General features: G+C 60.2%; 54 protein-coding genes and 2 pseudogenes (1 of these 56 cut by a window edge). 21 read left to right on the forward strand and 35 right to left on the reverse strand.

What is annotated here, in order from left to right; genetic code table 11:
- From D2V17_RS12330 to D2V17_RS12345, 3 genes are all read right to left on the reverse strand, one after another.
- Nucleotides 1–293: IS6 family transposase (locus D2V17_RS12330; protein WP_119593042.1), on the reverse strand; the 293-nt coding region annotated here is incomplete at its 3' end.
- Between the two features lie 119 nt (nt 294–412).
- Nucleotides 413–826, reverse strand: a complete 414-nt coding sequence (locus D2V17_RS12340) for a hypothetical protein (protein WP_147367393.1) — start codon at nt 824–826, stop codon at nt 413–415.
- Between the two features lie 248 nt (nt 827–1,074).
- Nucleotides 1,075–1,773 (reverse strand): hypothetical protein, encoded by a 699-nt coding sequence (locus D2V17_RS12345; protein WP_022684100.1) that lies wholly within the window; start codon nt 1,771–1,773, stop codon nt 1,075–1,077.
- A 120-nt stretch (nt 1,774–1,893) separates the two neighbouring features.
- Here D2V17_RS12345 and D2V17_RS21965 point away from each other — a divergent pair, with 120 nt between their 5' ends.
- The gene (locus D2V17_RS21965) at nt 1,894–2,019 is read left to right on the forward strand and encodes a hypothetical protein (protein ID WP_342767844.1); all 126 of its coding nucleotides are present in this window, start codon (nt 1,894–1,896) and stop codon (nt 2,017–2,019) included.
- Here D2V17_RS21965 and D2V17_RS21970 read toward each other — a convergent pair.
- From D2V17_RS21970 to D2V17_RS12370, 5 genes are all read right to left on the reverse strand, one after another.
- On the reverse strand, nt 2,014–2,163 hold the full coding sequence (locus D2V17_RS21970; protein ID WP_338010741.1) for a hypothetical protein: 150 nt from the start codon (nt 2,161–2,163) through the stop codon (nt 2,014–2,016). The genes D2V17_RS21965 and D2V17_RS21970 overlap by 6 nt on opposite strands.
- Nucleotides 2,164–2,210: 47 nt before the next feature.
- On the reverse strand, nt 2,211–2,408 hold the full coding sequence (locus tag D2V17_RS12355) for a hypothetical protein (protein WP_022684103.1): 198 nt from the start codon (nt 2,406–2,408) through the stop codon (nt 2,211–2,213).
- A 38-nt stretch (nt 2,409–2,446) separates the two neighbouring features.
- The gene (locus tag D2V17_RS12360; RefSeq protein WP_022684104.1) at nt 2,447–2,917 is read right to left on the reverse strand and encodes a hypothetical protein; all 471 of its coding nucleotides are present in this window, start codon (nt 2,915–2,917) and stop codon (nt 2,447–2,449) included.
- Between the two features lie 118 nt (nt 2,918–3,035).
- Complete coding sequence (locus D2V17_RS12365; RefSeq protein ID WP_022684105.1) at nt 3,036–3,869, reverse strand: N-6 DNA methylase; 834 nt, start codon at nt 3,867–3,869, stop codon at nt 3,036–3,038.
- Between the two features lie 106 nt (nt 3,870–3,975).
- A complete protein-coding gene (locus tag D2V17_RS12370; protein ID WP_066560130.1) occupies nt 3,976–4,341 on the reverse strand; it encodes a DUF3768 domain-containing protein in 366 nt (121 codons plus the stop codon).
- A gap of 258 nt (nt 4,342–4,599) precedes the next feature.
- Between D2V17_RS12370 and D2V17_RS12375 the strand changes: the two genes are divergently transcribed.
- Complete coding sequence (locus D2V17_RS12375; protein WP_022684450.1) at nt 4,600–4,857, forward strand: hypothetical protein; 258 nt, start codon at nt 4,600–4,602, stop codon at nt 4,855–4,857.
- A 129-nt stretch (nt 4,858–4,986) separates the two neighbouring features.
- On the opposite strand, the gene D2V17_RS12380 is transcribed toward D2V17_RS12375, so the two are convergent.
- From D2V17_RS12380 to D2V17_RS12450, 14 genes are all read right to left on the reverse strand, one after another.
- On the reverse strand, nt 4,987–10,137 hold the full coding sequence (locus D2V17_RS12380; protein WP_022684449.1) for a helicase-related protein: 5,151 nt from the start codon (nt 10,135–10,137) through the stop codon (nt 4,987–4,989).
- Nucleotides 10,138–10,299: 162 nt separating this feature from the next.
- Complete coding sequence (locus D2V17_RS12385; protein WP_022684448.1) at nt 10,300–10,773, reverse strand: hypothetical protein; 474 nt, start codon at nt 10,771–10,773, stop codon at nt 10,300–10,302.
- A 107-nt stretch (nt 10,774–10,880) separates the two neighbouring features.
- Nucleotides 10,881–12,119: a hypothetical protein gene (locus tag D2V17_RS12390; RefSeq protein WP_022684447.1), complete on the reverse strand. Its 1,239-nt coding sequence runs from the start codon at nt 12,117–12,119 to the stop codon at nt 10,881–10,883.
- 24 nt (nt 12,120–12,143) lie between these two features.
- Nucleotides 12,144–13,016: a Mom family adenine methylcarbamoylation protein gene (locus D2V17_RS12395; protein WP_022684446.1), complete on the reverse strand. Its 873-nt coding sequence runs from the start codon at nt 13,014–13,016 to the stop codon at nt 12,144–12,146.
- Nucleotides 13,017–13,157: 141 nt separating this feature from the next.
- Nucleotides 13,158–13,547, reverse strand: a complete 390-nt coding sequence (locus D2V17_RS21385; RefSeq protein ID WP_022684445.1) for a hypothetical protein — start codon at nt 13,545–13,547, stop codon at nt 13,158–13,160.
- Nucleotides 13,531–13,854, reverse strand: a complete 324-nt coding sequence (locus tag D2V17_RS12405) for a type II toxin-antitoxin system prevent-host-death family antitoxin (protein ID WP_022684444.1) — start codon at nt 13,852–13,854, stop codon at nt 13,531–13,533. The genes D2V17_RS21385 and D2V17_RS12405 overlap by 17 nt, the downstream gene beginning before the upstream one ends.
- Before the next feature lie 60 nt (nt 13,855–13,914).
- Entirely contained in the window at nt 13,915–14,673 is a 759-nt protein-coding gene (locus D2V17_RS12410) for a PRTRC system ThiF family protein (protein ID WP_022684443.1), read from the reverse strand.
- Nucleotides 14,663–15,316, reverse strand: a complete 654-nt coding sequence (locus D2V17_RS12415; RefSeq protein ID WP_081643391.1) for a PRTRC system protein A — start codon at nt 15,314–15,316, stop codon at nt 14,663–14,665. The genes D2V17_RS12410 and D2V17_RS12415 overlap by 11 nt, the downstream gene beginning before the upstream one ends.
- A 2-nt stretch (nt 15,317–15,318) precedes the next feature.
- Complete coding sequence (locus tag D2V17_RS12420) at nt 15,319–16,146, reverse strand: PRTRC system protein B (protein ID WP_022684441.1); 828 nt, start codon at nt 16,144–16,146, stop codon at nt 15,319–15,321.
- Between the two features lie 7 nt (nt 16,147–16,153).
- A complete protein-coding gene (locus D2V17_RS12425) occupies nt 16,154–17,071 on the reverse strand; it encodes a hypothetical protein (RefSeq protein ID WP_238564993.1) in 918 nt (305 codons plus the stop codon).
- A 249-nt stretch (nt 17,072–17,320) separates the two neighbouring features.
- Nucleotides 17,321–17,527: a PRTRC system protein C gene (locus D2V17_RS12435; protein WP_022684438.1), complete on the reverse strand. Its 207-nt coding sequence runs from the start codon at nt 17,525–17,527 to the stop codon at nt 17,321–17,323.
- 43 nt (nt 17,528–17,570) lie between these two features.
- On the reverse strand, nt 17,571–17,999 hold the full coding sequence (locus tag D2V17_RS12440) for a PRTRC system protein E (RefSeq protein WP_022684437.1): 429 nt from the start codon (nt 17,997–17,999) through the stop codon (nt 17,571–17,573).
- Between the two features lie 37 nt (nt 18,000–18,036).
- Nucleotides 18,037–19,677 (reverse strand): PRTRC system ParB family protein, encoded by a 1,641-nt coding sequence (locus tag D2V17_RS12445; protein ID WP_066560124.1) that lies wholly within the window; start codon nt 19,675–19,677, stop codon nt 18,037–18,039.
- Nucleotides 19,678–19,848: 171 nt separating this feature from the next.
- On the reverse strand, nt 19,849–21,132 hold the full coding sequence (locus tag D2V17_RS12450; protein ID WP_022684434.1) for a hypothetical protein: 1,284 nt from the start codon (nt 21,130–21,132) through the stop codon (nt 19,849–19,851).
- 189 nt (nt 21,133–21,321) lie between these two features.
- On the opposite strand from D2V17_RS12450, the gene D2V17_RS12455 reads away from it, so the two are divergent.
- Nucleotides 21,322–21,795, forward strand: a complete 474-nt coding sequence (locus tag D2V17_RS12455) for a hypothetical protein (protein WP_022684433.1) — start codon at nt 21,322–21,324, stop codon at nt 21,793–21,795.
- A gap of 32 nt (nt 21,796–21,827) precedes the next feature.
- Here the strand turns inward: D2V17_RS12455 and D2V17_RS12460 are convergent, their stop codons facing one another.
- Nucleotides 21,828–22,022, reverse strand: coding sequence for a hypothetical protein (locus tag D2V17_RS12460; protein ID WP_022684432.1), 195 nt, complete (start codon nt 22,020–22,022; stop codon nt 21,828–21,830).
- A gap of 1,075 nt (nt 22,023–23,097) precedes the next feature.
- Between D2V17_RS12460 and D2V17_RS12465 the strand changes: the two genes are divergently transcribed.
- The gene (locus D2V17_RS12465) at nt 23,098–24,216 is read left to right on the forward strand and encodes a replication initiation protein (RefSeq protein WP_022684431.1); all 1,119 of its coding nucleotides are present in this window, start codon (nt 23,098–23,100) and stop codon (nt 24,214–24,216) included.
- Between the two features lie 40 nt (nt 24,217–24,256).
- On the opposite strand, the gene D2V17_RS12470 is transcribed toward D2V17_RS12465, so the two are convergent.
- The 3 genes from D2V17_RS12470 to D2V17_RS12480 all read right to left on the reverse strand — a co-directional run bounded on the left by D2V17_RS12470 (nt 24,257) and on the right by D2V17_RS12480 (nt 26,670).
- Nucleotides 24,257–24,616: a hypothetical protein gene (locus D2V17_RS12470; RefSeq protein WP_245978700.1), complete on the reverse strand. Its 360-nt coding sequence runs from the start codon at nt 24,614–24,616 to the stop codon at nt 24,257–24,259.
- A 22-nt stretch (nt 24,617–24,638) separates the two neighbouring features.
- Nucleotides 24,639–25,325, reverse strand: a complete 687-nt coding sequence (locus tag D2V17_RS12475) for a ParA family protein (RefSeq protein ID WP_022684429.1) — start codon at nt 25,323–25,325, stop codon at nt 24,639–24,641.
- A gap of 373 nt (nt 25,326–25,698) precedes the next feature.
- Complete coding sequence (locus D2V17_RS12480) at nt 25,699–26,670, reverse strand: hypothetical protein (RefSeq protein WP_037504944.1); 972 nt, start codon at nt 26,668–26,670, stop codon at nt 25,699–25,701.
- Nucleotides 26,671–26,927: 257 nt separating this feature from the next.
- Between D2V17_RS12480 and D2V17_RS12485 the strand changes: the two genes are divergently transcribed.
- Nucleotides 26,928–27,986, forward strand: a complete 1,059-nt coding sequence (locus D2V17_RS12485; RefSeq protein WP_006966310.1) for a site-specific integrase — start codon at nt 26,928–26,930, stop codon at nt 27,984–27,986.
- An 862-nt stretch (nt 27,987–28,848) separates the two neighbouring features.
- On the opposite strand, the gene pobA is transcribed toward D2V17_RS12485, so the two are convergent.
- Nucleotides 28,849–30,030, reverse strand: coding sequence for a 4-hydroxybenzoate 3-monooxygenase (gene pobA, locus D2V17_RS12490; RefSeq protein ID WP_022684426.1), 1,182 nt, complete (start codon nt 30,028–30,030; stop codon nt 28,849–28,851).
- Between the two features lie 131 nt (nt 30,031–30,161).
- Between pobA and D2V17_RS12495 the strand changes: the two genes are divergently transcribed.
- The gene (locus tag D2V17_RS12495; RefSeq protein WP_022684425.1) at nt 30,162–31,037 is read left to right on the forward strand and encodes a helix-turn-helix domain-containing protein; all 876 of its coding nucleotides are present in this window, start codon (nt 30,162–30,164) and stop codon (nt 31,035–31,037) included.
- 199 nt (nt 31,038–31,236) lie between these two features.
- Here D2V17_RS12495 and D2V17_RS12500 read toward each other — a convergent pair whose 3' ends face one another.
- Complete coding sequence (locus D2V17_RS12500; protein ID WP_159368312.1) at nt 31,237–31,884, reverse strand: TetR/AcrR family transcriptional regulator; 648 nt, start codon at nt 31,882–31,884, stop codon at nt 31,237–31,239.
- A 289-nt stretch (nt 31,885–32,173) separates the two neighbouring features.
- Here D2V17_RS12500 and D2V17_RS12505 point away from each other — a divergent pair, with 289 nt between their 5' ends.
- The 12 genes from D2V17_RS12505 to D2V17_RS12565 all read left to right on the forward strand — a co-directional run bounded on the left by D2V17_RS12505 (nt 32,174) and on the right by D2V17_RS12565 (nt 44,230).
- The gene (locus D2V17_RS12505) at nt 32,174–32,527 is read left to right on the forward strand and encodes an IS110 family transposase (RefSeq protein WP_220474115.1); all 354 of its coding nucleotides are present in this window, start codon (nt 32,174–32,176) and stop codon (nt 32,525–32,527) included.
- 917 nt (nt 32,528–33,444) lie between these two features.
- Nucleotides 33,445–34,884, forward strand: a complete 1,440-nt coding sequence (locus tag D2V17_RS12515) for a carotenoid oxygenase family protein (RefSeq protein ID WP_022684422.1) — start codon at nt 33,445–33,447, stop codon at nt 34,882–34,884.
- 35 nt (nt 34,885–34,919) lie between these two features.
- On the forward strand, nt 34,920–35,231 hold the full coding sequence (locus D2V17_RS20985) for a hypothetical protein (protein ID WP_220474116.1): 312 nt from the start codon (nt 34,920–34,922) through the stop codon (nt 35,229–35,231).
- A 60-nt stretch (nt 35,232–35,291) separates the two neighbouring features.
- A complete protein-coding gene (locus tag D2V17_RS12520) occupies nt 35,292–36,689 on the forward strand; it encodes an aldehyde dehydrogenase (RefSeq protein WP_022684420.1) in 1,398 nt (465 codons plus the stop codon).
- 39 nt (nt 36,690–36,728) lie between these two features.
- On the forward strand, nt 36,729–37,412 hold the full coding sequence (locus D2V17_RS12525) for a nuclear transport factor 2 family protein (protein ID WP_022684419.1): 684 nt from the start codon (nt 36,729–36,731) through the stop codon (nt 37,410–37,412).
- A gap of 33 nt (nt 37,413–37,445) precedes the next feature.
- The gene (locus D2V17_RS12530; protein WP_220474117.1) at nt 37,446–37,904 is read left to right on the forward strand and encodes an acyl-CoA thioesterase; all 459 of its coding nucleotides are present in this window, start codon (nt 37,446–37,448) and stop codon (nt 37,902–37,904) included.
- A complete protein-coding gene (locus D2V17_RS12535; protein ID WP_022684417.1) occupies nt 37,901–38,788 on the forward strand; it encodes a beta-keto acid cleavage family enzyme in 888 nt (295 codons plus the stop codon). Before D2V17_RS12530 ends, D2V17_RS12535 begins: the two co-directional genes overlap by 4 nt.
- A gap of 83 nt (nt 38,789–38,871) precedes the next feature.
- Nucleotides 38,872–40,077 (forward strand): Tm-1-like ATP-binding domain-containing protein, encoded by a 1,206-nt coding sequence (locus tag D2V17_RS12540; protein ID WP_245978701.1) that lies wholly within the window; start codon nt 38,872–38,874, stop codon nt 40,075–40,077.
- Nucleotides 40,074–40,547 (forward strand): acetyl-CoA carboxylase, encoded by a 474-nt coding sequence (locus tag D2V17_RS20990; RefSeq protein ID WP_006961057.1) that lies wholly within the window; start codon nt 40,074–40,076, stop codon nt 40,545–40,547. Before D2V17_RS12540 ends, D2V17_RS20990 begins: the two co-directional genes overlap by 4 nt.
- A complete protein-coding gene (locus D2V17_RS12555; RefSeq protein WP_006961056.1) occupies nt 40,544–41,881 on the forward strand; it encodes an acetyl-CoA carboxylase biotin carboxylase subunit in 1,338 nt (445 codons plus the stop codon). Before D2V17_RS20990 ends, D2V17_RS12555 begins: the two co-directional genes overlap by 4 nt.
- The gene (locus tag D2V17_RS12560) at nt 41,874–43,358 is read left to right on the forward strand and encodes a biotin carboxyl carrier protein (protein WP_006961055.1); all 1,485 of its coding nucleotides are present in this window, start codon (nt 41,874–41,876) and stop codon (nt 43,356–43,358) included. Before D2V17_RS12555 ends, D2V17_RS12560 begins: the two co-directional genes overlap by 8 nt.
- A complete protein-coding gene (locus D2V17_RS12565) occupies nt 43,358–44,230 on the forward strand; it encodes an HAD-IIA family hydrolase (protein ID WP_006961053.1) in 873 nt (290 codons plus the stop codon). The genes D2V17_RS12560 and D2V17_RS12565 overlap by 1 nt, the downstream gene beginning before the upstream one ends.
- 409 nt (nt 44,231–44,639) lie before the next feature.
- On the opposite strand, the pseudogene D2V17_RS12570 reads toward D2V17_RS12565, so the two are convergent.
- The 4 genes and pseudogenes from D2V17_RS12570 to D2V17_RS12585 form a co-directional block, all read right to left on the reverse strand.
- Nucleotides 44,640–45,560 (reverse strand): annotated as a pseudogene (locus tag D2V17_RS12570) (Tn3 family transposase); the annotation flags it as partial.
- 60 nt (nt 45,561–45,620) lie between these two features.
- Nucleotides 45,621–46,487, reverse strand: coding sequence for a recombinase family protein (locus D2V17_RS12575; protein ID WP_006961816.1), 867 nt, complete (start codon nt 46,485–46,487; stop codon nt 45,621–45,623).
- 142 nt (nt 46,488–46,629) lie between these two features.
- Nucleotides 46,630–49,539 (reverse strand): Tn3 family transposase, encoded by a 2,910-nt coding sequence (locus tag D2V17_RS12580; protein ID WP_006961814.1) that lies wholly within the window; start codon nt 49,537–49,539, stop codon nt 46,630–46,632.
- A gap of 124 nt (nt 49,540–49,663) precedes the next feature.
- A pseudogene (locus D2V17_RS12585) lies at nt 49,664–51,700 on the reverse strand (Tn3 family transposase); the annotation flags it as partial.
- A 128-nt stretch (nt 51,701–51,828) separates the two neighbouring features.
- On the opposite strand from D2V17_RS12585, the gene D2V17_RS12590 reads away from it, so the two are divergent.
- A complete protein-coding gene (locus D2V17_RS12590) occupies nt 51,829–52,434 on the forward strand; it encodes a recombinase family protein (RefSeq protein WP_021226800.1) in 606 nt (201 codons plus the stop codon).
- Complete coding sequence (locus D2V17_RS12595) at nt 52,431–53,792, forward strand: DUF7986 domain-containing protein (protein WP_119593179.1); 1,362 nt, start codon at nt 52,431–52,433, stop codon at nt 53,790–53,792. Before D2V17_RS12590 ends, D2V17_RS12595 begins: the two co-directional genes overlap by 4 nt.
- A gap of 201 nt (nt 53,793–53,993) precedes the next feature.
- Here the strand turns inward: D2V17_RS12595 and D2V17_RS12600 are convergent, their stop codons facing one another.
- The 3 genes from D2V17_RS12600 to ligK are packed head-to-tail and all read right to left on the reverse strand — an operon-like array spanning nt 53,994 to nt 56,596.
- A complete protein-coding gene (locus D2V17_RS12600; protein WP_022684008.1) occupies nt 53,994–54,875 on the reverse strand; it encodes an amidohydrolase family protein in 882 nt (293 codons plus the stop codon).
- A gap of 1 nt (nt 54,876) precedes the next feature.
- On the reverse strand, nt 54,877–55,929 hold the full coding sequence (locus D2V17_RS12605; protein ID WP_022684009.1) for a 4-oxalomesaconate tautomerase: 1,053 nt from the start codon (nt 55,927–55,929) through the stop codon (nt 54,877–54,879).
- Entirely contained in the window at nt 55,922–56,596 is a 675-nt protein-coding gene (ligK, locus tag D2V17_RS12610) for a 4-carboxy-4-hydroxy-2-oxoadipate aldolase/oxaloacetate decarboxylase (protein ID WP_022684010.1), read from the reverse strand. Before ligK ends, D2V17_RS12605 begins: the two co-directional genes overlap by 8 nt.
- 103 nt (nt 56,597–56,699) lie before the next feature.
- Here ligK and D2V17_RS12615 point away from each other — a divergent pair, with 103 nt between their 5' ends.
- Nucleotides 56,700–56,707, forward strand: partial view of a LysR family transcriptional regulator gene (locus D2V17_RS12615; protein ID WP_022684011.1) — the beginning only. It continues 1,162 nt past the right edge of the window; 8 of the gene's 1,170 nt are visible here — the first part of the coding sequence; it begins with the start codon at nt 56,700–56,702; its stop codon lies beyond the right edge, outside the window.

Genomic DNA, 56,707 nt, shown 5'->3' on the forward strand with positions numbered 1-56,707 from the left:
CCCCGCTTGTCGACTGCCCGGTACAGGTAGGTCCACTTGCCCCGCACCTTGACGTAGGTTTCATCCAGGCGCCAGCTCGGATCAAAGCCACGCCGCCAGAACCAGCGCAGCCGCTTCTCCATCTCCGGGGCGTAGCACTGGACCCAGCGATAGATCGTCGTATGGTCGACCGAAATGCCGCGTTCCGCCAGCATTTCCTCAAGGTCGCGATAGCTGATCGGATAGCGACAATACCAGCGCACCGCCCACAGGATCACATCACCCTGGAAATGGCGCCACTTGAAATCCGTCATCGTTCCGTCCGTCCAATCTCCGCCAAGCATGCTCAAGCTTCACGATTTTTGCAACAGAGCCCGATGCAGGGTGGTTGCGGCGCGCGCGAGACAGCGTTCGAAGGATGGGTTGTTGTGCCTCATGCCTGTGCCTCCCCGATGATGATGGCGGGCGGGCCGGCAGGCGCGGTCTCGGGGTCGAGGACGAATGCCTCCAGGTCGTCATCAAGTTCGTCGTCGTCTTCCCAGTCCCCATCCTGGCGATAGGTCATGTCGCAGTCGCAGGGGCAGTCAGCGAAGGGCTGGATGGTGACGGTGCCATAGCCGCCCTCATTGTTGCACCAATCGCCTTCAGGAAGATCGGCCGCGAATTCGCTGAGGGCATAGCAGAGCATGGCAGGGCGTCCGACCGCGTCGATCCCGACCGGAACTTCCGGGATAGACATATTCTCGGTGCCGTCGTGGTAGCGCACGTGATCGAGGTCGGTTTCGCCCTGGTCGCCGCCGCCGTTAAGCGAGAAAGACACTTCGGTGATCTGAAGGGCGCGGAGCAATACCAGGAGCTTGCTGAATTGATTGTCGTCGGCATTCGGATCTGCCAGCTGATGAAGTCGGCGAGGCATATGGTCCTCCCAAATGCAAAAAAGCCCGCGAAAGCGCGGGCTGTGGTTGCGGTTGTCGGTGATGTGATCGTGCGGATCAGAGGGCGGAGTTGTGGGGTGCGCCGAAGATCTGCATGATCAAATCGCACCATCCCTCTTCGCTTTGTGCGCCGCAGGCGCGCGGGATTGAAAGCGATCGGTCAGGCGGCGTCCTGAATCCACTCGTAGAGCAGGTGATCATCGGGATCCTCGTCACGTCCGTTCGCGATGCGGATGAGCTTGCCGTCGCAGGCGAAAGCGGATGCACGGGGGAAGGAGAGATAGGACCGGTCTTCGAGAATGAGGTCGCCCGAGCGGACTGCTGTGACGGTCCGGATAGTCCCGAGGGCCCGGTGGCCGGCACGCGCGGCAATCAGTTTCAGTTTGTGGCCCGGCCTGAGCTGGCGCTTGAACCGCGCGAGTGGGATGCGAGCCTCGACAGGATTGGCATGGCCGCGTCTGGCGGATAGCGCTGACCAATAGGTTGTGCCGATGCTCACGCGCAGGAAGAATGAGCAGATCATATAGTCCTGCAGAAGATTGCCATTCGCGACATTGAAACGTTCCGCCTGGTCGCTGATGAGGGTTTCGAAGGCGCGGCGCGCGTCCTCGTCGGAAAGATCCCCGGGCGCATCGAGAAGCTCAACGCGGATGCTGCGCCCGCCGGAGAAGCGCTCGCCGGTAACGGAAAACCGTGCGCCCACGATAGTTCGTGTCAGATGGAGATCGATCCTGCGGCAGAGATCAGGAAGATGCTCGCCCGCGATATAGAGGTCCCCGCTATAGGCGAAATTGCCGCGGTCATCGCAGTGGGTCTGGCTCCATAAGCGGGGTTCGGTGCTGGAGAATGGCTGGGTCATCGGCGGTCCTTTCGGAAGACGGCTTGGGGCGAAAGGGCGCCGAAACCGGTGGACATCACACGATCAGCCGACGCTCCGCCCTTCTCCCTCCCCCTCCCCTTGCGCCGGCGACGCGCCGGGTTGAGCGAGGTCGCAAGGTTTGTGGTCGCATCCGTAGAAACGGGATTTCTCGAACTGCGGGTCGCCGGTCTCGTCGACCAGGTAGCCGCTGATTTCATCGGCGGGTTCGGCGTCGAGAACTTATGATCCGCCGGGGACGAGGCGCACGGGATAACTGGACTCCGTCATGATGCTGTCGGCGTGTTTCATCGCGTCGAAATGATCGGTCGCGGTCACGGCAAGCTTGATGCGAACGATGGCATAGACATGGACATGGTGTGTGATGGTCACGGTCAGTTTCCTCATCAAAAAAGGGGAACGGTCGTGCCGGCGTGCCCTCACACCCGATTGACCGGGTGTGAGGGGTGCGCTTCGTTCTGGCTGGCGATCTGCGTCAAATGCTGGTCGCGTAGGGTCGCCACATCGGTGCGCAGGGCGTCGATGTCTACGTCGAAGTCTTCCCAGTTCTGCTCTTCCGGGCAGTGGTCGAGAAGATAGGCGGAGAGGAGGTCGTGAATCCGCACGAGAAGCCACATGCGTGCTTCGTCGGAAGGTCTGTGACCCCCTGCCCTGTTCACGCTGCCTGGCCTAGGGTCTCAGCGCTGGCTTCATGCTCGCCTACGATTTCGAGCCGCGCGCCGGTATAGTGATGGCTGGAAAGCCAGTCCTCGGCGGTAGCCATGTCCGGAGCGAGATGGCGCAGCTCGTCTTCGCCCTGGAAGCTGGTGAGAATACGGACCGAACCCGGCGCAGGTTCTTCGACGATCTCGAAGGTGAGCGTGCTGGTGACGGAAAAGCTTTTGTGAACCACCAGGACGATAACGCCTTCGCTCCCGAAATTGCCTTCGTGGAGCGTGAAACCGGCCGGGTGGGTGTAGGTCGGGCGTACCGCTTCGTGTGTCTTGCGAACGACACGGCCCGACCCGTTGCTGCTCTTCCATGCGGCAAGCTTTTTGCGATGGCATTCGGGCGGCATCGGCTGGCCATTGCTGTATCGAACAAGCGCTCCGAGCGGGGCGTGGGTGTAGATCGACTGAGCGGACATAGCGTGTCTCCTTGTTTGGCTTGGGTCCACCCCGCCTTCTCTCCCTCCACTCTTCGAATTTGCGGGTCCGGGAACCGGATCAAGCGGCGTGGGACGGCAGCGGCCGATGCGAGTGGTCTCAGCGCTGCGGCGGCTTGCCCGCGCTCGGGAAGAGCGACAGCTGAATAGGGGTATGCAGACTGGCGGAACCGTCAGGCGGTGGAAGGAATGGTTGTCGGTTCTGGAGTGAGGCCGGTGCCTCACCATCCGATGGAGCATCTGCGGCATGGCACTTGGCGCGCGCGGCGAGCTTTGCATTCCAGCCGCCGAGAATATGGGCGGGCGTGTACCAGAGTTCGCGTGTTGTGCCGGCGAGTGAGTCGCCGATGATGACGATTGCCGGCACATGGAGCAGCGTGAACTGGATGTAGGCCATATGGACCGCGCGTGGATCGATATCGATCGCGGTCACATGGAGGTGCCGCTGATAGTTGATCCCGGCGTCGCGCAGCGTTTCGCAGGTCGCGATCACCATGGCGCCTGCCCCGCAGGCAGGCTCGCAAAGGGTCAGAAATCCCTCCTTTGCGATTCTGTCCTCAGGACACGAGTCCGCGGTCATGGTCGCCATCATCCGGCAGATGCTGTAGGGGGTGAAGAACTGGCCGCGGGCGGCATTGGCGAGACCGAGCTCGCCGAACACGCGGCCCAGCACGTCGCACGTCTCGGCCTCCATCGCGAAGGTGACTTCTGCGAAGATGCGCGGGAAAGTGTCGATGACGTCGCGGTCGTACCGCCCGATAATCTCCATGTAGCGCGTCTCGCGGGCTTGGCTCTGGGTGAGATCGACACTGTTGGACAGGCTGATCGCTGCGGCTTCGATGAAATCCGAAAACAGCGTGTAGCGATCGTGACGATACTGGCAGGCGTCGAACAGCTTGCAGATCGCCTTGATGTGGCGGTCGGCGGAGCCCATCGGGAAGCTCCTTTCTGTGAGTGATTGGGGGCAATGGTGGCGATTGCGGTCGTTCGACCGCTGAGGTCACTACTCTGCGGAGAACGGTGCTCCGGACCGCCGAGAATCAGTAATCCTCGGGCAGCATGATGGTGAGGACGCGGGTGGTTTTCGCCGCGTCGGCTGGATCTTCGGAGCCGAATTCCAGATTCTCGTCATAGTAATCGATCTTGAAAAGGATTTTGACCTCGCGGACGGTGATTGAACCCATGTCGCGTTCAGGGCTGTCGCGATCGAAGCTCGCACCGCGCACGGCCGCCATGATCGCCGCTTGCGCGAGCAGCTCGGCAACGAGGCCACCTTCACCAGCCAGGCGGGCAAGGCAGTTTCTGGTGATAACAGTGCGCGAACCGCGATCGAGGCCCTGCCGGCAGCGGTCGTTGAGGATGGCGATGCGCTCGGTGCGGGAACCGGCCTGCGGGTTTTTGTGCATATCTATCTCCGGGATGGGCGGGCAAACGGCGGGACTGCGTTGCGCGATCCGCCTTGCCGCCCCCCTTCCCCACCCCTCTCAGCTTTGGGCCATGAGGCTCGCGCGTGCGCGATATGGCCGCGATCTCGGAGAGCGTGGGCCGGGGTCTGGCGGTGATCTGGTGGAGATCCGATTGTCTACCCCTGTGATTTAGGAGAATCAGGCAGCGTGCTGTAGGCTCATGGGGTTCGGGATCCAGATGCGAAAGGTGAAGGCGAGATGTCGCAAGCCGAGATCATGAACTGGACGGCGCTGTATGCGGCGACCACGCTTGTCTGCATGCTCACGCTCTTTCTTTCGGGGACAATGGTCGCGGTTCAGCTGTGGCGCGAACGGTTTTGGCGCGGCCTTGGATCGGTGCGCGCGGTCCTGCTGTTCGTGCCGGGAACATGGTGGCGCTGGCAGAAGCTCTATCTGACCGGAACGCCGGTAATTCTGGCAATTGTCGCAGCCTTTGCGCTCACGCTCGAATGGTGACAGCCCGTGGGGCTGGTGTCATCCTTGTAAATCTTCCGGCACATGGAAGATTTACAAGGATGATCTCGGCGACGCATCTACCAACTCAGGTCATGTATTGCCCTAACGGTCTGCTCCATTCTCTGCGGTTCACTCACCCACGACCATGTCCAGCACCGGCTCCACGCAATCGAGAGCCTCGCCATCGCCCCGGTCAGCCCGTGCCTCATCGTCATTGTCGGAATCGAACTCACCCCTGGTCGCGGCCAGTTCGGCTTCGAGTTCTGCCAGTTCGCGCTGTTTTTCCTCCAGCAACGCGGTTTCGGGGAATTCCTGACCAAGGCGTGCCTGGAACGCGGGCAGGCGCCGCTCATTGGCTTCAAGACTTCCTCTCGCTTCGGCCAGGTCGGCATCGAGATTGGCGAGAGAGGATTCCAGTCGGCCAAGTGCTGTGCTCCACCGGGTCTTCTCGCTGATCTCGAACGCACGGTCCTGGCCGTGATGTACCGGTGCGATCATCACGCGCAGGTAGCGCCTGCCGTCGTCACTCAGGGCGGGGTGGCTGGTGACCTTGAGGTCGATGCCGCTCAGTGATCCGATGATAAGGGTGTCGGCGCCACTCTTGCGCAGGTCGAGGGCTTTCCGGATGATCCGCTCGCCGGCAGCCTTGCGGTCGGAGATGATTTGGCCTTCCAACGCCAATATGACCTCATCCTCCCTCGCTGGTATACGCTGGGCTATATCCTGTTCGAGCCTGACGATCCGCGCCCTGCCCTCATCGATCGCGTCGATCGTGCGCCTGATGGTTCTGCGGATATTGAACTGGTCGTCGACATGGGCATCGCGCAGCCGCTCCAGCCGGGCGACTTCGGCATCCAGCCCGGCTTTTCTCATCAAACGGTCATCGCCGGACGCAAGGGCTTTCGCGAGGGCGAACTGGCTGACGTTCGAACCGACATCTTCGATCCGGCGAATGGAGCGGTCGCCCGACATGGCCATGGCGATAAAGCGGGCCTTGCGCTCGAGCATCTGCCAGTTGGTCGCGTCCATCGAGCCGCTTGTGGCATAGCCATAGAGTTCGATTTCGTCGTTCTGGTTGCCCTGGCGCTCGATCCGGCCTTCGCGCTGCTCGATATCGGAGGGAATCCACGGCACATCGAGATGATGCAGGGCTTTCAGGCGCTGCTGTGCGTTGACGCCGGTTCCCATTGTCGCTGTCGAACCGAGGACGATCCGCTTGCGCCCCTGGTTGAGGTCATTGAACAGGCGCTGCTTGGCGCTGTTCTTCTTGTAATGCTGCATGAAGGCGATCTGATCGGCAGGGATGCCCATCGCGATCAGCCGGTCACGAATCCAGACATAGGCGGAGAAGCCGCGCGTCTCGATGGCGGCCTCGGTTCCGAGATCCGAAAAGATCATCTGTACGGCGCCGGGCAGCTGATAGGGCTTGCCGGTTTCCGGGTCGGTGTAGCGGTTCTCGCTGGTCTCCCGCCAGATGCGGTGGACGTTCTCGATCAGGAGATTGAGCTTGTTGCCCTCTTCGTTGCCGATCCCGGCATCGACGAAGCGCAGGTCGATCGCCGAGTGCCTGCCGTCGGTGATGACCGACAGGATGATGTCATCGCCCTTCTGCGGGCGACCGCTACGGCTTTCGATGGCTTTGATGCGCTTGGCGAGCACCCGCTGATAGGCTTTGAAGGGCGCGGCGGACTGGGCGACAACGATCTGCCGCTTGCCGCCCCGGATGGTGGGGAGCTGCACATATTGGCGCAGGTCGTCCTTCAGCACGACATCGGCGACGCTGCGGTACATCGCCATCAGGTCGGCGACGTTGACGAATTCGCAGAAGCGGGTGACCGGCTTGTAGCTACCGCTGGGCTGCAGTTCGAGTTCGGTGCGCGTGTCGCCGAAATTGGCGGCCCAGGCGTCGAACTCGTGCAAACCCTTCGAGTAAAGCTCGTCGTGCTGCATGAACCGCTGCAGCGTGTACATTTCGCCGAGCGTGTTGGTGATTGGCGTGCCGGATGAGAGGATCAGTTCGCGTCCGGGATTGATACCGGAAAGGTAGCGGGATTTGACATAGAGATCCCACGCGCGCTGTGAACCGACAGGATCGACGCCCTTGAGGTCGCCGAGGTTCGTCGCGAAAGTGAGCTTGCGGAACTGCTGGGCTTCATCGACGATGATCTGATCGATGCCGATCTCGCCGATATGGACGAGATCGTCCTTGCGGGAACGCAGGTTCTCGAGGCGACGCTGAAGCCCTTCCTTGAGGCGCTCGACGCGTTTGCGGGAGACGCGGTCATTACTGTCGATGTTGTCGACGAGGGCTTCGTAGCTCGCGAGTTGGTCTTCGATGAACTCCTTCTCGAACGTCGCCGGAGTCGGGATGAACTTGAAGGCATCATGGGTGATGATGATCGCATCCCAGTTGCCGGTGGCCGCGCGCGCGAGGAATCGCTGGCGTTTTTCCTTCACGAAGTTGGTGTCGTCGGCGACGAGGATCCGTGCGGTCGGGTAGAGCATCAGGAACTCGCGGGCGATCTGGGCGAGGCAGTGATTGGGCACTGCGACCATTGGCTTGTTGGCGAGACCGAGCCGGCGCTGCTCCATCACGGCGGCGCAGAGGCTGAACGTCTTGCCGGCGCCGACCGAGTGCGCGACGTAGGTGGAGCCGGCCGCGATGATCCGCCAGACGACACGCTTCTGGTGATCGCGCATCCGGATGGCGTCCGATGCGCCCGGCAGCTTCAGGTGCTTGCCGTTGAAGGCGCGGGGCACGAGATTGTTGTAGGCGTCGTTATAGATGCGAACGAGGCGGTCAGCGCGGTCGCTTTCCTGCCAGACCCATGTCTCGAAGGTCGATTTGATGGCCGTCAGCTTCTCCTTGGCAGCCTCGGTGTCGATCGTGTTGAGTTCGCGCCGCTCTGATCCGTCGGCCTCACGGATGACGTCGTAAATTTTGGGAATGTGGGAGTTGAGCGCGTCCTCGATGAGGTCGGCGGCGCTGCGGCGCGGGGTTCCCCAGGTCGAGGTCGAGCTAACATGTCCCTCGAAGGGAGACTTGTCGACGGTCCAGCTCGCGATGTTCACGGTGTGAAAGATGCGGGTCTCGATCTCCATCGTTTCGGCGATGAAGGTCTCGATGACATCGGTCGGTATCCAGGGAGCTCCCAGCCGCGCGGTGATCTCGCTCGGCTTGAGATCGACCGGCTGCACGTCCTCCAGCGCCGCGGCGGTGGCGAGGAAACGGGGATCGAGATCGGCCTTTTCTCGCGCTAGGGCGAGCTTGGTGCGGACCGGGCCGGAAAGCGCCTCGTCTGCGGGAACCCAGTTGTTGAAATGCGGCGTGCTGCGGATGGGGTCGAGATAGACGTCTTCAGCCAGGTCGCTCAGCGCCTGTGCCTCGCTGGTGCCGAGCAACTCGGCTATCAGGGTTATATCGACCCGTCCGCGTTCATGGAGGGAGAGCGCGAGGGCATCCTGCGCGGAGTGGATTTCATGAGTAACGGGGGGCTTGACGACGCGCTCGGTGAAGATCGGACCCGGCGTGCCGACGTCGTTCGCCTCGTCATAGGTTTCGATCGAGGCGACCAGCCAGACATCGGGGTCGTCGAGGAAGGGCTGAAGATTGGGGCGCCGCTGATATTCCTTCTCGGCTCCCGTGTCCGGGTCGGTACGGATCGTGGTGACGGTGCGGTTGATCGGGCCGTTCTTCTTGACGAAGGCCCGGTAGTGCGTGAGCAGCCGCTCCTGCAGGATGGTGTAGGGTTCGTCGTTTAGCTGGGCGCGCAGAATGGTCCGGACGGTGTCTCGGATCGGGATGAGCGCGCGGATGACGTTGGCATGTTTGGCGAAGAGACCCGGTTCGCCCCGGCCGGATTTGACCGCGACGGTCGTGGGTATGCCATCGACGATCTGGTGCAGTGCGCCGCCGGATACGAGATAGCTGCCTTCCTTGAAATCGGCCTCGTCGGCCGCAGTGCCGATCGAGAGGTCAAGCGAGACGTCCGTTCTGTCGCGGAGCGAAGTCGTCCGCTCGATTGGCCTGAAGGAACCGGCCTCGCGGGACGCGATTTCCGTCAGCGTAGCAGCCAGCAGGGCGGGAATGTCGGCGTCAGGTGCGGCGGCGCAGCCATATTCCATGCCATATTGGCCGCTGCGCCATTCATGAGTGCCGAGCACATGATCGGGATGATCGAGGAAGTAGCTGTTGATCCGCAGCGGACCACTACCCTCGTCGCTGCCTTCTATGTCGGCAAGGTCGAGCCAGTGGCGCCGGGGACGGGAGGCATCGGGCTGATGTTTCTGGAAGAGGAGGATGTCGACGACGACGTCGGTGCCCGCCTCGTCGCGCATGGCTTTCCCCGGCAGGCGCACCGCTCCGAGGAAATCGGCCATGGCATCAATATGTTGCCGCGCTTTAGGATCGCTCTTGTCGAGTGAATATCGCGACGTGACGAACATGGCGATGCCGCCGGGGCGAAGCTGCTCGATGGACCGGGCGATGAAGAAATCATGGAGCGAGAGTCCCAGGCGTCCGGGAGCCGAACGGTTCTGCACCGTTACGTTCGAGAAGGGCGGATTCCCGATCGCGAGATCGAAATCGCCGGGCAGCGATGCCTTGTCGAAATCGATGCAACGGATGAGCTGGCTGGGATAGAGGGCACCGGTAACGCGTGCGGTGACTGGGTCGTTCTCGATACCGACGAAGAGCGTGTCGCTGGAGAGGAAGTCCGGCCGCAGCCCCATGAACAACCCGCTGCCGCAACCGGGTTCGAGGATCTGGCCGCCGGTGAAGCCGAGGATGCGGGCGGCCTCCCACATGGCCCGGATGATGTATTCAGGCGTATAGTGCGCATATTGCGTGGCACGCTTGAGCGACTGAAGTTCGGTTTCGGTGGTTTCAGCGACAAGGCTTTGCCCGAGTTCTTCCCAGCCCTGCCGGTATTCATCGCCACGGCGGGCGAAGATGTTGTTGGCAAGCTCGGACGCGCCGAAGCCGATGAACTTCGCGATCGCTTCCTGTTCCGCACGCGTCGCAGTTCGATTTTCGCGATCGATCAGGTTCAGCAGGCGGATCGCCTCGATATTGTCATGGGCGCGGCCCTTCCACGACGGGGCGAGTGTCCTTCCGCCAGCGAACGAGAAATCGACCGGCAGCACGTGCGGCGGCTTTGCCTTCACCTCGAACAGGTCGGAGGCGATAGGGGATGTCTTCGGCGGTTCTGGCGAGGGCTTGATGGGCTGGTCGAAGTCCAGGCACAGCTGGAGCGCCAGCGCGGATGCACTGTTTCGCATGGAAGCTTCCTTTTCAGGCGATGTTGAGGGCTCGGCCTGCCCTGGGGGTGCGGGGCACGTCGGGGCGAGCAGTCCATGCGGGAACGGGAGTGACGCTAAGGGCGTCGCAGCGCGGGCATGGCAAAGATCGCGGTCAGGCCCACGGCCCGACCTGGAGCGTCACTAACGGGTCATCAGCAGGTCGAGGGCGTGCTCGAAGACCTCGTCTCCGGCGCCATTGACGACGACAGCCTTGGGATTGGTGGCGAGCACGGCGCTAGAGATGGTAGCGATCGGGCGCTTGCGCAGTGGATGTTGGAAGATCTGGTCCTTCTCGATGGTGACCAGATTGGTGCGCAGCAGACGTTTCAGCCGTCGGCCTTCGAGTGCGCGTGTCAGCAGATCGCTCACTTCGGCTTCGAGATCATGATCGAGGGTTATGTCGCCCAGAACGGTTGGCGCCCGGTTGGCCTTCAGCCACGTATCGACCTCAGCCAGATCCCAGCAACCGACCTTGTCGAAGAAATCGGCGGACCCGTGCCCCTGGTTATGGGCATGGAAGGCCAATTCGCCATCGATCCAGATTTCCGCGCGATAGGCAGTGGTTTCTTGGGATAGCGCGGCGCTGTGGGTGATACGTCGCAGTTCGATTTTCATAGGGGGACTCCTGTGATGCTCCAATGGCAAGCACCCGCCCCTCTCCCCCTTCCCTTTCCTGTCAGCGCGAAGCGGGGCGGTCGGATTGGAGCTGATCGCGCATCGGATCATCCCAGGCGCAGGGCCGCGGCATATTGGCGCAGCAGCTCGGTCATCGCGGATCGCAGATGGCTCTTGTTGCCGATAACGATTTCGGGATTGAGATCATGGCCGCGCGCAGTGCGGTAACCTGTTGCGGTCTCGCCATAGGCGTCTTCGACGATGATCCGGTGTCCCCGCGGATGCGCGGGGCCGGCGTAGCGGACAGTGAAATCGCCGAGACGTCCGGAGAGCCCTGCTGCCATTTTGCTCCAGCGAATATGGCCGGCTGCAAACTGCTCGCCTCGAGCCCGACCGCGGGCAAGCCAGAGACGAAACTGCGTCCGTTGTTGGAGCAGCGAGTTGCGCGTGCGCTCCATTGTTCGCGCAAGTGGCAAGATATGAGAGTCGGTATCGAGTCGTGCGAGTTCAGCTTCTTCCGCAACCGCGAGTATGTCGGCATAATCACGCTGACGAAGATGCGCCCGGAGTGCTTCGTCATCCCCGGGTGGCAGCCCGGTCGCGCCAGAAAGGGCGTAAAGGCCGGTCTGGGCGTCGATCAGACAAACTGTGGTTTCGTCATGGCCTATCCGCTCATGGAGCATGGCGAGGATGCCGATTGTCCCCGCGGCGTGTTCAGTCGCGCCGAGAAGCAGTAAACGCCGGTGCCATGAGACGGGTGTCGGCAGATCGGTGGGCGCGGGCCACTGGCTAGGCAGAGGCCGTGAGGAGGGCGGGCTGGTGGCTGTGGCAGGTTCGGGGGTGACTGCGGCAAGGGATCGGCGGGCGACGTCGAAAATGTCATCGGGCCGCCCTCCCCCATCGAGAAATCCCTGGTCGTAGGCGCCGCGGCGGCGATCGGGTTTGCCCTGGCGAGTAAGGGATGGTGGCCGGGCCTCCCATCCTGCCTTCGCTGCGTAATTGCCATCGGCCCAGGCTACCGCTTCGTCCCAGTCATAGCCATAGACGGCACGGGCATGGAGAATGCCCCTATCCCGGCTGTCGGTGCTGCCCCCGGCAACCTTCCGCTCGACATGGGCGAAGTTTGCCGCCTGGCGTTGTTGCTCGCCTTCTTGCACTATTCGTTCGTGGAGTGGCTTGAGCATCGCGGTGCGCTCGCGGGTGCGGGCCATGCGCGCTTCGAGCGGCGTATCGTTTGGCAGGTCAGGAAAGGCGCGCCAGGCATTGGCTATGGCATGAGCATGATGCGGGGCACGGCCATGCGCTATCCAGCACGCCGCATCGGCGGGATCGAAGGCGTCGGTCATGTCGACTGGTCCTCGCGCGAGGGCTCACGCTGCATGGTGGAGCAGCGGCAATGCGGTTACATCGCCCAGCGTCGCGCTTCGATCGAGTACCGGATAGGGCAGGCTCGGAACCTTGCGCGCCGCGATCCGTGCCGCTTTTGTGAGGGGGAAGAGATAGGTATGACATCCGGGATGGCGTCGTCGGCGCAGGAAGCCCGTGCGCTCAAGATCGGCGAGCCAGTCCGCGCGGTCTTCGCCGAAGCGGGGTGGGCGTGCCCCGGCACTGAGGAGCGCATCGATCGCATAGCGTTGTCCGCATTCGGCGTTGCGGATCTTGGACAGCGCGCGTGAAGAGATCGGCTGCCCGTCGGGCAGGATGAGGTCGGTGCGCGGGCTCGATCTGCCGGAATATTGGCTGTTTGCGGCGCGATAAATGAGGCCGCAATGTCCGGGGAGTATCACCCGCCCGTCGGGATCAACGCGGCGGACCGGATCGGCATAGGAGATGACGGAGAGGATTTCGGGTTTCTCGCGGCGCAGGAGCCGAAACGCGCGGGCGATCAGGAAGGTCTCGGCATTGCCACCCTGAGAATCGTCTATGACAAGACGACCGAGATCGCAGGCGGTGCGCGGATCGGCAAGGCCCGCGCTCTTGGGAACGCTGGCGTTGTTGACCGGGTGCGAGAAGACGCAAACGCCGACCAGTTCCGAGCGGCCGCCTCCCGCATTGGCGAAAAGGCCGGCCGACAGGCGCGCGACAGGCATCGAGGCGGTGTAGTGATGTGCCCGCACGAATGGGGCCGCCTGGTTCTTCGTGCTTATGACATCGACGGCAAGCTGTTTCGGATCGATTTCCGTCGCGTCTGGTATCCAGTGGCAGCGCCGGTCGCGCCAGCGCTGGCTGCGTGTGGTGAGCATGATGGTGATCTCCTTTGGATCACCATTGCCCCTCCCCCTTCCCTAACGCGGCCCGTAGGGCCTGAGAACCGTCTGGGTTTGCTGATTTGGAGGCATTGATCACCTCAAATGCTTATGCTTGAGCGTGAGTAATGTGAGGACTCAATCTCGATTGATTCCGGTCGCGTTGGCTTTGAGAGCGGAAATAACTGCATTGGTGAAGCCTGGAGGCATGCGACCGGCAACATAGGAAGGTTCCGGTGACACAGGTCGGATATCGTAACCAATCCAGGTGAAGTGATTATACTGGTCGACGACGACTGAGGTGCCGCGGGCGATCCCCGCAGCGTCCGCTACCTGATCGGGTATTGCCAGGGTTGAGGCTTGCCTGTCGGCCTTCGTCGTGATCGCGACTGTAAACACCCGCTGTCCCTGTGTGGCGATTACCATGACAGGGCGTGTTTTGACGCCCTCGTCGCGACCAGCTTGCTGTTCGTGGGTGAACAGGTAGACGTAGTGGAGTATGTCACCGACCTTAGGAAGCGGGGTCATCGTTCCAACGATCTGACGCGATTTCCTCTCTCGTCGGACGGGCCGCTTCGAAGAGGGCCGCATGCTCACTGGTCATGTCGGCGGCGTCGACGGCAACCAGATCCAGAACCGAGAGAATTTGACCGGCCGCAATTCGTTCAAGCCGCTCGAAGTAGGAAGCTTCGGCCAACGTGATGTCAGGTCTTCCATGCTTGGTGATGGTGACAGGTGTCCGGCGCCCGAGATCGAGATATTGTCCCGTGTGGTTGTGGAAGGTGGTCAGCGGAACCTTCTTTTTCGGGGGTGCGGCGATTGCGGGATCGGCCATGCGACTCTCTTTGGCTAAATGATCCTCCCAAAATAGCAAATATGGCAATTTTTGCAAGTTTCAGCAGATTCGTGGGAGCGGGATTGGCACGGTCTGACCCGAGCCAAGGTTGATGAACGCACCAGCGTGGCCGATGGAACCGCGGCCAAAGAGGTCGAACAGAAGCGCGAGTGCGTGGCTCGCGACGACGCGGTTGATGAACAGCGATTGCCGTTCCAGCGCCTCGGCGATCGAGCAGGAGGGCGCGTCGTTATCGGGCAGTGTTTCATGGCTGAGTTCGGGAAAGGCTTCGAGAACGGTGGGCAGGCGTGCTTCTTCCTCGCCTCGCTCAGGCGCTGGGCAGCCGATGATGAACTGCCCGTCATTTGCGCGGTTTCCAAGGTCCATCCAATAGTCGGGCTTGTTGCGTTCCTCTTCCATCGCCGCGCCGATCGCGCGACGCGCGGACGCGGTGTCGACACAGGTGATGAGGAGATCGGTGGCATCAAGCCTAGCGGCGTCAGGAGCGCGGCCATGGATGGCCTTCCAGTCGAGGCCGTGCGCGAGATTGATCCGTTCGGTTAGCGTGCGCGCCTTCGAGGTTCCGACATCGCATGGGTAGAAGGGTTGACGGCCAAGATTGGCCTGGGTGACGATGTCGTCATCGACCGTCGTCACATCGAGAGAGCGCGAGGAGATGGCGCGTAGGGCGGTATCGAGAGCCGTCAATCCCATGAGCATCTGCGAGCCTGAGCCGCCGCACCCGACAAGGAGGATCCGGATTGGTCGATGGCTGAAGGCGGCGGGGAGGAAATGGCGCTGTGGCATGTCATTGTGCATGACGTTCTCCTGCGAATGGGCTGCGTGGCAGGGGGAGGAACATGCCGCCGGCGCACAGGCGCGAGACCATTTCGGGGCCGGTGGGATCATCGATCCTGCCGAACACGAGCGCCAGTTTGGTCGTATCGGCATCGTCCGCATCATCGGTGGCGCTGAAGAAGGCGCGCGCTCGCCCATGGCTGTGAACATCCGCGACCATATAGCAGCCAGGCGGGAGGACGGGTGTACGGTAGACGAGGCGCGAGGGCGTCGCTTCGTCGATCGTCGGGTAACTGAGCGAGAATTGCCGGGTGACCTCGTTCCATAGCACGAATACCGCTGCCTCATTGGGGAGTGCGGCGCGAAAGTGATCGAGCATGGAGGTTCGAAATTCTTGCGGAATCAGGCCGCAAAGGAGGTCGGCACGGGGCACTCCTGCAGAGCCATAGGGAAGATAGCCGGCGATCGCGGAAGTGATTGGAACATCGAGCGCGAGCCAAGGCCGGCGCAGGATCAGCATGACAGCGTCGCATCCCACCGCGATGCCATGACCGGCAGGCGCGGATCGCAGAGCATCGATTGCGGGCGACTTGCCGGATGGCGGAATGGGGTAACAAGGCACGGCGGCGAGAATAGCCGCGGCCGTCGGATCGTCTGCGATCATGGTCATTTCCTTGCGATTGCGGCGATCAGGCGCTCGAGGGTGAACGGATCGCCTGGGTTGGCGCGCTGCTTTTGTCCGGTCCTTCGGCGGGCGCCGGCGATGAACGGCTTGAGGCGGCTCACCGGAAACCGGCGTGCCCGACGTGCGGCGAGATCGTCCCAAAGCGCGATCAGACCGCCCTTCCCCTTCACCGTAAACTCCTGACCGGGATTGGGATGGGTGGACCAGCTGTCGAACACGGCGCGCTCGAACTCGGGGATGGCGGCGGGAGAGAGTTGTTTGGGCCGCGCGATGTTACCCCAGCACAAATGTCCTTCGACAAAGACGTTGAGGATCGGCGAATGCAGCAGCCTGGTATCCGCCGTGGGCCTTTGGTTGGCCGGCAGGGCGAAGATTCCGAGGCCTGACCGGGTGGCGACGAAGAGGTGTGCCGGATAGGGAACGGGGACGATGGTCCGTGCGCCAAGTACCCGCAGGTCGTCCGGTGGGGAGGATAAGGCGAAATAGGCAGGACGTACCTGCTCGGCCACCCACCAGACGAGGACGTCAGGGTTCGAGACAAGCACATTCTCGGGGAGGATATGGGGGATGGCGGTGCGGCCGAGTGCCTCGGTCCACTGGCGCAGATGCGCGCGGGTCAGCGGTGTTCCCGCTTCGATAGTGGGGCGATCCTCGCTGTCGAGCGTGACCGGGTGCATGCTGGCGAAGGCGAAGCTGTCATCGCCAGAGGAACGGGACAATCCCCGTGTATCGCTGCGGTAGAGCAGGATCGCGTTGGCCAGGACGAGACGGCCGTCAACGGCTTCGAAATGGGTCGAATAATCGGACATGAAAGTCTCACCTTCTTGTCGGGTCGTATTTGAGCAGGGCCTGGGCGCAGTCGAGGAAGCGCGCGCCGGCGCGCAAAGTGGCGAACCAGTCGTCGATACGCTTGGCGTCCGGCAGAGGGCACAGGCCGCAAAAGTCCATGAAGCCCATTTCCATGCCATGGCGGCCGATATCGTCGAGTTCTCGCGCGAACTGGTCGAAGGGTACGAGGGTCAGCGGCGGCAGGGTTGCGCATTCCTCGATGCCGGGGACATATTCGCAGACCGTCTCGAAGTCGAAATGCCAGGCGCTGCGTTTCGGATCGCATTTGCCGAGCGCTGCATGGGCGTCGTGAAGTTCGGCGAGGAGCTGGCGCAAGCGTGCCGGGAGACGTGAGGGCCGCGCGGCATTGTCCGCGATCATCCATTCGGGGCGCCGCGCGTTCATCGTCGACGGCAATGTCATCTCGCTGTTTTCGATTTCGTCGGCGCCGTACATGTCGATCATGCTCTGGCGGGCGGCTTCATCGTCGGTCTCGCCTTCCCAATAGTACATCGAGACTTCTTCGAAGAGGTCGTCGTATCCGAAGATCGGAAGAGCGCGGCCCAGCGTCTGCCCAAGCGCCTTGTAGACAGTGGCGCGCCAACGGATCGGGGCATCACCGGTTTCGATCCAGCCAAGGTCAATCTGGCCCAGGCTATCGCAGACGACTGCGATTGCAGGCGGTCCGTGATCGTCACCGTGAAGAACAACCGTGCGTAGCTCGACCATGTCGACGGGGCCGAGGATTTCGTGAACCGCCTTGCTGAAGACCCGTTCGATATGGCGGCGCGCTTCCGGACGCGTGAAGCTTTGCGTCTCCGCAGTGCGCGCCGCGACCCATTGACCGATCAGCTTGTGGTGCGGCGCCAGCGGTCCATCGAACAGGACGGGGATATTGTTCGACACCGCGGGTGACCGCCCGACAAGATTAGCCGAGCGGCGGGAGTGCAAGTCCCGTGGGGGCGGGGATCGGTTCGGAGATACCATGCCCGGCCAGGGCTGGATTGGTGGCGACCCGCGCATGGAGGGTCTGGGCCTTGATGCTGCAGGCGGGGAGCTGGGTTCCAGGAGGATTGCCGTCATCGCATTCGATCCATTCGAGCAGGGATTTGCGGGGCGCGGGCGGTATGGGTGCGGGCTTGCGGCGCGCCATACTCAGCCCTTTGTCCCGACGGCGCGGCGATATTCGGTGACATGGACGCCTCCGACCACGCCGGCATCGACGATCTCTGCGTTGATAATCGCGGGATAGAGTGTCGCATGGTAGGTGCGCAGGGCGTTCGGCTCGGCCGCGAGGTGCGGAGGCACGGGGAGGTCAATGCCATCGTAGCGGTAGGCGCGTTCGAGATGATTGATCTGCATTAGGGTCTCCTGACTGCTGGTTGTCGAAACGGATGGTGAGGGATCAGAACAGGCTCGCAGGCTCGTCCGCTTTCGCGTCCGCGGGCGGAGAGGCCGGAGCCGGGGCTTTGGCCGCGGGGCTGGATGCCGGGATCTTGGGGGTCGAGGCTGATTTCGCCTTCGCTGCTTCGATCGCGGCCGTCTTGGCGGCTTCGGCGACCTCGCGCTGTCCTGCCAGCTGGTCAGCGAGCGTCTTGCGCGCGGCGATGAGCTGACCGAGTGCTCCTTCGGATCCCCTGGCGAGTTCGGCATCGATCTCGGTCGCGCTTGCCGTAATGGCGATCGGGCGTGTCTCGCTTTTGTCGAGAGTGTCGCTGGCGCCTTCAGCCTTGCGGGGGATGATGGTCAGGGTGACGGTGTCGTCAGGTCCTGCGACAAGATCGAAGCTGAGCGAATAGCGGGCGAGCAGCGGCAGCAGGCTTGTGACAAGCATGGTGTTCAGTCCTTTCGTGTGGGGATCGGGAGGGTAATCAGGCGACGAATTCGGCGACGCGCGCGGGGGCTTCCTCGGGAACGGGTGTTGGGGCCGGCGGCGGGCCATAGATGCTGTCGAGAGTCATTGCGCCGGGCAGTCGTCCGGCCCAGTCGAACCCACTGCGGTTGAGCATACCGGTGATGAGTTCGGTCTTCTTGGAGGCGAGAAGCTTGGCGAAAGCCTTCGCGCCGATGTGGGCAACGAGGCCGCATTCCTGGGCGATGAAGCTGAGTTCGTCCTTGGTGTACCGCTCGAGAAAGGATTGATCGGCCTGCCAGCTGTCGCGCAGATCGACCTGGAACACGCGTGCGAGATCGGCGACGTGGCTGAAGCTGAGGACGTCCTTGGCATAAGCGGCGCCAATGACGGACAAGACGTTCGCCGAGCGGGCATCGTTCAGCGCCTGGATCTGAGCGATCTTTTCCGCATAATCGAGATCCGGGAAAGTCTCGCCGACCAGGAAACCTGCGCGCGATGTCAGCGTTTCGGCCTTGATCTGTGCAAGGCTGCCCGACATCGCCGCAACAAGGATGGTCGTCCGGGCGTGATCGGTATTGCCGGCAAGCGCGCGCGCAAGGGCGGTTCGCCATGTCGCTTCTCGAAATTCCTTCGTGCGTGCGGCGATCGATTTGGCGGTCACACCGGGCTTCGGGGAGCTTTGCGTCGCTTTCACCGGAGTGGCCGGAGCAAGCGTCGGCGATGGATTGGCTTCGGACTGTGCCGAAGGTGGCTCGCCCTCCCCTTCCCCATGCTGCGAAGTCGCGGACGGCACGGTATCGGTATCCGTATCGGCGGGCGGCGCCCCGTCATCATTAGGCGATCTTGCGAGCGCAGCCCTTGCCGCGGCTTCAGCCTGCGCTTCTTTCTCAAACCGGATCACCTCGGCGGCTTCGGTCTTGAGCTGGAAGCATCCGGCATTGGTGCAATAGCCGTCGTCGACATGGGTCTCGAAGAGCGCGCGCTGGGTTGCGGAATTATAGGGGCACCTGGTGCATTCACTTTTGTCAAAACAGGCGGACGCAAGGTCCTGTGTCACACGCTTGAGAAGCTCCTGTGTCTTGGCGACGTCGAGCTGGGCCGTAAGGATGGTTTCGAGAGCCTTGTCCTGCTTGTCCTTCGGCACCGCGGCGAGCAGTTCGGCATGGCCGACCTTGATCCGGCGTTCATCCAGCGCGGTTTTGACCGGTTCGGATAGTTCCGCGAGGGCAAGCCGGCGATCGAACATGGTGCGTGACCATCCCAGACGCTTTGCGGCTTCCGCGCGGTCACCATGACATGCGGCAAGGACGCGCACGGCGGCATCGGCCTGTTCGGTCTCCGATGCGTTGTCGCGATCGTGGTTCTCTGCGATTGCCGCTTCGAGGGCTTCCTGATCGGTCATGTCGCGAATGACGACCGGGATTTCGCCTTCCGGGCCGTAAACCTCGAGTGAGGCCCGATAACGCCGCTCGCCGGCAACGATAGCGAAGAACCCTTCCTTTGGTCGGAGCAGGATGGGCTGCAAGACGCCGCGCCGACGGATCGACGCCACGAGTTCCTCATGCTTGGCTCGGTCGAAATAGCGGCGCGGATTATCTCCTTTGACGATTTTGGAAAGCGGCAGGGTGATTTCGGGACTGGGTTCTAGTGCGTCCAAGACACGTCTCCTTGCGGAATGTCGCGGACCCGTCCTTCACGGCCGTGCGCCTTCATTCCGGCGAGTCCATTCCGCTCCCCTCCCCCTTGCCTTTCGTGGCCCATCGGGCCTCAGGCCAGGTTGGTCGTTTTCGTGTGTTTGGAAAAAATGATGGCGAGCCAGGCCGCGGCTTCAGCCGCTGGTGATCAAATCCAGCAGACGTGCGTGCAGTAAGCCGTTGCGAAGTTCAGCGTCATTGATATCGATGACTGGGCCGATCTTTTCCATGCGCGGATGCGTGATCGCCTTGGCGTCGCGGTAGGCGTCTGTGTCGAAGCCCATCGCCTCGACTATGGCGATACGGTTCTCGCCGGTTTCACGAGAGTATGTTTCGATGATGAAGTCGGGCCGGCAGTTCCCAACGGGTGTCTGGATATCGAACAAGGGCTTGGTGATCGCGCTGTCGTAATAATGTTCGTCGAGCCGGTGCTGGATCCGCAGGAGATCGCGCAAGACGGTGCGTTCGAAATCGGAATCGACCGGTATGAAGCGCTGGCCGGAATAGATGGGCTGGGCGTAAGCGCGCAGCGGCGCGTAGCCTTTCACCTGCGGCAGCTCGCCGATGACGATCAGTGCCAGATAGGGGCCGGCGACGGGTGTGCCATGGATCGATGGGTGCTGGATGCGGGTCGCGATCTCGATCGGATCGCAGCCGGCGGCATGGATGATATTGCCCTCGATGCTGTTGGCAAACAGCAGGAGGAAACCTTGCGGCGCGTGTCCGCGTGGCCAACGGGGAGCAAGCGCGCGAATACCGGCATAGACGCGCCGGTGCCGGAAGGCCGAACCGTGCGTCCATAGCACCCTCGCCAACTCGACGCCTGGGGCAACTTCGATATGAGCGGCGACCTGCTGGATTGCGGCAAATTCGCTGGCGATGCCCCGTTCGTCACTGGGCGACAGCATGGCCTGGTTGCGACCTGCAAGATCGAGTAGTCGCCACATCAACCGGGCAAGCCGCGGGATATGTGGTTGGCGAATACGTCCGCTCGCGCTGTCGTCGGGTGCGCGCGCGAGACGAACCGGAGCCCTCTTCAGCACCGAGAAATAGCCATCGAGACGGTCGACTGGCCGAACCGGATCGGCAGCCGCCATGTGTCCGGGAGCGGCCTGGGCATGGAAGAATGGACAATCGAGGCGATGTTCGGGTCTTCCCGGACCCGTCAGACGTCTGAGGTAGAAAGTTTCCGCTTCGCTGAGATAGGCCGGGGTCATCAGCGGCGGAGCGACTTGCGCGCCCAGGCAGTCGCAAGCGATCCACATGTCGCCGAGCCTAGCCTGTTCGACGAGCACCACGCCGGCTTCTTCGTCGTCGTGATTGCCCTTTCCGACGTACCATCGCACGAGCGCGTTGCGCACGATCGGATCGATCGGGATACGTTGGTGCCCCCTGCCCCCGCGATCAACCAGCCACATGGAACGATCCAGGGCGACATCGGGGGCATGCCGCTGATCCTGTCAGCATGCACATTCTCCTGTCCACTGGCGTTCGGTGAGGAGCATAGCACATGGCGTATCGCCTGATAACGGTCTGGAGGAAGTTGCTCTGGTCGATTGGCCCTGTTCGTGATATGTTCCTATTTTTGCTTGTCTAGGAGATGTCACATGAGCAGCCCGAAGAAACTGCCTGGCCGGATCGATATCGACATCACGCTTGTCGATGCGTCGCTGGATCATGTGCAGCGTCCGGAGCGCCGGGCGATTGCGGCGCTGTCGATCGGTGTCGAAGCGAACGACGCGTATTACTCTGTGGTGGAGCTGCTCGAGGCTGTGCATCTTGTCGGTACCCGCCATCCAGATGGTCGGCGAAAGCTGGGCCGGATTCTGGGAGAGCGAGGCGATGATTACCAGCGTTCGATCTATTATGCGCTCGCCGGACGCGGTGCGTCCCATATGCTCGACGATCTCGACTGGCTTGCCGGGATACTCAAGACACGGGGCAGTGTAGCCCGTCACCATCCCGTGAGCGATCCGATCTCACCCTATGTATCGCCGGAACCGGATGGCCCGGTCGGCCTGTTCACACCGTCTTTTCCACTTGGTCGATCGTGGCGGACATTTCGGGCGCCAGCTGGTTGAGAGAATAGAGGGTTTCCGGGCGGGGTATTTTGTCACGGCATGACCTGTGCAGCAATCTCGGCGTTTTTGTCTGGGGTTGCGGTGACCAGGAATGGCTGTTCGACAAGACCGGTTCGTACGATGGTCTGGGGATAGCCGGCCCGCTCGCTCCGACGGCAGGCATATTCCCAGGCGCGCTGGAAGCTGTTGAGTTTGCGCTCGGCGGAGGTTTCCGACGTGGTCGGCATAGCAGGGGCCTTTCATCAGAGTAAGGGGTGAGGGATTGTCGCAAACCCTGCGTTGGGCAGTGAATCGCCCTCCCCCCTCCCCTACTTGGACCTTGACGTCGCTCGAAGCGCGTTATGAGAGGAATACCGTGGCGGACAGCGCCAGCTGATAGCCCTGATAGCCGCGTTACGTCGCAAACGGAGGTGGAGGCAATGTACGCTGCGATGGTCGACAGTTTGCTGCCTCTAGCATAATCAAAGTGCCAGGGCCGTTGTTTGATGCGCTGTGGGTTACGGTGTCCGATTGGGCAGGCCGGTGGTGTCTGGAACGAACCTCGCGGTTGCATCCCTCTTAAAGAATCATCTTATAAAAACGCCCAAGCGGAGCGCGGGAGCTTCTATAGATTCAGGATTCTAAGATTCAGGGCCATTTAGTCGTTGAAACTCAATGCGTTGATATGCCTCTATATGAGCCGGTGGGGGCTTTAGCGTGAGCGCGAGGGGGCTTTAATGCGAGCGGAAGGGGGCAACTAAATGAGCGTCCGGGGGTTAATGTGAGCGATTGGGGGTGGCCGGGATTCGATATGAAGTGGCCTTTGGAAGGGCTTGATTCAGCCCAATGAATCGTTTTGTTGGCCGACTGTGCTGGATTTGGGGTCGATTTTGAGGGCGATGGTGGCGGTCGGGATTGGCTGACGCCGGTCGTGCGGTTCTTTATATGAGTGATCGGGGGCGTCTGGGCTTGCAGTGGTAAGCGGTCAGTCCTTTGGATCGGCGTTTATATGAGTGGACGGGGGAGCCCCGGAAAACCGATTCGGATCAGCAGCTTGGCGCCGCGTTATTGTGAGTCGCTGGGGGCGCACATTGTTTGGTCTTTCGGCAGCTGAATGATCTAGGCCAACCGATCGTGTTTATGTGAGGAATCGGGGGCGCTCCTAAACCCGTGTATTTCTGCGGGTTTCGCGGCGCGTTCATGTGAGGACTAGGGGGCTGGTGACAGAGCGCCCTGCCCTCTTTCATGAGGCGGCGGGGGTTCGTCTATGTGAGTAAACGGGGGCGGGTTCTCTTTATGACACGTTGATGGTATGCAACTCATATGAAGCTCGATTCGGACATATCGGAAATCGAGGTAACATCAGGGCTGGAGAGTCTGAGCCGGACGCTGCGCGTTGCGGATGTGATTCGCCGCCGTGATCTCGATTTTGTAAGCAAACCCGGCGAATTGGTCGAGTCCGAGTTCGAGACCGGCTCGCTTGGCGCTGCTGCGCGCAAAGCTTTTGCGTTGATGCTGCGCAAGGCTGGTCCGGAAGCCTATGAAGACAAGACGTTCGTTATTACGAAGAAGGAGCTTCGAGGCTCCCACAAGGGTAATGAGCGTATTCAGACCGTGATGGATGAATTGCTTCGGGTCATTGTTCGTATTCGGACGACGACGTCGAAGGGTAAACCTGCGGTGATGTCCCAGGCGTTGCTGGCGAGCTGTGTCGAGGAAATTTCCGAAGACGGGATGAGCGTCGTCGAATTTCAGTTCTCGGATAATTTCAAGCGGGTGTTGCAGCGTTCGGACTATTATGCGCGCGTCAATCTCGGTGTGATGCTTGCGCTGCAGTCTCGCTATGCTCTCTCCCTTTACGATCTGGGGTGTCTGATCATCAATCGGCAGAACCGGGTGTACAAAATGAAGGTCGATGAACTGCGGCGGAAGCTTGGAGTTCCTGACGGCAGCTTTAAGAACTTTGCCGAGTTCCGGCGCGATGTGCTGGCGAAGTCGAAGGCGGAGATCGATCAACTGGCGGATTTCACGGTTGAATGGGAGGAAATCCGGGGATCGGGCCGCGGTCGGCCGGTCGAGGCCGTGAAACTGATGTTTCACCCCAAGGATCTTGAGGATCAGAAGGAAACCGCGCGCGAATTGGATCGTCCTAGGGTTGGTCGGCGCGCGCGGCGTGAGGGCACGGTGGAGACGATCGCGATCGCGGATCGGCCGAAGATTATCGAGCGTAAGCCGTTTCCCCGCGATTCCCTGCACTTCTGCCCCGACACGCGTTTGTTGACGATCGTTGCGGATTATGGCGGTGGTTGGGACAAGGATCTCATTGCGAGCGGGTATCGCAAGACGATGGGGTCTCGATTGGATAACCTGGTTGGGGATGCACTTTACAAGTCGTGGGAGGGGTTTTGTAAATCCTTCGTGCAGCAACGTGGGCGTGCATAGGCCCCTGCCCCCAATTACTCACATAAACGCATCCTGGGCGTCAGACCGGCCCCTCCCCTTCGGCGAGATCGAGCAAGGCGATGATGCCGTCGGGTAGGCTGAGGTTTCTGGCCTCGCACCAGAGGACTAGTCGGTCACGCTCGGGCTGCGACAGGCGCATAGTGATATGTTTGGTCCGCGCTGGCCCGCGCATTGGTTTGCGCTTGGGAATTGCGGCGGTTTCGGCTTGGACCTGCGGAAAATAATTCGCCGGGGGCGTTGGCCGGAGCGGTTCCCGGGTTGGGGATGGGTCGACCGCGGCACCCGCCGGCGGTGTAGACGCGATCAGGCTTTTGAGGCGAGCGGTTGGATCGTCATTCGTTTCGAGGCGCTGCCGGGTTTTGCCGATGATGTCACCCATGGCCGGAGTTGCGGGTTTGGGTTCAGCCATTGGATGCTTCCTTGTTCTGAATTTCGCCGAGGACGTCGGCGAGGATGCTCTGGGCTATGCGCCGGGCTTTCTCCGTTTTGGCGAGACCAGCTTGCTCCACTTCCGCGAGGGTCATGCGGAAATTCGACATGGCGCGGAATGCATCGAGTGTGTGCATTTGCTCCTTGAATATCGGCAATGCACTGCTGATTTGGGCATCGATTTCCCACTCGGCGCGCGAGCGCGCGACCTGTCCGGTTTGGGTAATGAGGACTCGGTATGGCACCCCGCCACCCATCTTCTGCAGCATTTCGCTGGTTTCCACGGTTCTTTCGAGGTCGAGGCGCGAGGAGCGGGTTGGTATCACGACAAAGTCAGAGTCCATCGCGGCATATGCGGTCTTGAAGTTGGACGTCCCTTCAGAATCCACGATCACCAGTTGTGCACTTTCCCTCGCCCTTTTGATAGCTGCGCCGATCTCGGCGTCGCGGATCTGGGAGGCATCCTCCACAGTGATGAGGGAGTCACCTCCCCTTCCCTCTTCGCGGCGATCGCGGTGCCAGTTTAGCAGGCTGTTCTGGCGGTCAGCATCGAGCATGAATACGGAGCCGCCTAGTGCCTCGAATTCAGACGCGAGCGCGAGAGCGAGTGTGGTTTTACCCGCGCCTCCTTTGCTCTGCGCGATGGTGATGACCGGCATTCGTTAGCTCCTCTAATATAAGGCCGCGCGTTCACCTGCGCGGCACAGGCCGACCGTGCGTAAGGATGCGCAGCACCAACCGTATGCGGATGTGATAACGCGGGTATAGGCGCTGTGCAAGTATGCCGCGCGTCCGCACTCGAACGTGCTGGGCCACGCGATGCTGCATGCACATCACCATCACACTGTAGCGGCGCGTTAGAGCGCGCGCGTAGCCGCGCAGTCGCACGCACATGCGAATACGCCCGCGCAGCACACAGCGCGTTATACATTGCGCTACAAGACGCCGCACGATATGCGGCACATAACGCTGCACAAATATAAGTGGCTGATAAAACGCATATTTCCTGGAAGGGAGAAGCGCGCTTTGGAATTAATTGAGCTCGCATTTCCTAGCGAGGAGATTGTCTAATGCAGCCATTTCGGTGTCGAACGCATCGAATACCGCAGCCAGATCGCGATCGACGGGAAGGGGAGGGGGCTCTTTAGCAGGCCGTCCCCGCTTTGGCCGCACATAGCCAAAATCTGCGGCCAGGTCCGGCGTCAGAAATTGGCGCCAGCTTCGCCGCTGCGTAATTTCCACGAGCAGACCGGCCGTCGCGGCGCGCTCGAACAGCTTGCTCGCTCCGGCGATACTCATGCAAAGTAACTCTGCAGCCGATTGCGGGGAGAGCAAAGGGCGATATTGGATCAGCGCCAGCAGCGCAGGGAGGGCGCCAGGGCGGTATTCGGCGGCGATCGCGCGCTGAGCGTCGCGATAGTGCCGCTCGAGGCTGTGCAGCCGCTGCAGCGCGATCGTCGCCGCGCTTTCGAGGGCGCGCAGCACGGCCAGCCAATCATCGTCATTGGGCCGGGGCTTCAGCCGGAACGCCTTGGCGCCGCCGGCAAGGCAGGGGAGGGGGCTAGCCACAAGGCCGCGGTCGCGCAACGCGAATGGCAAGGACAGCCAGGCCATGATGCTGTGGTCGATCCGCGCGAGCTGGCGGACGGTATCGAGCGCGCGGACAAGGGGGGCGTGCTCGGTCGCCGTTGCTGGATCTCCGATCGCGGTCGGCAGGCGGTCGCGCCAGCGAAGCCGATCGTCATCCTGCAACGCTGCTCGCCATTCCGCGAAGCGGTCGAACAGGTCGAGATGGCTGGGGAGGGGAGGACGACCAGGGATTTTGAGGTCGCAGCCCCACGAAAATACGTCAATTTCCTCAACCTCGGCCGACTGCAATTGCAAGGCCCGCGCATAGCCGCTCCACGCGGCGCGCGTGGACCATGCTTTGGCCACCGGACTGACGATAATCCGGGCATCGAGACGGGCAATCGCGGCTGTCGCGGCCGCTATCGCCGTGACCATTTTTGGGGTATAGTCGGGACCGTATCGGATGGGCGAGGGCCGGTTTTCCATAGCCAATAGTGAACTGAAACGACCTCTCGGTAAAGCATGCCCGGACGCATAGTGTTGATAATGGATCGTTATCAACACCCTATACATTGGAAAGTGGGCGCGCTATCCCTCGGCGCATGAGCGCGCTCCCGCCTGAAACTCTTCCTTCCGGGCCGCCAGCGGCCTTGCCGCCCCCCTCGGCCGATGTCGGGGAGGTTGTCGACGATGTGCGCGCGCTCGCCGGAACCGTGCGGGAGATCAAGGCTGAGCTGATCGAGGCGGCCGTGCGGGCCTGGTCGCACAACACGCGTCGCGCCTTCCGCTCGGATCTGAAAATTTGGGGAGCGTGGTGCCGTCGCCGGCGTCTCGATCCGCCGAAGGCGGAGGTCAGCGCCGTGGCGGCCTATATCCGCCAGATCGCCGGGATTGACGCCTCGGCCGAAAAGGTCCGCGCGATGGCGACGATCGAACGCTACATCGTCAACATTGGCTGGGCCTATCGTATGGCGGGCCTGCCCGATCCCACCGCCGGGGAGCTGGTCACGCTCGAAATGAAAGCGGCGCGCAAGACAGTGGGCGTGCGCCAGAAGCAGGCCCGCGCGATCCGCTTCAAGGGCGACATTGCCGATTTTGATTCACCGCCCTCCGGCGTGTGCCTCGCCCATCTTCTCAAGGCTGTCCGGCGCGATCTGCTGGGCTATCGCGACGCGGCGCTGCTGCGCGTGGCCTATGACAGCGCTGGGCGCCGCTCGGAGTTGGTGGCGATCGCCGTCGACCATATCCACGGGCCGGATGCGGACGGGGCAGGGGCCTTGTTCATTCCGACAAGCAAGACAGATCGCGAAGGGGAGGGGGCCTGGGCCTATCTTGCGCCCCCGACGATGCAGGCGATCGCGCGCTGGCGCGCGGCCGCGCATATCGACAAGGGGCCGTTGTTCCGGCGCGTCGAGACGCATTTTGACGGGACGGTCGCGGCGATCGGGCGCAGGGCGCTGCATCCCAACAGCATCACGCTCATTTACAGGCGGTTGATCCGCGCGGCCCATGCGAAGAAGCTGCTCGGCGAGATGTCGAACGCCGAGCTTGAGCGCTGGGTGACGGCGGTGTCGTCGCATTCGATCCGGGTCGGGGTGGCACAGGACAACTTTGCTGCCGCTGAAAGTCTGCCGGCGATCATGCAGGCCTATCGCTGGCGTGATCCCAAGACCGTCATGCGATATGGCGCGAAGCTTGCCGCAAAAGGTGGAGCAGGCGCCCGCATGGCGAAGCGCTTTGCGACTGCATAGAAATCCGCCATGCTCAGGGTGTTGGTTGGGTTTGGACACATCTAGCTGGACTATCCGAATGACGGTTCGGTTCATTCTGGCGATCGGAGATATTTGATACCAGAGCGCCGCTGGATAGCGAGCTATGGAAGGTGTTCGTTTCACGTCGATTACTGGTTTGCATCGATATCAGAAATGATTTTCCCGGCTTCTGCAAAGGCAGTATTGGCGGCGGGCACGCTGGCTTAGATAGCGATTTGCATGGGCACTTACGTCAACTCGTCGCGCGTGAAGCCGCCACCGGTCAAGCCGGCGCGGACATGGAGTGCAGACTCTTCCCAACGGCCGAGGCTGGCGGCAAACGCCAGCACAAGTAGGCGCCGGATATGGTCATCGAGCCCGGTGCGGCCTGGATTTCATTCCAGGCGATACGTGTAATCATCGCCTAGAAATCGCTATTGCACGATGTGCAATTGGCGAGCGAGCGGTCCACCCATTCGTCGCCCAAAACACGACGACGATTGAGCAGGCCAGCCTCGAGTGGTAGCCTTTTCATCGGGCTCCGGCAGTACGAAGCTTCTGAGCGCGGACGGCAGCGCTGCGGGCGCCTCGAGTGACGGCAGATGCGCTGAGTCCCGTTTGAGATGGCGTTTCCCTGCGATAGAAGAGAGCGGTGACTGCATCCCGAATTCTGGACCGTTTTGAGCTGGAAAATTCCAATTATGATCGGGTGTAGTTTATGAAGGAGCCGGACGCTGCCTCGGACTGGTAACAATCAGGGAAGCACGTCATGCCGGATAAACCGAAGACGCCCACATAATAGTCATTCTGTCGAACAACTCGCCCCTTAGCGCCGACGTGCGGTTATCGTAAATCTTAGTGCTTATATCGTCTCCAAAGGTAGGCCGACATAATTTTCGGCCAACGATCGCTGCGCTGTTATCGAGCCGCGGATGTAATCCAGCTCCGCCATCTGGATGCGACGATCGAACCCATCCATGTTGGGAAAGCGGTGCGTGATAGACGTAAACCACCACGAAAAGCGCTCCGCCTTCCAGACCCTCGACAGTGCGCGTTCAGAGTAGCTGTCGATGCCTGCGGAAGAATGGTCGCGATAAAATTCGCGCAGGGCTTGACTAAGCATGATCACATCCGACGCTGCCAGATTTAAGCCCTTGGCGCCGGTGGGAGGCACGATATGCGCTGCATCGCCCGCCAGAAACAAACGGCCCCAACGCATCGGCTCGGATACAAAGGAGCGCAGCGGCGCGATGCTTTTTTCGAATGATGGACCTCGCGTCACTTTGGTGGCAACATCTCGTCCGAGCCGTAGGCACGCTTCATCCCAGAACCGCTCATCGGGCCAATCCTCTACCCGGTCGTTCAGCGAACATTGGATATAATAACGGCTACGTGTGGCCGAGCGCATGGAGGCGAGTGCAAAACCACGCTCATGGTTGGCATAAATCAGCTCATGTCCGGCAGGCGGTACGTCCGCCAGAATTCCCAGCCACCCAAAGGGATAAACGCGCTCAAAGGTCTTAAGCACGTTGTTGGGAATTGCCATCCGACTAGGGCCGTGAAAACCATCGCACCCCGCCACAAAATCGCAATCGAGCCTATGCTCAGTTCCATTCTTTTTCCAAGTCAGGAAGGGCCGTTCGCTATCGACATCATGCAACATGGTCTCATCCGCATCCCAGATCACATGCACTCCGCGTGGCTCGGCCGCGTCGAACAGATCCCGCATTACCTCCTGTTGTCCGTAGACGGTTACGGTGGAGCCACCGGTCAAATTCGCCAAATCGATATGAATGATTTGACCGTCCAATGACAGATTGGTCCCGCTATGAACTAAGCCGTCCTGGTCCAGTCGAGACGACAATTTGAGGCGACGCATCAAGTCCACGGTCACCTGCTCCAGCACGCCGGCGCGAACGCGCCCTTCCACATAATGGCGATCACGCCGCTCGAGGACTATCGCTTCAATGTTTTCAGCGGCAAGCAGATGTGCAAGGAGCATGCCGGCCGGACCGGCGCCAATGATTGCGACTTGGGTTCGCATCTAATCCTCTTATTGGTACGGCGGGCTCGCATGGCCACCCCACGCCCCAAATTAGCTGGCAATACGCTACGCACCATGTCACGGCCGATAAAAAGATTGGACGATTCAACGGCAAAAATTATAGTCGGACCATGACCGCACGGCAGCAGATCCCAACCTTTTACCTCTATGGGGAGCCACATAGACTCGTCGAAGATTGCTTTACACATGTCGAGTCGTTAGACGATCGATCCCGGCCAAGTGAGTGGACGATCAAGCCACATGCTCACGCCGAGCTTTGCCATATTTTCCTGATCTGGGCCGGTGGAGGGAGTATGCGTGCCGATGGCCAGGTGCTGCGTTTTATAGCGCCATCCCTTCTGGTCGTACCGGCGACGGTGGTGCATGGCTTTTCCTGGGATGAGGATTCATCGGGAACGGTCGTCACGATGGCGACGCGATACATTAGCGACCTCGCGCGCCATGATCACGCGCTTGCACGGATATTTGACGCCGCAAGAGCGCTAACGTTGTCGCATTTCGAAAAGGAGACAGCTGAGCGTCTTGTGCAGGAACTTATGCGCGAACTGGCATGGTCGGCACCGGGCCACCGGGCAGCCGTCGATGCAACTCTTCTCTCGCTTCTCGTCGTTGTTCTGCGCAACGCTACGCTAGACGACAGGCCGATTAGAAGACCAGGCTATTATGCCGGAATCGTCGCGCGTCTTAGGGAGAGGATCGAGCACAGGTTCCGGGAACGAGAGCCCGTCTCTGTCTACGCCGAAACGCTGGGGGTGAGCGAAACGACCCTACGCCTGGCCTGCTCGAAAGTTGCCGGCATGTCCCCGACCCAAGTGCTTAATCAGCGCGCTCTGCTCGAAGCACGGCGCTCGCTACTTTATACAAATCTAACGGTCGCTGAAGTCGGCTACTCGCTCGGGTTTCCGGACCCGGCCTATTTTTCCCGGTTCTTTAGCCGCCATGTGGGGCTGTCTCCAACGGACTTCCGTAGCTCTCGTTCGTCATAGCGCGTCATCACGGCTTCGTCAGTTTTATTCCCCTCAAAAATGCATATGACTTGTATGTCATTAAATTCCTATGACTTATCCAGAGTTGGATGACAGATGATCAAGTCGAAAATTGCACGCCTAATTATCCAAATCACGAATAGCGGAACTCACCATATATAATCTACATAACTTTCTAGGCGTACTTCGTAATCGGGGTCTAATCGGCGCCGATAACCATAGTTCCATGCCGCACTCGTGGCATAACATTTGGCAAAGAAAGGCATTTTTCAATCACAAATGATCTGCATAGAGTATCGTACTTTTTATCGTGCAAAATGTGTTGAAGGCGGCGGGTGGTCGAAAGCATCGCAAATCCGTGCAGGAGAGACCAGCAAGAAATTGCAAGAGCCTCTAAATAATGCTCATCATGTTTCGGCACCAAAAGAGATATATAATTAGAAAATATATTAAACTTATTCTGTACGTCTCGCATATAATCGTCGCTCGCCGGGAGATCTATAAATATATCTGCTGCAAAACATAGTTGATATAATTGCGGATGCTCCTCGGAAAACCGAAGGTATCTATCAAATACGGAACGTACCTTTTCGATAGGCGCTTCATAAGGCTCGGCTGCTTGGGCCAAGCCGTCATTAATCATCCTTAATCCATGAGAGATCAGGGCTTCCAGGAAACGGCGTCTGTTAGCAAAATGTCGATAAGGCGCTCCCCGAGACACCCCGGTTGCGGCGGCCATTTCCCGAAGGGAAAGGTTACCGTAGCCAACCCGTTCGATTTCAACAACGGCAAGGTCAAGGAGCGCACTCTGAAGCTCTCCATGGTGGTAGGGACGATCTTTGCTCATGCGAGGAGTTTGGCAGAAACCTCGGGTATTCTCAATGATTACGGACAAGCGGTCGATAAATCCGCAGCAGCCAAATACCCGATCGAATGTGTATGGGTCAGATTGGAGGTGCGCAGGCATATTCATAAATTTCAAAGGTCGTATCTCCGCCTGGGCTGCGGATTTCACAGCGCAGATGTGGGTACAGACGAGCTTGATGGCGACGAGATTGTTCTTGGGGTACCTGTCGTAGTAGGTGGCTATGCTGCGGAACCGTTCGATCCGAAATTATGCCGGATTGGACCTGTCGATGGAAACGTCGCACGTCTGCGTCGTCGATGCCGATGGGCGCAAGGTTGGAATGCAATGCGTAGACAGCACGTCAGAGGCGATCGCCGCGGTGCTGGAGCGCTATGGTCCCATTGAGCGCGCTGTGATCGAAACGGGCCGGATGAGTCCGTCGGTTGCGCTCGGGCTGCGCGAACTTGGTGTCGCGATCATCTGCATCGACGCGCGTCAGGCCCACCAGAGCCTGAAGGCGATGAAGGCGAACAAGACCGATCCGCATGATGCGGCCAGCCTTGCCCAACTGGCGTACACCGGCTTCTCGACAACACGATCCGCGGCCTGTGCGCCACATTCGGCTATCGTCCCTATCCGTTAAAAAGACTCGGCCTTGAAGTAGCGCCGGTGTCCTGATTCAGTCTGCGCGAGTGGCGGAGACGGGTCGATGATGGGCGAGCTGACAGTGGCGCAGGAGGCGCTGTTCTACACCTTCAGCCTGGAGCGGCATGTGCCGGCGGATCATCTGCTGCGCTCGATTGACCGGTTTTGTCGATCTGTCGGACATTCGCGAGCATCTGCGCCCCTGCCTCCCGATTGCGGTGAGAAAGCTTGTCGACTTCGGTGTCCCGCGAGGGAACGCAGGGTCGGATGATCTGCGAAGGTCGAGGGATGGGCCGCCGAGCTCGCTTCAAGTCAATGCAACGTCCGGCCTTGTGAGACCCGATACAGCACCACCGGCCTCAGGGTCGGCGAGTGCGGGCAGATCCTTGAGACCCTCAAGGGACAACCGCCAAGCGATCGCAAATTACAGATCACGACTTAGTTGGCCGCTGAACTGCGCGAAACTTTATTTCAGGCCCTTCCCCAATCTGGAAGCCGAAGGTGGCGCGTTCGATTGAGGTCTCACGAACTACGGCTACCCGCCTCGCTTCTCCACTTGACATCGTAAATCTCGCCTGCAATGTATGCGCCGACAACATCGCTCATAGCTTGCATGATCCCGATGAAGGGACGCAGCGGTTTGGGAAGTTAGGAGAGGATGTATGGTGATAGGAGCGCCGCGATGCGAACGCGGCAACGCTACGCGTACGCGTCGTGAAATGGCGGACTCGTGCCGATCTCGTCTGAAGGTGCCTCATAGTGGGAGCGACGGGCGGCCATCGAATATAGGCGAGTCCTCAATCCCAACCGATACACGATTATTCGCGCCGCTAGTCAAACTTCATAATGTTTTATTCGCTGAATATGTTCCTGCAGCAAAGCGCAGGCGCGTAACACTTAAAAAGGCATGCGTTCATGACTAAGCTATTTCCTGACGGTCTCTCTTTCAGTGGATACAACACTCCAAGTAGAATTGAATGCGATATATATGATCTTGAGGTGGAGGGTGATGTTCCCCCGGATCTTAATGGTAGATGGTATCGCTCCGGCCCGGATCCCCAATATCCGCCATATCTGGGAGACGACATTTACGTGAATGGGGACGGGATGATCTCGATGTTTAACTTCGAGAACGGCCATGTCGATTTCAAGATGCGCTATATTCAGACCGAAAGATGGAAAGCTGAGCGGGCTGCCCGACGTTCTCTCTATGGGAAATATCGCAATCCGTGGACTGATAAACCTGAAGTCGCCGGGAAAAGCCGAGGGACCGCAAATACCGCGCCAATTTGGCACGCTGGCCGTCTCCTGGTGCTCAAGGAGGACCATGTGCCGATGGCTGTCGATCCGGACACTCTAGCCACCTTGGGCGATTTCACTTGGAATGGGCAGCTTAAAAGTAAAACAGTTACAGCCCACCCGAAGATAGACCCCGTTACGGGTGAGCTTCTTCTGTTTAGCTATGAATGTGAAGGTGATGGTTCGTCGCCAATGTGCTTCCTGATCGAGGACAAAAGTGGGAATCTTGTTAAAGAAGAGTGGTTCGATCCCCCATATGTCGGGATGGTCCATGACTTCGCGATCACGACTGATTACGTGATCTTTCCAATCTTTCCGACGACAATGGATCCCGAGCGCTTGAAGGCAGGTGGGGATCATTGGAAGTGGGACGGGAGTTTGCCTAGTTGGGTTGGCATTATGCCGCGAGCCGGCAGTACGACCGATATCCGATGGTTCAAAGTGCCTACGTCGTGTGGCTTTCACGTCATCAACGGCTTTAACGAAGGCACAATAGTCCATCTCGATATGATGATCTCCAAGCGGAATGGCTTCCCCTACATCGGCGACATCGCAGGATCGGCCGCGGATCCTCAGGATGGCGTCCCCTATCCCACGCGTTGGTCTTTCGACATGACGTCGAACGCCGTCGATGGAGGATTCTCATCGAAGAGTTTGGCCCCATATGGCGGTGAGCTGCCGCTCATCGATCCGCGATGCGTCGGTCGGGATTATCGCTACGCCTATATCTCAATGGTGGATCCGGAGAGGCGGATATTGATGGCCGGCCCTACCTACATGGGCGCTAACATGATCGGCAAAATCGATCTGACGACCGGCGAAGTCCAAACCTATCACGGGACTGACGAGACTAGCTTCCAGGAGGGCGCGTTCATCCCGCGCGGGCCTGGCGAAGATGAAGGTTGGTATATCAATATCGCCGATCGACATGACCAAAACCGTTCCGATCTGCTGATCTTCGACGCGCGCGCCATCTCCGAGGGGCCGCTTGCAACGGCCCGATTGCCGATTCGTCTCAGGAGCGCCTTTCACACGACTTGGGTTCCGGGAGTATGACCATGATATTGCCTAACGGCGTGACTGAGGCGTCAATGCGCGCAGCACTCACGGAATTTTCCGCGATCGTCGGGAACGAATGGTTCTTTGGTCCCGAAAACGAACGACTGACAGCCTATAACGACGCCTACCCGCTGGACGATCTCGCTCAGCAAGGATATATGATGTCGAATGCGAGTTTGACATGGCGCGGCCCTGAAAACCGCTACTCTGTTGCTGTGTATATCGATAATATCGAGAACGAGACGTTAAAGGCGACCTCGTTTGTACAACCAATCGTCGGTCTTCCTGTAGTTACACTTGAAGCTCCTCGGACTTACGGAATTCGAGCTAGATTTAATTTCTGATTCGTAGGGACGGCCTGCTTTCTCCATTGATCTTCTATTTACCACTAAAGAGGTGGAAACATGCGGTTTGAACGAATCAATCCACTCACTGGCGAAGTAGCATCCTCGGCTGAGGCTATGCAGGCCGCTGACATTCCGAACTTAGGCAATAGGGCTGCCGAAGGTCAAAAGGTCTGGGCAGCGCTGGGTCCCAACACTCGTCGCATGGTTCTGCTGCGGGCGGCATCGGCCTTGGAGGCCCGCAAGGACCAGTTTGTTGCTTCGATGATGCAAGAGACTGGGTCCACACGTGGTTGGGCATTGTTCAATCTGGAACTTGCTGCCGGTATAGTCCGAGAAGCGGCAGCGCTGACTACTCAAATATGCGGTGAAGTAATTCCTTCGGACAAGCCCGGCTGTCTGGCCCTTGTGATGAAGGAACCTGTCGGGGTCGTGCTTGGGATAGCACCTTGGAACGCACCGATTATTCTCGGCGTTCGTGCTATCGCGGTGCCGCTTGCCTGTGGGAACTCGGTGATCCTCAAAGCTAGTGAATTATGTCCAAATACCCACGCGCTTATCGTCGAGGCCTTCGCTGACGCGGGGTTTCCCGAGTCGGTAGTAAATATCGTGACTAATGCGCCAGAAGATGCTGCAGAAGTAGTCGGCGCGCTGATCGACGCGCCAGAGATCAAGCGTATCAACTTTACTGGCAGCACCCATGTCGGTCGGATTATCGCTCGTCGGGCGGCGGAAAATCTTAAACCTTGCCTGCTCGAGCTTGGCGGTAAGGCGCCGCTCCTGATTCTGGAAGATGCCGATCTCGACGAAGCCGTCAAGGCGGCAGCTTTTGGTGCGTTTATGAACCAAGGCCAAATTTGCATGAGCACCGAGCGAATTATCGTGGTTGACGCAGTCGCAGAGGCTTTTGCGGAAAAGTTTGCATCAAAGACGGCGACCCTTGTCGCGAGCGACCCGCGTGAAGGGAAGGCGCCGCTGGGTTCGGTGGTCGACATGAGCACTGTGAACCGCGTCAACGAGTTGGTTGACGATGCGATCGAGAAAGGTGCCAAGATCTTGACGGGCGGAAAAGGGGACAATGTGGTGATGTCTGCCATCGTGCTTGATGGCGTAACTCCCGCAATGGATCTCTATCGCGACGAGAGCTTCGGCCCGGTCGTGGCCTTAATCCGTGCTCGCGATGCCGACCAAGCGGTGGAGATTGCCAATGACAGCCAATACGGGCTTTCTGCGGCTATCTTCACACGCGATATCGCAAAGGGGTTGATGCTCGCGAAGAGGATCAAATCAGGCATCTGTCATATCAATGGGCCCACGGTTCATGACGAGCCGCAGATGCCTTTCGGGGGTACCGGAGCGTCTGGCTATGGCCGGTTCGGAGGCAAACAGGGGATCGATAGTTTTACTGAAACTCGCTGGATTACAGTTGAAACCCTGCCAGGACAGTTTCCGATTTAAACCAAGTCTAATCAAACTTACCAGTTGGGAATTAAAACAATGGATTTCACCACATATATAGATGCATTCAATTCCGGGGATTACGTTAATCTCGTGGATCAATGGTTTACGGAGGATGTGGTCTGGGAGGATGGCGGTCAAACGGTGACGGGCCGCGATGAATGGTTGAATTTGTTCCATTTCGTTCGAAATGGTATCCGTGAGATATTTCGGCCTATCACAGGCTTTGATGGCCCGTCGGGTCATTTTCGTGAGATCGACATGGATTTTCATGCACTAAAGTCGCGGCCAGACTTTCCGTTTGGACCGTTGGCGCCAGGCGACATGATGACGGTGAAGTTCTTTATCATATATGAGTGTGAAGGTAATCGGATTCGTCGCCTGAAAGCAGCGACTTGGCCTGTCAACTATGGAACGAGTAAATTACCGCGCTTGGGCGCTCACGTTACTCAGCGAGCCGCGTTTCAGGCTTTCCAAGCAGCGCTGGCCCATGAGCATGGCGCAAATGCAAGGCAGTATCTTGCCGCTCAATTGCAAATGGGCAGCACCGGTGGGACGCGTTCCAGTTCGCATGAAGACGCGATTGGCTCGCTTAGAGAGGCTGGCGTGGCCACGGCGACGTTGAAGGACGCGAGGGACGATGAACTGTTGCTAGATGCAGGCGGGCGTCTGATGAGACTAGGCCTGCAAAACGGTCTAATATCTCAATTCGAACTGGTTTAATTCGGCGCCGACACGTCCGGCGTCCGGCATAGCGTGAGACATGCCCTCATGTTTGTAAATAAAATCTCCGTTGAGATAAGTTGGGGTGATTGCGATCCCGCCGGGATAGTTTATTATCCCCAGTATTTCCGAATGTTTGACAGCTGCACCGCCGCGATTTTTCGCATGGTGACCGGTATTGACAAGCGCGCTATGATTGAGAGGTACGGGATTGTTGGTTTTCCGATGGTGGATACCGGAGCCCGTTTTTATATTCCCAGTCGGTTTGGTGAAGAAATTCAGGTGCATACCTCCGTTCCCAAGATTGGCCGTAGTAGTTTTGAGGTGTCACATCGCGTCTTCAGAGGTGAGGATCTGGCGATCGAGGCATTCGAAAAGCGCGTTTGGTCTGCCATCGACCAGGAGAGCGGAAGATTGCGAGGCATTCCATTGCCCCCTGAAATCGTGTCCGCGCTTTCCACTCCCTCCATCCATGAAGGTGTTTCGTCGTGAGCAAGCTGATTATCACCGTTGCTCCTACGGGCGGCATGGCATCCAAGAAGCAGAGTTCGCTTCTTCCCACGCAACCCGATGAAATTGCAGCTTCCGTATACGCATCTTACAAGGAAGGGGCAGCAGTTGCTGCGCTTCACGCTCGTAGGCCGGATGATGGCGCAACTTGTAACGCGGATATTTACCGTGATATTAACGGACGTATTCGCGATTGCTGCGACATCATTATAAACAATTCCACCGGGGGCGGATCAAGCGGTGACATGCTTGTCGAGAGGCCGGACGGATTGTTCGAATCAAGCTTCGAGGAACGACTAAAGGGCTGCGAAGCCGGTGCGGAGATGGCGACCTTCGATGGCATGACCTTCGTCGACGTCCATGGCGGACGGGAAATATGCGTAATCACGCCGCCCAGCCGCTGCGAAACGCTGGTGCAGCGTATGACGGACAGGGGCATCAAGCCTGAATGGGAGGTATTTTCACCAACCCATATATTGCAGGATGTAACACGACTCATTCAGAAAGGCTATGACAAGCCTCCCTACTACATCAATATGGTCCTGGGCGCAGACAAGGGCTTTCAAGGCGCCATGCCCTATAGTCACGATATCCTAGCGGCAATGATCGCGGCTTTGCCGCCGCAGTCGATTTTCTGTGTGTCGGCGATTGGGGCGGCGCAGCTGCCCGCGACCACACAGGCTATGCTGTTGGGCGGACACGTGCGCGTCGGCCTAGAGGACAATCTTTACTATAGCCGCGGGCAGTTAGCGACCAATGAACAGCTCGTGGCTCGAACCCGCCGCATCGCGACGGAACTGGGGATTGACATCGCATCTTCCGCAGAGGCGCGTGAGATCCTCGGCCTGAGTACCCCGAATTCTTGAATGATGGAGCCGGTCTATCAGCGTGCGCAAATCAGCGGGCTATAATGGAGAAGAGGATGGTTGGAAAGAAGCCACTTGTTCTGATGATCGTCACCCACGACACGAAAGAATTCGAGGGACGTTTTCTCAGAACCTGCCTTGAAGAAGCTGGATGCGAAATAGTCCATCTCGATCCAAGCGTGCGGCGTACGGTCGGAAGCCCCGAGATTCCACCCGAAGAGGTTGCTGAAGCGGCGGGGTGGAGCATTGAGAGAGTGCGTGCGCTTGGTCATGAGGGCAAATGCCAGGCTGTGATGATCGAGGGTGCTATCCGAGTTGCCCTTCATCATCATGAGGCGCAACCCTTCTCCGGCATTATCTCTATCGGCGGGTCGATGGGAACAACGCTTGGCACAGCGGTCATGAAGGCCTTTCCCTATGGTCTTCCCAAGTTGATGGTCTCCACCATGGCGTCGGGGTTCACTGCACCATTCGTAGGGGCGAAGGACATCATAATGTCCAATGCCGTCACGGATGTCTCAGGCATCAATTCGATCAGCCGCGATGTCTATCGCAACGCCGCGCTCGCTATTGCTGGCATGGCGAAGGGTTATGACCCTGCCGCACAGAGGGAAGATCGACCTCTCGTTCTTATGACCACATTGGGTACTACCGAAGCATCAGTTCGACGTGTAAGGGAAGCGCTTCAGGACGACGGCAACGAAGTCATGGTGTTCCATTGTGCTGGCGGCGGCGGCGGAACCCTCGATGCGATCGTTGAAGGACGTGATGTCGCTCTAGTGCTCGATTTGTCGGCAACAGAAATCGTCGACCATCTTCACGGCGGCCTTACAGATGGTGGTCCTGAGCGTGCGATGGCGGCGCTGCGAAAGGGCATTCCGACGATCTTGGCTCCCGGCAATGCCGATTTCATCATCGGCGGGCCGTTAGCGGAGGCTAAGAAGCGGTTCCCAGGCACGCGCTATCACATGCATAATGCTGCGCTGACTGCTGTTCGCACACAGATGCAGGAGCTACGAAATCTGGCCGATCACTATGCCAAAATGGTCATTGAAGCGAAAGGACCTGTACGCTTTTTCGTACCGTTGGGCGGCTTTTCCAGCCATGACAGCCCGGAAGGGCATCTCCACGATATCAATGTGCCCGGCCCCTTCGCCGAATATCTTCGCAAAGTCATTCCCAGCGCTATTCCGGTCGAAGCGGTGGATGCTCACTTTAATGATGAAGTGTTTGCTGACCGCATCATTCTCGCGGCCCGCGATTATCTCAAGATCGGAGTGCATGCGTGAAAGGTGATCTGCCTCTAAGTCCTGAGGATGTGAACGAAATCGTCACAATCCTGAAAGGCAGTCAATATGATCGGTTGGACATCCGAACCGATCGCTATCGGCTTCGCGTCAGCAGGGCCGATGCAGGAGAAGGTCAAGGGGAAGGCTGGAGCCAGGCGTGGTCGCTCGAAGACGAAGCGTCGCCTGCCGGGGCGACTGCCCAGTCGGGTCAGGAAGAAATCCCGGTTCCCGAAGGCATGCATGCCATTCGCGCACCTTTGCCTGGCGTCTTTTACCGCTCCCCAGCTCCTGGAACTGCATACTTCGTTGAGGTCGGCAGCAGCGTCGAGGCAGAATCCAATGTCGGTATCATCGAGACCATGAAGCTCTTCAATCCCGTCCCCGCAGCTTGTGCAGGCGAGATCGCGGAAATCTTAGTCGAGAATGGCGCGATGGTAGATGCCGGCGCCATTTTGATGCTCGTCAAATGATCAGGCGTCTCCTCATTGCCAATCGCGGCGAAATCGCTTTTAGAGTTATTCGCACAGCAAAGCGTCTGGGCATCGAGACTGTCCTTGGGGCGTCCGAAGCGGATCTGAATAGCGCGGCCGCATGGCTGGCGGATCATATCGTAAAGGTCGGTCCGGCTCCCTCGGCGCAAAGCTATCTCGACGTTGCCAAGGTGATCGCCGCGACCAAACTAAGTGGGGCGGATGCGCTGCACCCCGGCTATGGCTTTCTCTCCGAAAATGTGGGCCTTGCCCGTGCTTGCGCGGAAGCGGGGATCGCTTTCGTCGGCCCTTCCTCATCCAGCCTCGAGGCAATGGGTGACAAGCTGATGGCGCGTAAGGTCGGCATCGAAGCGGGCCTCCCGGTGGTCCCGGGCGGTGAGGCAGGCGATAAGGAGGAAGCGCGAAGGCGCGCGCAGGAAACGGGCTATCCGCTATTGCTCAAAGCTGTGTCCGGGGGCGGCGGTAAGGGAATGAAAAGAGTCGATAATGAATCGCAGCTAGATGGTCAGATCGATCTTGCCATGGCTGAAGCGCAGGCTTCCTTCGGGGATCCACGCATCTACGTCGAGCGCTTTATCACGAGCGGCCGGCATATCGAAGTGCAGGTGCTTGGCGATGGTGTGAATGCGATTCATCTGGGCACGCGCGACTGTTCGATACAGCGCCGCTTCCAGAAGCTGGTCGAGGAAGCTCCAGCAGCCCTTCTTCCCGATGACAAGCGCACGGCTATCGAGCAGGCGGCGGTCGATTTGGCCAAGTTTCTGGCATATCGAGGAGCAGGTACGGTCGAATTTCTGGTAGATGCCGTTACTTTCGATTTTTATTTCCTAGAGATGAATGCGCGTATCCAGGTAGAGCATCCCGTAACGGAAGCGATCACCGGCGTCGATCTGATTGAGCAACAGCTGTTAGTAGCAGCCGGTAGCAAATTGGCGCTGACACAGGAGATGATACGGCCTCGCGGTCATGCCATTGAGGTGCGCATCAACGCCGAAAACTGGCGCGAAGATTTCCAGCCCTCGCCCGGGCGCGCCGCATCGGCCAAGTGGCCGGCGGGCGAAGGCATACGCGTCGATACCCATATATTCAATGGCGGCCTCGTCCCGCCCTTTTACGACTCCCTCGCCGGGAAGCTCATTGTCCATGGCAACGACCGAGCCGAGGCTATTGAGCGCCTGACTGCTGCCTTATCGGTATTCGAGCTAGAAGGCATGGATTCAACAGCTGGGCTTCACGCCATTATCGCGGCTGATCCGCGATTCCGTGCCGGCGACGTCGACACCCGCTTCTTCGGAAATTTGAACAATGGCTGAAATAAATCTCGTCGACGTTTCGGTGCGCGATGGCAACCAGTCGCTGTGGGGCGCGACAGGCCTCGATACAGCAAAGATCCTCCAGGTCGCCGGCCAGATGGATCGCGTAGGCTTTAGAGCAATCGATTTCACATCATCGACCCACATGGCCGTAGCAGTGCGTTATTTCCGTAACAATCCCTGGGAGCGTATCAGGCGTGTCCGGGCTGCCATGCCCAACACACCGCTTCAATTTATCACCACCGGCCTACGATTCATTGCTTGGCAGCAGGCTGGTCCCGAATTTATGCGAATCGTCTATCGCCGGCTCCAACATAATGGCATCGGCCGCTTCATTGTTCTTGATCCCATGCATGACATAGATGCGGTTCTTGAAGCAGCTCAGCTCATCAAAGAAGAGGGTGATGCGCAAGTTATGGCGGCGCTGACATTCACCCTCTCTGCCGTGCACGATGATGCATTCTATGCAGATTTCGCAGCGAAACTCGCCAGATCGCCCCATATCGACCTGTTCTACATCAAAGATCCGGGCGGCCTGCTATCTCCAGATCGCGTGAAGACACTCGCACCGGCGATCAAGGCGGTGATCGGCGGGAAATCGCTGGAAGTCCACCCGCACTGCACGATCGGTTATGGTCCACTTACCGCTTTGGCGGCCGCCGATTGCGGAGCTGTCGATGGCATTCATGTCGGTATCGGCCCCCTCGGGGATGGCAGTTCGTTGCCCGAGGCCGGTAGGCTTGTCGCGAATTTGCGGGAAGCAGGCCATAGTGTGCCGATCGATGACAGGGCTCTAGCAAACGTTACCGATTATTGGTGGCGTCTGGCTAAGGCGGAAGGCCTCCAACCGGGCACGCCTCAAGCCTTCGATGCCAGTTTTCTGCGTCACCAGATCGCGGGAGGGGTGATGACCACCACTCGTCGACAACTGAGTGAACTGAAGCTCGAGCACCTTTTTGGCGCGGTAGTCGAAGAGACGGAGCGTGTTCGTGCTGAACTTGGATATCCTATCATGGTAACGCCCTTTCCCCAGATGGTGATGACGCAGGCGACAACAAATATCGTCAGCGGCCAGCGGTACGTTCAGGTATCGGATCAGATTTTGCGCTATGCAATGGGCAAGCTTGGGCGTCCGACGAGCCCAATCGATCCGGTGATCCTGGATGTCATCATGGATCGACCGCGGGCAAAGGAGATAGCTGGTGAACCGGATTTCCCTGACTATTCGGATCTCCGTCGCAAGTTTGGCGCGCATCTGGACGATGAGGAATTTCTGTTGCGCGCCGTGATGCCGGCGGATCAGGTCGACGCAATGCTTGCGATGGGACCCAGCCGCGCAACCTATACTCCGGAGGCTGCGCCGTTGATGAAATTGCTACGAGAACTTATTGCTAACCCGACCCTGAAAGATGTCGTAATCGACAGAAAAGGTTTACGATTGGCACTTCATTCTGGCGCTTCCGCGGGCAAAATGTAATGGTCAGTGAATCGCTTGACGGCTTGGCTGCCCGGCTTGCTGGTGCATCGGGTTTCATTTTCGACATGGACGGCACGCTTGTACTTGGCGACAGCGCCAGTTCTGGATATCGCCCGCTTCCGGGCGCAGAAGTGCTGCTGGAAGAACTTACAGCGCGCGGCATGCCCTTTAGGATTTTCACCAATGGGTCTGCCATAGCCCCGGCTCAATATGCGTATAACCTGCGCGTTGCCGGGTTGAAGGTGCCTGACAGTGCTGTGATGACGCCGACGACGGCCGCTGCATATTGGTTTTCTGAACGGGGGATCCGCAAAGTCAGGGCGCTGGGGCGTAGCGAATCATTCGTGCCGCTGCGTGCCGCTGGTATCGAAGTCGTCGAAAATGCCGCTCCTTCTTGCGCGGTTGAGGCTGTCTATGTCGCCTATCACCGCGCATTCACGTTCGACGATCTGGAGGCGGTGCTCGCGGACCTCGAAGACGGCGCGCAGCTCACAACGGCGTCCAATGTTCCCTTTTTCGCTTCGGAGGGCGGGCGCAAGATCGGAACTAGCTTCGCGATTAATGCGGCCATCACCGCGATGACGGGGATCGAGCCTGTCATACTCGGCAAGCCATCGCTCGCAGCACTGCATTGCGCCCGATCTTTGATGGGTCTGCCGACTGATGCGACGCATAAATTGATCGTCGTGGGTGACGACCCAGGGCTAGAAATGAGAATGGCGCGGGCCGCGTCCGCCGCGAGCATTGGTGTGACGACTGGTCTCTCAGATGCAACCGACTTTGGCGCACATGCCGATGAGCAGGCAGATTTCGTCGTCAGATCGCTCGACGAATTGTGCGTGCGGTTAGGCGAAAGAATTGACGCAGTATGAGGCTTTCGGAAGCTGCGCAATCAGGACTAGAGTAATCCTACGTTGACGGTGCTTCGCTGCGCTTCTTGGTGTGCACAATCACAATGAGACGACATTGATGATGATGGTTCCGCAAATCGGGCCGGGTTAGCAGCGAAAGATTGGGAAGGTTACGCTGGTGCGCGCTGGCGACTTTGCCCCATTGGCATCAATCCCGGGCCGCTCGGCAACCGTTTGGATCGCATAGTCCAGATCGGTCGTGGTCGGCTTGCGGAAGCTTTCATGCGACTTCTCGTGCTAGGTTCATAAATTGGCAGTGCCCGGCTAGCCGCAGGGCGTTCATCCAGAACTCTCGCCGTTGGCCGGTGGCGGCCAGGGCATGGCCGCGATCTTCTGCAATTCGGCCCCTGTGCATTATGCGGACACAGATTCACGGTAGCGGTTTGATGAGCAGCGGCATGAGGCCATTGGCGTCGAGATCGAGGTGATCGGACCAGACATAATCGCCGGTGAGATTGATGCGATCCCAACCCAATGGTGAGAGCCGAGACAGCATAGCCGGATCGATCTGGCTTCCGCGGCGGCGCATTTCTTCGACGGCGTGCCCAAGATAGCGACAGTTGAACAGGATGATCGCTGCGGTGACGAGGTTGAGGGCAGCCGCGCGGGTTTGCTGGTTCTCCAAGCCACGGTCGCGAAAGCGACCGAGCCGATGGAAGGCGACCGCTCGCGCCAGGCTGTTGCGCGCCTCGCCCTTGTTCAACTCGGCGGTGACCGTGCGGCGTAGCGCCGGATCGTCGAACCAGCGCAACGTGAACAGCGTGCGCTCGATCCGTCCTACCTCGCGGAGCGCCGCGGCGAGGCTGTTCTGCTGGCGGTAGGCGGATAGCTTTTTGAGGATCAGCGAGGGCGTAACGGTGCGATCACGCATCGCGCCGATGACGCGTTCGATATCCGGCCAGTGGCTGACGATCAGATCCCGGTTGAGCCTGTGACCGAACAGTGGCGCAAGCCTGCCATAGCGCTTCGAAGGTTCGAATGCGTAGAGGCGCCGGTCGGACAGGCGAGGAATGCGCGGCTCGAAATCGAGCCCGAGGAGATGCATCGTTGCGAACACGATGTCGGAAACGCCGCCTCCATCGACGTGCAGCGCGGTCAGATCGGCGTTGCTGTCATGGCCGAGGAGCCCATCGAGCGCATGGATGGCTTCTCCTGCCGTGCCGGCGATCACCGTCTGGTGCAGCGGCGCGTAGCGGTCGGTGATGGTGGTGTAGATCTTGACCACTGGGTCGCGACCATAATGGGCGTTGACCGCTCCGCCGGCTTCGCCCGGCCCGCCCAGGTAGAAGGCCCAGTCGGCCCGAAGCTGCGATTTTGGCCATGTTGAAGAACAAAGATTGAACATGGCGATCTACCAGGCTCGCTCTTGTCCTCCAATCTCGTAAACATCGGTCTCGATCGAGCACCTGTAGCTCTCTGCGATGTTGAACATCTCTGTCTGGAGAGATGCGATCTCATCATCGAGGCTGACGCCATCGGCACCCTGATCATAGGCGACGGTCAGCGTGTAATCGCAGTTCCCGGTCTTTTGCATCTGGTAATCCCGCTCCAGCATCGCCTCAATGCGCTCGCGAGCGGGCTTTCTGCCACGACCATGCTTGTTGAAGTTCTCGATGGTCAGATGCAGGGCGATGGTGACAGAAGGCGGCTTTTCCGGCAGCCCGATCCTTGAAGGAATGACGTCAAGCGCCCGATAGACGGTCATTCTTGAGATCTTGAGGTCGCGCGCGACGCTGGCCTTGCTCGCGCCGGCGGTGATCCGGCGTCGGATTTCATCGTCATCGATGTTTTTCTTCCGGCCTTTGTAGACGCCTTCGGCGCGCGCCGCCTCGATCCCGGCGCGCTGCCGGTCCTTGATGAACGTCAGTTCCATGTCCGCGACCATGCCCAGAATGGTGATCACCATCCGCCCCATGCTTCCGGCCGTCGTCACCTCCGGCTCAAGCACCCGCAATGAGGCTCCCTTCTGGTCGAGTTCATGAACCAGATTGAGAACATCGCGTGTGGAGCGACCGAGCCGATCGAGACGCAGGACGACGAGTTCGTCATCGGCGCGCAGGAACTGCATGATCGTCTCAAGCTCCGTGCGTCCAGTGCGCGATGCGCCCGAGCCTGTTTCGGAGCGGAGGATTTCACAGCCCGCTGCCTTCAACCGGGCAACCTGGATGTCGAGATCCTGGTCGATGGTGCTGACGCGGGCGTAGCCGACGCGGGTCATGGGCAAATCCGTCACATTAGGGTGGCTTTGCCCTCGTACAGTAACATTGGTGACGGAACCACCCTTTTGTGACATGTCGTATATGTCACTTCCGATCGTCACGTTCGGGTGCACCCAAATGGTGCGAGCGGAAAGGCCCCGGTCAGGCAGCAAGCCGCCCAAAATCGATCCGGCTATTCAGATCGAGGTCGAAGCGGCCATAAGGATTGACGTGGCTGTAAATCAGCGGTGTGAGGCCGCGATAATCATCCGGCGTCATCCGGCCCGTCCATTTCGGTTCCACCAGCACGCTCTGAAGCATTCGGGTGTTCACATAGACAAGCGACGCTTGCAGCAAATGTAGCGCCAGGACCGAGAGCTGCTGCTCATCGATGCGGTTAGTGGCGATCTCGCCGCCCTTGCCGAAGAAAACGAACCCATTGGCACTGTTCCAGTTTTCAACGACATTCAGGCCTTCATGAATTTCGCGGCGGAAGGACTCCTCGCGCAGATACCGGCACAGGAAGATCGTCTTGACCGCGCGGCCCAGCTCACTCAACGCCTTGTAGGTCGGGTGCATCACCTCGGAGCGGCTAAACCGGCGCAGGATCGCCTCCGGGTCGGCGGTTTTTGTCTGCATCGCGGCTGCATATTTGACCATCTCGTCATATTGCTGCTCGATCTCATCCCAGTTGATCGGACTGGAGAGGATCGGCTGCAAGTGGGGAAGCCGCGTTCGCATGCCGACATCGGGAAGAGCCAGCTTCTGGCGAGCGATCGCTTTCAGGCGGGGTGCAAGCTCAAATCCGAGAAGCCGGCAAAATGCAAAGCCAACCGCGCTTTGGCCATGACTATCAACATATTGTCGCTGGATTTCCATGTCGGTGCAATGGCGCAGCACGCCCTCGATCATGGAGGCGACCTCGGAGGAAGAGCAGCGCTTGAGCTGGGAATAGACGCATGTCGCGCGTCGTTCGACATGCCAGTAGATCATGACGCCCCGTCCACCATAACGCGCATGCCATTCCGTCATCAGGTTGCGATCCCAGGCTCCGAACTTTGTGGAATCTGACGCACAGGCCGTGCCGGCGTCCCCCCAGACTGCAGCATTGCGGATTGCCAGGGTCGCATTCGCAACCCTGGCACACGCCTCCTTGAGCGCCGCGGCATGAACGAAGCGGCGATGGACATGCAGCAGCTCTTCATAGCTGACATCGGGGGTGGCGCCGGCGATCCGCTTGAGCCCGGCATTCGTTCCCAGGCCGTAGAGGCATAGCAGGAGACGTTGATCCAGCGCGGTTTTCGGCAGTGCAACACGCGAGGCCGATGTTTCGAACGCTTCGAGAAGTCCCGTATCAAGGGCAGCCTCCTTCAGTACGTCGAGCAGCCCGGTCATCGGCCAGCGTTGGCCGATCTCGGTCTTGATCGAGGCGAGACCCCTGGGTTCGGGCAAGGGTTTGAACGGGGTGAGAGATATACGGTTCTCGCCGCGCCACAGCAGCCGAACCTTGTCGTTCCGGGGAATATTGGCATTGAGGAGCAACAGTTCCTGAGCAAGCTCTTCCCGGATGGCGCTTGAAAATGCACGCGCATCCGCCGTCAGGTTCAATCCTGTGTAATATGCTTCTCGCCGCGCATCGAAGTCCTTGGGAAGATCGTCATCGGGATTGCGGTATCGGTCCGCCCCGACAACCCAGATTTCCTTAGAACGGATGCGATCGCGCAGTTGCGCGAGGACACAAAGCTCATAACTGATCCGGTTTACGCGCCCCTCTTCATCAATGACGGAACTGCGCCATCTCGCCGGAATGACCTCGTCGACCGGCACTGCGTGCGGCGGCACGTAGCGGCATCCATCATCCACTTTGCTTCTGATCCAGTCCAGGGCCGCCAGCACCGGACGCCACACGGCGTTGTTCGACCGGAACTCCAGTGCCGAAAGCAGGCTTGGCAGCATACGGCGATAATGATTGGCCCATGACCTCCGCATCACCTTGTAGATCCGCCGATCCAAGGCGCCCTTTGCCTGGCTTTCCTTGATGATCGCCGCCAGTTTGTCCTTGCCGGCGATTGGGAAAATGACATCGCAGATGCGCCCGGATGGATCGTCGATCGAAGCGCTGGCAATCTCGACCAGGAGTCGCTCCTTGCCATAGACCCGCTCGATGTCTTTCGCGATATCGCCCACCACCTTGCGTTTCGAGCGCGATCCGATCTTATGGACCGTCTCGATCAGCAGGTCGACCATCGCATCCGTAAGCTGAGCTTCCCGCGCCATCAGATAAACGGCATAGAGCCCGAGCTGGCGCGCCGGTACATGCCGGCGCATCTCCGAGGCTTTCTCGCCGGCAACCCGGCGAACGATCTGATCGACCCATGCCTTGCCCGTGACCGATAGGAAATCTCGGGGAAGAGCAAGCCGTTGGATAAAGGCGAGTTTGGCGGTCACGCCAAGAATGTTTTCGAGCGTCGCCTGACCTGCATCCCCCTTCATCGTGTTGAAGCCGGTCGGGCCATCGGGATCGGCGAGCGAGGCTTCCAGCAAGGCGACCGCATCCGGCGCAAGCCGATCGCGGACTCGGGCCAACAGGGCCTCCAGATAGAGGTGTCGTTGCGAACGGACGAGGCGTTCCAGCTCCTTGCGCGACGGCCCATAGATACGGCGGTCGCGGCACCACAGGAAAACATGCTCGAGCATGGCATTGATCGGCTGCCCGCCCGCACAAAGATCGTCGGAAATCCACCTCGACAACGCCCTGCGATCCGTCTGCGTCATACGGCGGAACCCGAGATGCCGCAAAATCTCCGCGCAATGCCGGCGGGCGGTGCGCCCGGAAAAATCATAGTGGTTCACGGATTTGGCATCGAGACCAAGTTGCTCCGCCAGATACAAGACACCGTCGGAGGGTATCGACGCATGATCCGGCACAAAGAAGCCATGCCCGGCGAAAAATCTAAGCTGAACCGCCAATCCCAGTCGTGCCGTCTCCGCTTTGCCGGTCACGAACGCGATGTCCGAAAAACTCAGGCTCCAGGAGCCGATCAGATCCCCACTCGAAACGCCAAGGCTCATAACGCCGCTCCCTTATCGGAGCGGAACGTCGTTCCTCGCATGGGCGATCGTCAACAACAACCAGCCCGTTCCCGACGTGTTCTCCAAGATGACCAAAATCGCAGCTTCGGGCCGACTGGGCCTAGAAGGCCTGGCCATCCGCGGAAGCCCGGTGTCCTTGCCCAAACCAGGCGGCGATCGGCTCGGCGTGGATGGCGTCGGTCAGACAGGCGAGCGCCGCCCGAAAGGTTTCCTCGCGCATGTGCCATGTCTGCATGCGCAGCAGCGCGCGGCGTGACCCTGCGCCGCATACCTCGGCCATGCGCGACAGCCCAAGATTGGTCGCTTCGGCAATCAGAGTGGCGAGGAAGGCCTGCTCATCGCCAGGCGGCAACCCGGTCGAGACGTGCCCGAAGTGCTGGGTGAAGCCGGTCCATCGTTCGACCTGCGACAGCACGTCGGTGATACGCGTGGCAGGCAGCATACCGTAGCAGGCAAGCGTCAGATGCCGTCCTTCGTCGTGCCCGGCATCATCGTCCTTCAGTTCCTTGGGGAAGCGCAATCGCTCGCCAGCGAACAGGGCAGCATCACGTCCGGCCAGATTCTGGGCGACGTCGCACAAGGCTTTGTCGAGTTGCGCGGCGCGCTGATCGAGCCATGCGTGTGGATCACCGAGCGAGAACACCGGTTGCAGCGCTGCGCCACTTGATGGCGCGAGCAGCACCTCCAGCGACCTGTGCAGCCGTGACCTCGGCACCCAGATATCACCCGATGCCAGTGCATTGGCGAGCGCCCCGTAGGTGGCCATCTCCCAATGCGTCCGGTCGATCTTGCCGGCGACCACGACATGGCGGTGCCAGCGCCGCTCGACATGACCGAGCGGAACGTCGGCAGGGAGCGGCTTGCGCCAGTCGCCATCAAGATCCGACAGGACCGTCATCGCATTGCGCAACGCCGCGGTGCCGGCCCGGCCGTGGAAATCGAGCGTTTGCAGGAATAGAGGTCCTATTCGTTTGAAGGTCCGGTATTCGGCTGCGATCTCGCTCAACACATCGTCCCTGTGAGGTGCCGCGGTACGACGGATGATCGCGGCATCGGCATCGAGCATGTCGAGAGGCACGATATCCCTGAGGGCCGCGCCGATATCTTCACCGGTGCGTGCTACCCGGCTAACTGTTTCCAGCACGGTGGCGATGCGCATCAGTCGGTCACGGCCTTCGCGTCCCGAAATCGCGATTCCCTGTTCCAGGCGTTTGCGGGCACGAAGGTGAGCGCGTCCCATCAAGGCGCCGAACATGGCGATCGCCGCGTCGGTAAGCGTGGCTTCCATCTCGCGCAGCGTAGCAAGCAGGATGACCCGCCTGCGGGAGGCGCGCATCTGTTGGAAGGCCTGGGCGGTATAGCGCACGCCTTCGCGGGCGAACTGCGTCATGCGTGGCTCGTGCAGGGGATCGACCGGAACACAGGAAATTCCGGTCCTGCGGATCAGAGCGACCTTCTCAAGGATTTCGGCGAGCGAGGCTGACGCGACGCGGGGCTGTGGTTCGCGCAGCCACGACAAGCGGCTCTGTCGATCATGCACCTTCTCATCGACCAGCGTATCGAGGCGCTGACGCATATCCGCATCGAGTTTATCATGGATTGCAGCGACCAGATCGGTTTCCACCCGCAGCATCGCCTCGGCCGCCATCCGCTCGACTACGCTGATGCCGGGGATAACGATGCGCCGCGTGCGCAGCTCGTCGAGCAGTCGATCGAGCAGAATACGCCCGTCCACGATGGGCATGGCTTCGATTTCCAGCCAGGTCATCATGATACCGCGCGCTGGCCGGCTCAGATCGGTGAAGCCGAAGCGCGCCTTGATGGCGGCAAGCTGATCGTAGCGGGTCGGCGCTCGCCGCGCGAAGTCGGCGATGGCGCCTGCATCCACCCCGACCTGCTCGGCGATATGGTCGAGCATGATCGCAGGCAACAGCTCGCCTGCGCGCAGATGCCGCCCCGGAAAGCGGAGGCAACAGAGTTGCAGGGCGTAGCTCAACCGGGTTGCCGGAGTGCGCGCGGTGCCGATTGCAGCAAGGTCCTCGGCATCGAGGCCATAGTGTCGCACCACCGCCGCCTCGCTGTCGGGCAAAGCAAGCAATGCGGCGCGCTGCCGCTGGGTCATCGGAATACGTGCGGGCATGTTTCATCCTTCAAAAACCTCTTGCCTTTTGCCCGCTTAATGAAAGAGGATTGTGAAAGGCCCAAGGCTGCGGAAATTGGTGCATCCTGTTTCCACCTCCGGATACGGCCGTTTGTGAAAGAAGCTGGATGACGCGCGAATCCTATCTGATCGGCTATGCCCGCGTGTCGAAGGGCGACGACCAGTCGAACGCCACGCAGCGGCGCGCGCTCGACGCGCTCGGCTGCAAACGTGTATTCGAGGAGACCGCTAGCGGCGGGCGATGGGACCGACCCAAGCTCCTGGAGATGATCGGGCAGTTGCGCGAGGGAGATGTCGTCGTCGTCTGGAAGCTCGACCGGCTGTCGCGCAGCCTGAAGGACATGCTGCACATCATGGAGCGGATCGAGCTCGCGGGAGCGGGCTTTCGTTCGTTGACCGAAGCGATCGACACCACCACCGCGGCAGGGCGGATGATGATGCAAATGGTGGGAAGCTTCGCCGAGTTCGAGCGGGCCATGATCCGCGAACGCACCAGCGCCGGCCTTGCCCAGGCACGTGCCGAAGGGCGGATCGGCGGACGACGGCGCAAGCTCGGCGACAAGCAGCGTCGCGAAATCGCCGAATCCGTCACCTCCGGTCGCAAGTCCGGTGCCGAGATGGCACGGTTGTACGGCGTCAGCGAACCCACGGTCTCGCGCATCGTCGCCGCGCACCGCCAGCAATTCAGTCAGCAGCAGAGGGAACAGGCATGAAGCGTGGTCACGATCTGTCCGGCGTCATGAAGTTCGCCACCTCGCCGGCCTGGGGCGAGCATCTGGGCGAGGCGCTCGGCGATCATCTCGGTCTGGCGATGGAGGAGTTCGACTTCGAAGCGGACGAGCTGGCAGACATCGTCGGCGATCATTGGGCCGGCGTGTTGTGGGGATGCGCGTTCGAGGATCTGCTCACGCGCACCATCGAACCCGGGGACCGGAACATTGTTGATGACTATATTCGGCGCCGGGGTTGGAACGAGAGCGGCTCGACCAAAATCTACCTGCGTGCCCTTCGATCGTCGGTGATGAGCCTCTACGAAGTCAGCGAGGTCGAGCCCGGGAGCGGCTTCCTTGTGCGCGACCTGATCCAGGGCGACGAGCCACTTCGAGTATCCGAGCGCAGCGCCTCGCAGACGCTGAAGCAATGGGACAGGATCGGTGCCCGCGTCGTGCAGGTCGGAGGCAAGCACCTCCTGTCGGGCGGCGTGCTGTCGTTCACGATGGAGGCGGCCGAGGCGCTCGTCGCCGATCTGCGGCGCTCGAAGGGCAAGCGCAGCCCGCGCACCGCGTTGAACCTAGACGCCGACGATCTTGCTGCGCTTCCAGCCCTCATCAGCATGGCATGGCTGTTCGATGTCGTTCCCAAGACCATGGGACCGGCGTCGATCCCTACGCTGCACAACAGTGATGGCGAGGAAGTGGTGTTCCACCGCGTGCGCTTTCCCTTCGCACGCGGCGTGACCCAGGCGCTGGTCGGTGAGCGGCTCGATACTATCCCTGCGCTTCAGCGGGAAACCACGCACTTCTGGAACTGGCTGGGCGAGGAACCGAACGGAATAGCGAAGAGCACCGGGCGTATGGCGTGGGGTGTGACGATGGCGGACGGCACCCCGGTGCTCGGCAATGTCGAATTGAAAGGCCGCGCCCTGATTCTCGCCGTCACCTCGGCCGAGCGGGCGAAACGCGGCACCGCGCTCATGACCGATGCGCTAGCCGGGTTGGTCGGCTCGCCGCTGACCACGATCGAGACGGTCGAACAGGCCATGGCGGCGCGGGCCGAGGGACTGACAATGTCCGAACCGGCACCCGCCATTGCGCCAGAGGTGGCAACCCCGCTCATCCATGCCATGCTCGACCGTCAGTACCGCGCGACGCTCGATGAACCCATCGGCATACTCGGCGACATCACCCCGCGCGCAGCCGTTCAAACGGCCGCAGGCCGGCACCGAGTAGCCGGGTGGCTCAAGCATCTCGAAAACCGCAGCAGCAGCCAACTCGACGCGAACGACCCGATGGCCACCTACGACTTCACCTGGATGTGGCGCGAACTTGGCATCGAGAACCTGCGCAAATAGTTGGCTACCCCTGACGTCGATGCCTACCGTGAATCTGTGTCCCTACAATGCACAGGGGCCAATTCGTTGATGACTTTGACGGGATCGGTCCGGGTAAGCAGCCGATGGAGTGCATTCACGCGATCGCGTTTGCATAGCTGAGGGCCTCAGGCTCCTTTGCCTATCCATTCATCTTTGTGAATGGCAAGACTTCGAGAAGCGTCAATCCGGCCAGTAGAGCCTCATCGGATTGTCCACCAGCAGGCGGCGCTGCAGATCAACCGTCGGGGCGATACGAGGGATGATGTCGACCAGCGCGCCATCGTCCGGGATGGCATCCTGCATGTTCGGATGCGGCCAGTCGGTGCCCCACAGCACCCGATCCGGATAATCCTCCACCAGAGGGCGGACGGCGCGCGCGAAGTCATTCCATGGTGGCCCGTTGGGATCAAGCCTGTCGGGGCATGTCACTTTCGTCCAGATATCCTCGCGACTGTCGAGCAGCCCGCGCAAGGCGAGCATATCGGGTCCCTCCGGTCCCGGCGCCACATTCGGCCGCCCCATATGGTCGACCACGATCAAGGTAGGGATCGCATCGAGGAAAGGGCGAAGCTCTTCAAGAATGTCCGCTTCGAAATAGATGACGACATGCCAGCCCAGCCCCTTAATGCGCTGCGCTACCTCCAGAAACCTGTCCTTTGGCGCGTCGTCGACGAGGCGCTTGAGGAAATTGAACCGCACGCCGCGAATGCCGCCTTCGTGCAGCCTTTCCAGCTCCGCGTCGGAAATCGCGGGATCGACCACGGCGACGCCGCGGGCCTTGCCCTCCGACCTGGCGATCGCGTTCAGCGTCGCGCTATTGTCGGTTCCGTGACAACTGGCCTGCACGATCACGTTGCGCGAAAAGCCCAAGCGGTCCCGTAGGGCAAACAGCATGTCCGGCCCGGCATCTCCAGGCAGATATTTCGCTTTCGCGCTGAACGGGAAATCGGCCATCGGTCCGAAGACATGGCAATGGGCGTCCACTGCGCCAGGCGGAGGGGTGTAGGCAGGTCTGGACGGGCTGGGGTGCCAGCTGATGATACGGTCCTGCGTGTCGCTCATATCAGAAAATCTCTCCGTCCATCAGTTTGCGCGCGGTGCGGAGCAGCGCGGCGGTCTTGACCTGTCCCGCTTCGTCCAAATCCATGACGCAGGTCATCTCGCCGGTGGGATGCTCGACCGAAAGGGTCTTGCGCTGCCCTTCGGGGATCGAGGCGACCTCGGCGGCGGGCGAGCCTTCGATCAGGCAAGCGGTGGCGACGCTGACCGCGCCCAGCACGCCGACCGACGCATGGGCGCGGTGCGGAATGAAGCTGCGCACGGTGACGGCGCCGCCCTCGCGCGGCGGGGCGACCAGCATCATCTTCGGCACCGACTTTTCCCGGACGTCGCCGAGGTTCATGCGCTCGCCCACGGCAAGGCGGATCGCCTCAATCCTCGCCTTGAGGTCGGCTGCATTGTCGAGTTCCTCCCGGCTTTCATAGCCAGTGGCGCCGACATCTTCGGCCTTCATCACCACGCAGGGCATGCCATTGTCGATCAGCGTGACGCACACGCCGTTCACCTCGTCAGAGGCGTTGCCGGTCGGCAGCAGCGCGCCGCAGGACGAACCGGCGGTGTCGCGGAATTCCAACGGCACCGGCGCATGGGTGCCCGGCACGCCGTCGATGCGCGCCTTGCCTGCATAGGTGACCTTGCCACCCGGCGTGCACACGGTCGCGACCGCGATCTGGCCGGTATTCTCCATGAAGATGGTGACCTTGGTTTCGCCGTCCTGCGCGGGGACGAGCCCGCGTTCGATCGCGAATGGGCCAATCCCGGCAAGGATGTTGCCGCAATTCTGCGCATCGGTGACGATCGCCTGGTCGACGAATACCTGCAGGAAGAGATAATCGACGTCGACGCCCTCGCGCGCCGATTTGCCGACCACTGCGACCTTGCTGGTCAGCGGATCGGCGCCGCCCATGCCGTCGATCTGCTGCGGATCAGGGGACCCCATGATCCGCAGCAGCAGCGCGTCGCGCGCGGCGGTCTCGGCGGGCAAATCTTCCTTCAGGAAATAGCCGCCCTTCGAGGTGCCGCCGCGCATCCACATGACGTGCGTGCCGTCAGACATATTTCAGCCCCATCTCGGCAAGGCGGCCGCGCATCTCGTATATGTCTAGACCGAGCTCGCCCGAGGCGAGCCGCTGACGTTTGGCCTCCTCATTGGCTTCGCGCGTCTGGGCCATTTTCAATACTGCGGCGGCATCGGCTCGCGGCACGACGCACACGCCGTCGTCGTCGGCGATGACGACGTCTCCGGGATTGACCAGAGCATTGGCGCAGACCACCGGGACGTTTACTGAACCCAGCGTCGCCTTGACCGTGCCCTGCGCATGAACCGCCTTTGACCAGACCGGGAAGTTCATCTGGGTGAGATCGCGCACGTCGCGCACGCCGGCGTCGATGATGAGGCCGCGGCAGCCCCGCGCCTGCGCCGAGGTCGCCAGCAGGTCGCCGAAATAGCCGTCGGTGCAGGGGCTGGTCGGCGCCAGCACGAGAACGTCCCCCGCCTGAAGCTGCTCGATCGCGACATGCACCATCCAGTTATCGCCCGGGGGCGCCGAGATGGTGACCGCGCTGCCCGCGATGCGCGCGCCTGCGTAAATGGGACGCATATGCGGCGCCATCAGCCCGGTGCGGCCCTGCGCCTCATGGACGGTCGCAACCCCGCACAGGGCCAGACCGTCAACCACGGATGCTTCCGCACGCTCGATCGACTGAACGACGATACCGGACAAGGTGTTTCTCCTTTGACAGAACAGTCGAAAGAATGACCCCATGGCGCGCCAAGCCGCAAATGGGTTCTATGCCTGTCTGATAAGAATTTGCTAAGTCACGTCCATGGAACG

This window comes from Aurantiacibacter xanthus, from assembly GCF_003584015.1.
Classification (GTDB): domain Bacteria; phylum Pseudomonadota; class Alphaproteobacteria; order Sphingomonadales; family Sphingomonadaceae; genus Alteraurantiacibacter; species Alteraurantiacibacter xanthus.

What these genes read in the sequence shown, in the direction of transcription:
- D2V17_RS12345 (WP_022684100.1), bottom strand. Translation starts at nt 1,773, where the DNA reads ATGACCCAGCCATTCTCCAGCACCGAACCCCGCTTATGGAGCCAGACC.
- D2V17_RS12355 (WP_022684103.1), bottom strand. Translation starts at nt 2,408, where the DNA reads ATGTGGCTTCTCGTGCGGATTCACGACCTCCTCTCCGCCTATCTTCTC.
- D2V17_RS12360 (WP_022684104.1), bottom strand. Translation starts at nt 2,917, where the DNA reads ATGTCCGCTCAGTCGATCTACACCCACGCCCCGCTCGGAGCGCTTGTT.
- D2V17_RS12365 (WP_022684105.1), bottom strand. Translation starts at nt 3,869, where the DNA reads ATGGGCTCCGCCGACCGCCACATCAAGGCGATCTGCAAGCTGTTCGAC.
- D2V17_RS12370 (WP_066560130.1), bottom strand. Translation starts at nt 4,341, where the DNA reads ATGCACAAAAACCCGCAGGCCGGTTCCCGCACCGAGCGCATCGCCATC.
- D2V17_RS12375 (WP_022684450.1), top strand. Translation starts at nt 4,600, where the DNA reads ATGTCGCAAGCCGAGATCATGAACTGGACGGCGCTGTATGCGGCGACC.
- D2V17_RS12380 (WP_022684449.1), bottom strand. Translation starts at nt 10,137, where the DNA reads ATGCGAAACAGTGCATCCGCGCTGGCGCTCCAGCTGTGCCTGGACTTC.
- D2V17_RS12385 (WP_022684448.1), bottom strand. Translation starts at nt 10,773, where the DNA reads ATGAAAATCGAACTGCGACGTATCACCCACAGCGCCGCGCTATCCCAA.
- D2V17_RS12390 (WP_022684447.1), bottom strand. Translation starts at nt 12,119, where the DNA reads ATGACCGACGCCTTCGATCCCGCCGATGCGGCGTGCTGGATAGCGCAT.
- D2V17_RS12395 (WP_022684446.1), bottom strand. Translation starts at nt 13,016, where the DNA reads ATGCTCACCACACGCAGCCAGCGCTGGCGCGACCGGCGCTGCCACTGG.
- D2V17_RS21385 (WP_022684445.1), bottom strand. Translation starts at nt 13,547, where the DNA reads ATGACCCCGCTTCCTAAGGTCGGTGACATACTCCACTACGTCTACCTG.
- D2V17_RS12405 (WP_022684444.1), bottom strand. Translation starts at nt 13,854, where the DNA reads ATGGCCGATCCCGCAATCGCCGCACCCCCGAAAAAGAAGGTTCCGCTG.
- D2V17_RS12410 (WP_022684443.1), bottom strand. Translation starts at nt 14,673, where the DNA reads ATGCACAATGACATGCCACAGCGCCATTTCCTCCCCGCCGCCTTCAGC.
- D2V17_RS12415 (WP_081643391.1), bottom strand. Translation starts at nt 15,316, where the DNA reads ATGATCGCAGACGATCCGACGGCCGCGGCTATTCTCGCCGCCGTGCCT.
- D2V17_RS12420 (WP_022684441.1), bottom strand. Translation starts at nt 16,146, where the DNA reads ATGTCCGATTATTCGACCCATTTCGAAGCCGTTGACGGCCGTCTCGTC.
- D2V17_RS12435 (WP_022684438.1), bottom strand. Translation starts at nt 17,527, where the DNA reads ATGCAGATCAATCATCTCGAACGCGCCTACCGCTACGATGGCATTGAC.
- D2V17_RS12440 (WP_022684437.1), bottom strand. Translation starts at nt 17,999, where the DNA reads ATGCTTGTCACAAGCCTGCTGCCGCTGCTCGCCCGCTATTCGCTCAGC.
- D2V17_RS12450 (WP_022684434.1), bottom strand. Translation starts at nt 21,132, where the DNA reads ATGTGGCTGGTTGATCGCGGGGGCAGGGGGCACCAACGTATCCCGATC.
- D2V17_RS12455 (WP_022684433.1), top strand. Translation starts at nt 21,322, where the DNA reads ATGAGCAGCCCGAAGAAACTGCCTGGCCGGATCGATATCGACATCACG.
- D2V17_RS12460 (WP_022684432.1), bottom strand. Translation starts at nt 22,022, where the DNA reads ATGCCGACCACGTCGGAAACCTCCGCCGAGCGCAAACTCAACAGCTTC.
- D2V17_RS12465 (WP_022684431.1), top strand. Translation starts at nt 23,098, where the DNA reads ATGAAGCTCGATTCGGACATATCGGAAATCGAGGTAACATCAGGGCTG.
- D2V17_RS12470 (WP_245978700.1), bottom strand. Translation starts at nt 24,616, where the DNA reads ATGGGTGACATCATCGGCAAAACCCGGCAGCGCCTCGAAACGAATGAC.
- D2V17_RS12475 (WP_022684429.1), bottom strand. Translation starts at nt 25,325, where the DNA reads ATGCCGGTCATCACCATCGCGCAGAGCAAAGGAGGCGCGGGTAAAACC.
- D2V17_RS12480 (WP_037504944.1), bottom strand. Translation starts at nt 26,670, where the DNA reads ATGGTCACGGCGATAGCGGCCGCGACAGCCGCGATTGCCCGTCTCGAT.
- pobA (WP_022684426.1), bottom strand. Translation starts at nt 30,030, where the DNA reads ATGCGAACCCAAGTCGCAATCATTGGCGCCGGTCCGGCCGGCATGCTC.
- D2V17_RS12495 (WP_022684425.1), top strand. Translation starts at nt 30,162, where the DNA reads ATGACCGCACGGCAGCAGATCCCAACCTTTTACCTCTATGGGGAGCCA.
- D2V17_RS12500 (WP_159368312.1), bottom strand. Translation starts at nt 31,884, where the DNA reads ATGAGCAAAGATCGTCCCTACCACCATGGAGAGCTTCAGAGTGCGCTC.
- D2V17_RS12505 (WP_220474115.1), top strand. Translation starts at nt 32,174, where the DNA reads ATGGAAACGTCGCACGTCTGCGTCGTCGATGCCGATGGGCGCAAGGTT.
- D2V17_RS12515 (WP_022684422.1), top strand. Translation starts at nt 33,445, where the DNA reads ATGACTAAGCTATTTCCTGACGGTCTCTCTTTCAGTGGATACAACACT.
- D2V17_RS20985 (WP_220474116.1), top strand. Translation starts at nt 34,920, where the DNA reads ATGCGCGCAGCACTCACGGAATTTTCCGCGATCGTCGGGAACGAATGG.
- D2V17_RS12520 (WP_022684420.1), top strand. Translation starts at nt 35,292, where the DNA reads ATGCGGTTTGAACGAATCAATCCACTCACTGGCGAAGTAGCATCCTCG.
- D2V17_RS12525 (WP_022684419.1), top strand. Translation starts at nt 36,729, where the DNA reads ATGGATTTCACCACATATATAGATGCATTCAATTCCGGGGATTACGTT.
- D2V17_RS12540 (WP_245978701.1), top strand. Translation starts at nt 38,872, where the DNA reads ATGATCGTCACCCACGACACGAAAGAATTCGAGGGACGTTTTCTCAGA.
- D2V17_RS12555 (WP_006961056.1), top strand. Translation starts at nt 40,544, where the DNA reads ATGATCAGGCGTCTCCTCATTGCCAATCGCGGCGAAATCGCTTTTAGA.
- D2V17_RS12560 (WP_006961055.1), top strand. Translation starts at nt 41,874, where the DNA reads ATGGCTGAAATAAATCTCGTCGACGTTTCGGTGCGCGATGGCAACCAG.
- D2V17_RS12565 (WP_006961053.1), top strand. Translation starts at nt 43,358, where the DNA reads ATGGTCAGTGAATCGCTTGACGGCTTGGCTGCCCGGCTTGCTGGTGCA.
- D2V17_RS12575 (WP_006961816.1), bottom strand. Translation starts at nt 46,487, where the DNA reads ATGACCCGCGTCGGCTACGCCCGCGTCAGCACCATCGACCAGGATCTC.
- D2V17_RS12580 (WP_006961814.1), bottom strand. Translation starts at nt 49,539, where the DNA reads ATGAGCCTTGGCGTTTCGAGTGGGGATCTGATCGGCTCCTGGAGCCTG.
- D2V17_RS12590 (WP_021226800.1), top strand. Translation starts at nt 51,829, where the DNA reads ATGACGCGCGAATCCTATCTGATCGGCTATGCCCGCGTGTCGAAGGGC.
- D2V17_RS12595 (WP_119593179.1), top strand. Translation starts at nt 52,431, where the DNA reads ATGAAGCGTGGTCACGATCTGTCCGGCGTCATGAAGTTCGCCACCTCG.
- D2V17_RS12600 (WP_022684008.1), bottom strand. Translation starts at nt 54,875, where the DNA reads ATGAGCGACACGCAGGACCGTATCATCAGCTGGCACCCCAGCCCGTCC.
- D2V17_RS12605 (WP_022684009.1), bottom strand. Translation starts at nt 55,929, where the DNA reads ATGTCTGACGGCACGCACGTCATGTGGATGCGCGGCGGCACCTCGAAG.